Origin of the sequence: Nostoc sp., from assembly GCF_036919595.1 — a bacterium.
GTDB lineage: Bacteria > Cyanobacteriota > Cyanobacteriia > Cyanobacteriales > Nostocaceae > Nostoc.
This window is the reverse complement of record NZ_JBALCO010000107.1, coordinates 1-57671: the sequence shown is the minus strand read 5'-3', so window position 1 is coordinate 57671 and position 57671 is coordinate 1. Positions and strand designations below refer to the sequence as shown.

53 protein-coding genes and 4 pseudogenes are annotated in these 57671 nt (G+C 42.5%); 35 read left to right on the top strand and 22 right to left on the bottom strand.

What is annotated here, in order from left to right:
- Positions 1-387: 387 nt before the first annotated feature.
- On the top strand, positions 388-702 hold the full coding sequence (locus V7K21_RS16845) for a hypothetical protein (protein ID WP_334793824.1): 315 nt from the start codon (positions 388-390) through the stop codon (positions 700-702).
- Positions 692-1060 (top strand): pentapeptide repeat-containing protein, encoded by a 369-nt coding sequence (locus V7K21_RS16840; protein ID WP_335176098.1) that lies wholly within the window; start codon positions 692-694, stop codon positions 1058-1060. Before V7K21_RS16845 ends, V7K21_RS16840 begins: the two co-directional genes overlap by 11 nt.
- A gap of 183 nt (positions 1061-1243) precedes the next feature.
- On the opposite strand, the gene V7K21_RS16835 is transcribed toward V7K21_RS16840, so the two are convergent.
- Positions 1244-2236 (bottom strand): LysR substrate-binding domain-containing protein, encoded by a 993-nt coding sequence (locus V7K21_RS16835; RefSeq protein WP_335176096.1) that lies wholly within the window; start codon positions 2234-2236, stop codon positions 1244-1246.
- A 319-nt stretch (positions 2237-2555) separates the two neighbouring features.
- On the opposite strand from V7K21_RS16835, the gene V7K21_RS16830 reads away from it, so the two are divergent.
- The 3 genes from V7K21_RS16830 (at position 2556) to V7K21_RS16820 (ending at position 5023) form a co-directional block, all read left to right on the top strand.
- A complete protein-coding gene (locus V7K21_RS16830) occupies positions 2556-3251 on the top strand; it encodes a cadmium resistance transporter (RefSeq protein WP_335176094.1) in 696 nt (231 codons plus the stop codon).
- Between the two features lie 271 nt (positions 3252-3522).
- Positions 3523-4185 (top strand): hypothetical protein, encoded by a 663-nt coding sequence (locus V7K21_RS16825; RefSeq protein ID WP_335176092.1) that lies wholly within the window; start codon positions 3523-3525, stop codon positions 4183-4185.
- A gap of 412 nt (positions 4186-4597) precedes the next feature.
- A complete protein-coding gene (locus V7K21_RS16820; RefSeq protein ID WP_335176091.1) occupies positions 4598-5023 on the top strand; it encodes a YidH family protein in 426 nt (141 codons plus the stop codon).
- 8 nt (positions 5024-5031) lie between these two features.
- On the opposite strand, the gene V7K21_RS16815 is transcribed toward V7K21_RS16820, so the two are convergent.
- Together V7K21_RS16815 and V7K21_RS16810 are read right to left on the bottom strand one after the other, a co-directional pair.
- The gene (locus V7K21_RS16815) at positions 5032-5754 is read right to left on the bottom strand and encodes a class I SAM-dependent methyltransferase (protein ID WP_335176089.1); all 723 of its coding nucleotides are present in this window, start codon (positions 5752-5754) and stop codon (positions 5032-5034) included.
- Positions 5755-5908: 154 nt separating this feature from the next.
- The gene (locus V7K21_RS16810; protein WP_335176087.1) at positions 5909-6283 is read right to left on the bottom strand and encodes a hypothetical protein; all 375 of its coding nucleotides are present in this window, start codon (positions 6281-6283) and stop codon (positions 5909-5911) included.
- 374 nt (positions 6284-6657) lie between these two features.
- On the opposite strand from V7K21_RS16810, the gene V7K21_RS16805 reads away from it, so the two are divergent.
- Both V7K21_RS16805 and V7K21_RS16800 read left to right on the top strand, forming a co-directional pair.
- Entirely contained in the window at positions 6658-7554 is an 897-nt protein-coding gene (locus tag V7K21_RS16805) for an NAD(P)H-binding protein (protein WP_335176085.1), read from the top strand.
- A gap of 12 nt (positions 7555-7566) precedes the next feature.
- The gene (locus V7K21_RS16800; protein ID WP_335176083.1) at positions 7567-8487 is read left to right on the top strand and encodes a helix-turn-helix domain-containing protein; all 921 of its coding nucleotides are present in this window, start codon (positions 7567-7569) and stop codon (positions 8485-8487) included.
- Between the two features lie 175 nt (positions 8488-8662).
- Here V7K21_RS16800 and V7K21_RS16795 read toward each other — a convergent pair whose 3' ends face one another.
- From V7K21_RS16795 to V7K21_RS16785, 3 genes and pseudogenes are all read right to left on the bottom strand, one after another.
- Positions 8663-9379, bottom strand: a complete 717-nt coding sequence (locus V7K21_RS16795; RefSeq protein WP_335176081.1) for a pirin family protein — start codon at positions 9377-9379, stop codon at positions 8663-8665.
- 527 nt (positions 9380-9906) lie between these two features.
- A pseudogene (locus V7K21_RS16790) lies at positions 9907-10047 on the bottom strand (DNA starvation/stationary phase protection protein Dps); the annotation flags it as partial.
- Positions 10047-11096 carry an aldo/keto reductase gene (locus V7K21_RS16785; RefSeq protein WP_335176079.1) on the bottom strand — a complete coding sequence of 350 codons (1050 nt, stop codon included), beginning with the start codon at positions 11094-11096 and terminating at the stop codon, positions 10047-10049. The gene V7K21_RS16785 and the pseudogene V7K21_RS16790, both read right to left, overlap by 1 nt.
- 76 nt (positions 11097-11172) lie before the next feature.
- Between V7K21_RS16785 and V7K21_RS16780 the strand changes: the two genes are divergently transcribed.
- From V7K21_RS16780 to V7K21_RS16770, 3 genes are all read left to right on the top strand, one after another.
- The gene (locus V7K21_RS16780; protein ID WP_335176077.1) at positions 11173-11460 is read left to right on the top strand and encodes a hypothetical protein; all 288 of its coding nucleotides are present in this window, start codon (positions 11173-11175) and stop codon (positions 11458-11460) included.
- 103 nt (positions 11461-11563) lie between these two features.
- Positions 11564-12169, top strand: coding sequence for a Uma2 family endonuclease (locus tag V7K21_RS16775; RefSeq protein WP_335176075.1), 606 nt, complete (start codon positions 11564-11566; stop codon positions 12167-12169).
- Between the two features lie 149 nt (positions 12170-12318).
- A complete protein-coding gene (locus V7K21_RS16770; protein ID WP_335176073.1) occupies positions 12319-12723 on the top strand; it encodes a thiol-disulfide oxidoreductase DCC family protein in 405 nt (134 codons plus the stop codon).
- Between the two features lie 152 nt (positions 12724-12875).
- Here V7K21_RS16770 and V7K21_RS16765 read toward each other — a convergent pair whose 3' ends face one another.
- Entirely contained in the window at positions 12876-13106 is a 231-nt protein-coding gene (locus V7K21_RS16765; protein ID WP_335176071.1) for a hypothetical protein, read from the bottom strand.
- 32 nt (positions 13107-13138) lie between these two features.
- Here V7K21_RS16765 and treZ point away from each other — a divergent pair, with 32 nt between their 5' ends.
- The 9 genes and pseudogenes from treZ to V7K21_RS16725 all read left to right on the top strand — a co-directional run bounded on the left by treZ (position 13139) and on the right by V7K21_RS16725 (position 22145).
- Complete coding sequence (gene treZ / locus V7K21_RS16760) at positions 13139-15001, top strand: malto-oligosyltrehalose trehalohydrolase (RefSeq protein ID WP_442948897.1); 1863 nt, start codon at positions 13139-13141, stop codon at positions 14999-15001.
- A gap of 97 nt (positions 15002-15098) precedes the next feature.
- Positions 15099-15440, top strand: a pseudogene (locus V7K21_RS30785) (hypothetical protein); the annotation flags it as partial.
- Positions 15441-15656: 216 nt separating this feature from the next.
- Positions 15657-18479 (top strand): malto-oligosyltrehalose synthase, encoded by a 2823-nt coding sequence (treY, locus tag V7K21_RS16755; RefSeq protein WP_335176068.1) that lies wholly within the window; start codon positions 15657-15659, stop codon positions 18477-18479.
- A 61-nt stretch (positions 18480-18540) separates the two neighbouring features.
- Positions 18541-18762, top strand: a complete 222-nt coding sequence (locus tag V7K21_RS16750; RefSeq protein WP_335176066.1) for a hypothetical protein — start codon at positions 18541-18543, stop codon at positions 18760-18762.
- Between the two features lie 310 nt (positions 18763-19072).
- Entirely contained in the window at positions 19073-20605 is a 1533-nt protein-coding gene (locus V7K21_RS16745; protein WP_335176064.1) for a trehalase family glycosidase, read from the top strand.
- A gap of 78 nt (positions 20606-20683) precedes the next feature.
- Positions 20684-20968: pseudogene (locus V7K21_RS16740) on the top strand (BrnT family toxin).
- Positions 20943-21194: a BrnA antitoxin family protein gene (locus V7K21_RS16735; protein ID WP_335176062.1), complete on the top strand. Its 252-nt coding sequence runs from the start codon at positions 20943-20945 to the stop codon at positions 21192-21194. The pseudogene V7K21_RS16740 and the gene V7K21_RS16735 overlap by 26 nt, the downstream one beginning before the upstream one ends.
- Positions 21195-21239: 45 nt before the next feature.
- Positions 21240-21416, top strand: a pseudogene (locus V7K21_RS16730) (Uma2 family endonuclease); the annotation flags it as partial.
- Positions 21417-21500: 84 nt separating this feature from the next.
- Positions 21501-22145, top strand: coding sequence for a DUF938 domain-containing protein (locus V7K21_RS16725; protein ID WP_335176060.1), 645 nt, complete (start codon positions 21501-21503; stop codon positions 22143-22145).
- Positions 22146-22575: 430 nt separating this feature from the next.
- On the opposite strand, the gene V7K21_RS16720 is transcribed toward V7K21_RS16725, so the two are convergent.
- Positions 22576-22728 carry a hypothetical protein gene (locus V7K21_RS16720; protein WP_335176058.1) on the bottom strand — a complete coding sequence of 51 codons (153 nt, stop codon included), beginning with the start codon at positions 22726-22728 and terminating at the stop codon, positions 22576-22578.
- Between the two features lie 452 nt (positions 22729-23180).
- Between V7K21_RS16720 and V7K21_RS16715 the strand changes: the two genes are divergently transcribed.
- From V7K21_RS16715 to V7K21_RS16700, 4 genes are all read left to right on the top strand, one after another.
- A complete protein-coding gene (locus tag V7K21_RS16715; RefSeq protein WP_335176057.1) occupies positions 23181-24596 on the top strand; it encodes a nicotinate phosphoribosyltransferase in 1416 nt (471 codons plus the stop codon).
- A 4-nt stretch (positions 24597-24600) separates the two neighbouring features.
- Entirely contained in the window at positions 24601-25200 is a 600-nt protein-coding gene (locus V7K21_RS16710; RefSeq protein WP_335176139.1) for a nicotinate-nucleotide adenylyltransferase, read from the top strand.
- Positions 25161-25907 (top strand): NUDIX hydrolase, encoded by a 747-nt coding sequence (locus tag V7K21_RS16705; protein WP_335176055.1) that lies wholly within the window; start codon positions 25161-25163, stop codon positions 25905-25907. The genes V7K21_RS16710 and V7K21_RS16705 overlap by 40 nt, the downstream gene beginning before the upstream one ends.
- A 139-nt stretch (positions 25908-26046) precedes the next feature.
- On the top strand, positions 26047-27765 hold the full coding sequence (locus V7K21_RS16700; protein ID WP_335176053.1) for an NAD+ synthase: 1719 nt from the start codon (positions 26047-26049) through the stop codon (positions 27763-27765).
- Positions 27766-28029: 264 nt separating this feature from the next.
- On the opposite strand, the gene V7K21_RS16695 is transcribed toward V7K21_RS16700, so the two are convergent.
- Together V7K21_RS16695 and V7K21_RS16690 are read right to left on the bottom strand one after the other, a co-directional pair.
- Entirely contained in the window at positions 28030-30867 is a 2838-nt protein-coding gene (locus tag V7K21_RS16695; RefSeq protein ID WP_335176051.1) for a COR domain-containing protein, read from the bottom strand.
- A gap of 8 nt (positions 30868-30875) precedes the next feature.
- Complete coding sequence (locus V7K21_RS16690; RefSeq protein ID WP_335176050.1) at positions 30876-31061, bottom strand: hypothetical protein; 186 nt, start codon at positions 31059-31061, stop codon at positions 30876-30878.
- Between the two features lie 62 nt (positions 31062-31123).
- On the opposite strand from V7K21_RS16690, the gene V7K21_RS16685 reads away from it, so the two are divergent.
- A complete protein-coding gene (locus V7K21_RS16685) occupies positions 31124-32032 on the top strand; it encodes a peptidoglycan-binding domain-containing protein (RefSeq protein WP_335176048.1) in 909 nt (302 codons plus the stop codon).
- Between the two features lie 96 nt (positions 32033-32128).
- On the opposite strand, the gene hemJ is transcribed toward V7K21_RS16685, so the two are convergent.
- The 4 genes from hemJ to psbQ all read right to left on the bottom strand — a co-directional run bounded on the left by hemJ (position 32129) and on the right by psbQ (position 35979).
- Positions 32129-32710, bottom strand: coding sequence for a protoporphyrinogen oxidase HemJ (hemJ, locus tag V7K21_RS16680; RefSeq protein ID WP_335176046.1), 582 nt, complete (start codon positions 32708-32710; stop codon positions 32129-32131).
- 198 nt (positions 32711-32908) lie between these two features.
- The gene (locus tag V7K21_RS16675) at positions 32909-33760 is read right to left on the bottom strand and encodes an alpha/beta fold hydrolase (RefSeq protein WP_335176044.1); all 852 of its coding nucleotides are present in this window, start codon (positions 33758-33760) and stop codon (positions 32909-32911) included.
- A gap of 437 nt (positions 33761-34197) precedes the next feature.
- The gene (locus V7K21_RS16670; protein WP_335176042.1) at positions 34198-35403 is read right to left on the bottom strand and encodes an NAD(P)/FAD-dependent oxidoreductase; all 1206 of its coding nucleotides are present in this window, start codon (positions 35401-35403) and stop codon (positions 34198-34200) included.
- Positions 35404-35523: 120 nt separating this feature from the next.
- Positions 35524-35979, bottom strand: a complete 456-nt coding sequence (gene psbQ, locus V7K21_RS16665; RefSeq protein WP_335176040.1) for a photosystem II protein PsbQ — start codon at positions 35977-35979, stop codon at positions 35524-35526.
- On the opposite strand from psbQ, the gene V7K21_RS16660 reads away from it, so the two are divergent.
- On the top strand, positions 35952-36191 hold the full coding sequence (locus V7K21_RS16660) for a hypothetical protein (RefSeq protein ID WP_335176143.1): 240 nt from the start codon (positions 35952-35954) through the stop codon (positions 36189-36191). The genes psbQ and V7K21_RS16660 overlap by 28 nt on opposite strands.
- A gap of 17 nt (positions 36192-36208) precedes the next feature.
- On the opposite strand, the gene V7K21_RS16655 is transcribed toward V7K21_RS16660, so the two are convergent.
- Positions 36209-36376, bottom strand: a complete 168-nt coding sequence (locus tag V7K21_RS16655; RefSeq protein ID WP_335176038.1) for a hypothetical protein — start codon at positions 36374-36376, stop codon at positions 36209-36211.
- Between the two features lie 382 nt (positions 36377-36758).
- Here V7K21_RS16655 and V7K21_RS16650 point away from each other — a divergent pair, with 382 nt between their 5' ends.
- The gene (locus V7K21_RS16650) at positions 36759-37202 is read left to right on the top strand and encodes a hypothetical protein (RefSeq protein WP_273769053.1); all 444 of its coding nucleotides are present in this window, start codon (positions 36759-36761) and stop codon (positions 37200-37202) included.
- 100 nt (positions 37203-37302) lie between these two features.
- Here V7K21_RS16650 and V7K21_RS16645 read toward each other — a convergent pair whose 3' ends face one another.
- Positions 37303-38994, bottom strand: coding sequence for an NAD-binding protein (locus V7K21_RS16645; RefSeq protein ID WP_335176036.1), 1692 nt, complete (start codon positions 38992-38994; stop codon positions 37303-37305).
- A 578-nt stretch (positions 38995-39572) separates the two neighbouring features.
- Here V7K21_RS16645 and V7K21_RS16640 point away from each other — a divergent pair.
- From V7K21_RS16640 to V7K21_RS16630, 3 genes are all read left to right on the top strand, one after another.
- Positions 39573-40673: a D-alanine--D-alanine ligase family protein gene (locus V7K21_RS16640; protein WP_335176034.1), complete on the top strand. Its 1101-nt coding sequence runs from the start codon at positions 39573-39575 to the stop codon at positions 40671-40673.
- A gap of 201 nt (positions 40674-40874) precedes the next feature.
- On the top strand, positions 40875-41525 hold the full coding sequence (locus V7K21_RS16635; protein ID WP_335176032.1) for a hypothetical protein: 651 nt from the start codon (positions 40875-40877) through the stop codon (positions 41523-41525).
- A gap of 135 nt (positions 41526-41660) precedes the next feature.
- Positions 41661-42068, top strand: a complete 408-nt coding sequence (locus tag V7K21_RS16630) for a hypothetical protein (protein WP_335176136.1) — start codon at positions 41661-41663, stop codon at positions 42066-42068.
- 40 nt (positions 42069-42108) lie between these two features.
- On the opposite strand, the gene V7K21_RS16625 is transcribed toward V7K21_RS16630, so the two are convergent.
- Entirely contained in the window at positions 42109-42612 is a 504-nt protein-coding gene (locus V7K21_RS16625; protein WP_335176029.1) for a hypothetical protein, read from the bottom strand.
- Positions 42613-42823: 211 nt separating this feature from the next.
- Here V7K21_RS16625 and V7K21_RS16620 point away from each other — a divergent pair, with 211 nt between their 5' ends.
- Positions 42824-43597 (top strand): hypothetical protein, encoded by a 774-nt coding sequence (locus V7K21_RS16620; protein ID WP_335176027.1) that lies wholly within the window; start codon positions 42824-42826, stop codon positions 43595-43597.
- 1091 nt (positions 43598-44688) lie between these two features.
- Here V7K21_RS16620 and V7K21_RS16615 read toward each other — a convergent pair.
- The 3 genes from V7K21_RS16615 to V7K21_RS16605 form a co-directional block, all read right to left on the bottom strand.
- Complete coding sequence (locus V7K21_RS16615; RefSeq protein WP_335176025.1) at positions 44689-45573, bottom strand: hypothetical protein; 885 nt, start codon at positions 45571-45573, stop codon at positions 44689-44691.
- Positions 45574-45643: 70 nt separating this feature from the next.
- On the bottom strand, positions 45644-46237 hold the full coding sequence (locus V7K21_RS16610; protein WP_335176023.1) for a DUF1517 domain-containing protein: 594 nt from the start codon (positions 46235-46237) through the stop codon (positions 45644-45646).
- Positions 46238-46468: 231 nt separating this feature from the next.
- On the bottom strand, positions 46469-48046 hold the full coding sequence (locus tag V7K21_RS16605; protein WP_335176134.1) for a pentapeptide repeat-containing protein: 1578 nt from the start codon (positions 48044-48046) through the stop codon (positions 46469-46471).
- Between the two features lie 67 nt (positions 48047-48113).
- Here V7K21_RS16605 and V7K21_RS16600 point away from each other — a divergent pair, with 67 nt between their 5' ends.
- Together V7K21_RS16600 and V7K21_RS16595 are read left to right on the top strand one after the other, a co-directional pair.
- Positions 48114-48953, top strand: a complete 840-nt coding sequence (locus tag V7K21_RS16600) for a prephenate/arogenate dehydrogenase (RefSeq protein WP_335176132.1) — start codon at positions 48114-48116, stop codon at positions 48951-48953.
- A gap of 236 nt (positions 48954-49189) precedes the next feature.
- Positions 49190-49483, top strand: coding sequence for a hypothetical protein (locus tag V7K21_RS16595; protein ID WP_334798316.1), 294 nt, complete (start codon positions 49190-49192; stop codon positions 49481-49483).
- A 150-nt stretch (positions 49484-49633) separates the two neighbouring features.
- On the opposite strand, the gene V7K21_RS16590 is transcribed toward V7K21_RS16595, so the two are convergent.
- On the bottom strand, positions 49634-49855 hold the full coding sequence (locus V7K21_RS16590) for a DUF3122 domain-containing protein (RefSeq protein ID WP_335176021.1): 222 nt from the start codon (positions 49853-49855) through the stop codon (positions 49634-49636).
- A gap of 366 nt (positions 49856-50221) precedes the next feature.
- Between V7K21_RS16590 and V7K21_RS16585 the strand changes: the two genes are divergently transcribed.
- Positions 50222-51154 carry a polysaccharide deacetylase family protein gene (locus V7K21_RS16585; protein ID WP_335176019.1) on the top strand — a complete coding sequence of 311 codons (933 nt, stop codon included), beginning with the start codon at positions 50222-50224 and terminating at the stop codon, positions 51152-51154.
- Positions 51120-51344: an ABC transporter permease subunit gene (locus V7K21_RS16580; protein WP_335176017.1), complete on the top strand. Its 225-nt coding sequence runs from the start codon at positions 51120-51122 to the stop codon at positions 51342-51344. The genes V7K21_RS16585 and V7K21_RS16580 overlap by 35 nt, the downstream gene beginning before the upstream one ends.
- 127 nt (positions 51345-51471) lie before the next feature.
- Here V7K21_RS16580 and V7K21_RS16575 read toward each other — a convergent pair whose 3' ends face one another.
- Positions 51472-57087, bottom strand: a complete 5616-nt coding sequence (locus tag V7K21_RS16575) for a translocation/assembly module TamB domain-containing protein (protein ID WP_335176015.1) — start codon at positions 57085-57087, stop codon at positions 51472-51474.
- Positions 57088-57314: 227 nt separating this feature from the next.
- On the opposite strand from V7K21_RS16575, the gene V7K21_RS16570 reads away from it, so the two are divergent.
- Complete coding sequence (locus V7K21_RS16570; RefSeq protein WP_335176013.1) at positions 57315-57599, top strand: hypothetical protein; 285 nt, start codon at positions 57315-57317, stop codon at positions 57597-57599.
- The last annotated feature ends 72 nt before the right edge of the window (positions 57600-57671 follow it).

Genomic DNA, 57671 nt, shown 5'->3' with positions numbered 1-57671 from the left:
TATCTAATCGCTTGCATTGTCATAAATTAGCTGTAATAGTTAATAAGATAAATTTCCTAGCTAATGCAAAAAAATGACTGCCCGCCCGAATATTAATAGGAATAAATTACTCTCTATTAGCTCTGTGCATCTCAGTAAATTGGAAGTGATTGCAGATATTAAATAAACAACCTTTATCTACTATGGGGGTTAAAATAGAAGCTGTCTACAGCTAAATTTGTTGGCGTTTGTTTCGAGGATGTTTTAAAACTGGGGGGTGTTGTAAGAAAGGTCACAAAGCTTAGAGGATGCTTGGAAAGTTAAAAAAAGCTCTAGTCTCTGCTCCCCTTAACCTTAAGTTGAGGAGTATCTTAGATATAGAAGTTTAATTCTTGTTGGGTGGCGATTGTGAATACAGAGGAATTCCTGCGATTAATCGAAAAGCAGCCCCTATGTCCTCAGACACTGCCAAAAGGGCTGCAAGCAATGTGGTATGACAAAAAAGGTGATTGGAGCAAAGCTCATGAAATACTTGGAAATGCCAGCGATGCCGATAGTGCTTGGGTTCATGCTTACCTGCACCGCAAAGAAGGCGATTTGAACAATGCCCATTACTGGTATCAGCGCAGTGGTCAGCCAGAGTTTCCAGGAGAACTAAGCCAGGAATGGGAACAAATAACTTCTGTATTGTTAAGCAAGGTCAACGTGACGCATGAATGCTGAGGAATTAAAACGGCGTTTTGCCGCCGGGGAAAGATATTTTCCAGCCGTCAACTTGAGTAACAACAAGCTGATTGGAACTTATTTGCCTGGAATCAATTTATGGGGATCTGACTTGAGTGGAGCCAACCTAGCTAAAGCTAAACTCTGGGGAGCAGATTTGAGTAGAGCTAACTTAGCCAAAGCGAACTTGACCAGAGCTAATTTGAGCGGTGTCAAACTGAATGAAGCAAATCTCCGGGGAGCCAAACTCAACTATGCCAAGTTGTATGGAGCGAATCTGACTGGCGCTTACTACGATGAAAGCACGCGGTTTTCTAGAGGTTTTGACCCCATCAGTAGAAATATGCAGAAGGTGTGAAGGGGATTGGGGAACTTGGAGTTCCCTCTGGGGATAAGGGGCAATGGGGACTAGGGACTTCCCTGCAAGCGGATTTAAGATTACAGCATTTTTCAATACATCCGCTAGTTATAGAGAACTCATGCTGAATTCTCTATGACTAACTCCTTGATTATTTCTAATTAAATTTGCGAAAATGTTGCTTTAAATAACTGATTTTGATACATGTTGATGTGAGCCATCTAACATAGACGATATCAACATTTGTTCAAAGACTTTAGAAAGAGCAGTTTGAAAACGTTGACGATGTTTGAGTTTGAAAAAAGGTCGAACAATTTCTGCGTAGGCGCAGCCCGCCGTAGGCATCGCACCCTTGCCCTCTCTGTTATCAATAACTCGAATTGTCCGCAAAGTTCCCAACTGTATTTCTTTTTTTACCATCAACTCAGAAATTCCAATTGCACCGACACCATCTTCGATTGCTGCTTTTGTCATCTCTCCACTGTTGAACACTAAAATTACATTCAATTCACTGAGATTGATTCCCCAATTTTGTAAGGCTTCCTCAAACCTTTGCTGGGTTCCAGAACCTGGTTCTCGCATCACCCAAAGGGTTTTAGTCAATTGGGTTAAATCAATTTCTCCCCACTCAAACCAAGGGTGTTTTTGACCTACCACAATTTGCAAGCGATCGCTCCCCACTATTTCATACTCTAGAGTACTCTGGAGCGCTGGCTTCACATCTCCTTCCACCAAACCCAAATCAAACTGTCCTGTCGCCGTTCCGACACAAATCTCTTCTGTATTGGCAAGGCTACAGTCAATCTGGATACCGGGATATCGGCTCTTAAACTCACTAATCTTGCTTGGTAGCCAGTAGTTACCAATTGTCAGACTCGACCCTAATTTCAATTCACCCCGTTGCAGATTGTTCAATTCTCGCAATCCCCTTTCAGTCAAGGAAACTTGATCGAGAATTTTCTGCGCTTCCACTTGCAGCAATTTACCAGCCTCAGCAATCTCGATATGGCGACCAATCCGATGGAACAGTTTCACTCCGTATTCTTGCTCTAAGTTGTGGATCGCTGCACTAACGGCAGGTTGTGTAATATAAAGCTCCTCTGCTGCGCGAGTAAAGTGTAACTGCTGCGCCACAGCCAGAAAGATTTTTAGCTGCTCAAGCGTCATTCCTGCCATTTATGGTATCCCTACAACTTGGTGTCAAATTTTTAATCACTTTCATTTATCATTTTGACAAACAAAAGCATTTGATTCTATCGGTTAGTTTGACTAAAGTATAAATCAAGGCTTCGGCACAGACCCAAACAGCCAAAGCAGAGTTGAAAAATTTCAAGAGCGAAACACATGATGCATCAGTGACAACGACACAGATCATAATTTAATATTCCTACTCAATATAAGATTTTTGATGGCAGTATTTTGGATATCGTAAATCCAATCCAAAATCTAAAATCCAAAATTGAATGACCAAGTATGAAAATAAGGACTTCCACAAATGAGCGGTTTAGTAACTGCAATTACCACAGGGATCACAGCATTCAGTGCCACCAACATTGATGATATTGTCATTCTGACGTTGCTTTTTTCACAAATAAATAAAACGTTCCGCAGTCGTCACATCCTTGCTGGTCAGTATCTCGGTTTTGCTGCATTGATCATTGCTAGCCTTCCTGGTTTTTTCAGTGGACTAATCATACCGCAGGACTGGATTAGACTACTTGGTTTAATGCCAATAATCATTGGTATGAGTAGTTTACTAAAACGCGAAGAGGATTCATTAGAGGAAGCCGAAGAAGAAACCGAGCCGTATTGTCCCTCTATAGTTGCCAGTTTTTTCTCTCCGCAAACATGTAATGTAGCTGCGATCGCCTTTGCAAATGGTAGTGATAATATTAGCGTTTATGTACCTCTGTTTGCCAATTCTGAATTAGAGAGTCTACTGGTAATACTAGGTGTATTCTTTTTTTTAGTAAGTGTGTGGTGTTATACCGCTTACAAGTTAACCTACTTACCTGCGATCGCACAATTTTTAACTGAGAACGGCAATACTTTTGTGCCTTGTATATTGATTGGACTGGGTATATTTATTGTTACAGAAAATGTTACTTTGACTCTTATATCTGTAGTTTCTACTTATATATTTTCATTAATTTTAAGTTTCAATACTCAGGCGTCGAGTGAAGAACATTGAAGAAAGAGACTTGGGGACAAGGGGAGTCTTGCAGATGCGGATTGGAACACCACCTGAAGATCAGCCACCAAAAAGTGGTGCTTTTGTATTAAATCCAAGGGTGTAGCCCTACTTGAGGACTCTTAGACAATTTCCCCAAGTCTCCAAATCTGGCCAGACCTTGAGTCCTCTTGACAAAAACTTAGTATCTAAAAATAGGTACATCATGAATTTTCTACTTAAAATAAATTCCAAATTGCAAAATATATTATCCATTCACAGGAGTCAAAATATGAAAATCTGGAAATCTCTGGTAATTGTCTTGATGATTTTCGCTAATCTCGCCTTTGCTCAGCCTTCTTTTGCTGATAGACCAAAATTTAGCAAAAACCCTGACTATATCGAAGTCACTAAAGCTCTTAACGAACTCTCTCAGACAAAAGATGCCCAAACTCAAGTTGAAGGTCTTACATCAAAAGAAATTCAGAAGAGAATCGAGGAATTAACACTGCAAAAATATGCTTTAGAGACGGGAATCAACTGGGGTCAATGTAACAACAAAACAGGTAATACTATAGCAGTATACGGCAAAAGACCAAATGATGAAGACAATGAAGATGCCGTATATGATAATAATCTCTATTTTCTAGCTAATGGTCAGTCCACTAAAAAGAACTGGGATTGTGATGGCATCTATCTAGGAAATGATGTCAAGGTAGCAAATTTCACTTCTAGTCCTAATGGGCAAGGTCAAAAATTAACAGGCCCGGCTGCTCTCAAGATCCTCGATGGAACTCAGTTGGTGATTAAGACAAATCCAGATACTGCTGCGATTGACTTGAATGTTCCGACTGTGAAAGTTCTTAACAGCAATGAGGCTAACTGGTTTATCCCAGATATATCGCAGGCTCTCATAAATACACGAGTTCCTAATGCGCCTAGCAATCAGTCTTGAAATAGAACTGCATAGTCTATGTTGAACGATTGTTCTTAATTTAAATAGAGTAATACCGATTAGCTGTGAGGTTGCCTAGTCAGAAGGGGCTTAAGCCCCTTCTGACTAGGCCTGATTTTGTGCAGGCTTTTAGAGAATTGGTATAACAGCCAAAATCAAAGACAAAACCTGACTTGCACTGGTGAAAAATCTCTCTGATCTTGGCTGTTTTGTTGAATTTATCTATCCTCAATCTCAGGCTTGTTTTATTTATATATCTGCATTAAAATAAATTTTGAAAAAAATGTACAATCACAAGAGGTATATTTCATTAGCGCAACTATTGCGCTGGATGCAAGTCATCTGGAAGGAGATTTGCTATTACCTCGGCATTTTTTTAATAAGAGCCGCTTTAGGGATACGGGTGTTATTCATGCAGTTATTGAAACCTACAGAAGAAGATAAAGATAAAAAAAAGCCAGGACGACTGAATCCGTCCCGAATCCGAGATCACTTGGCAAATGAGCGTACCTACCTCGCTTGGATGCGGACAGGGATCGCTCTTTTAGGTTTTGGTGTGGTGATCGTGCGTTTGCGTGCTTTCCAAGTACCTTTGATACCCCGTCCCGGTAACGGCTGGAAGTTAGGTTTAGTCTTCTCGCTGGTGGGTTTAATCACAGTGTGGCTTTCAACAGGACACTATTTCGCAGTCCGTCGTGATATCGAAGAAGATACTTATGAACCGACAGACCGTTGGGTACTGCTGTTCAGTCTGGCCGTGATGATTCTTGGAGCTGGGGTAATCTATTTTGTTTTTACAAGTTCTTTAGATCCATCAAGTCCACTTATGCCTGAGTAATAGTATTTTTAAAACCGCACCTTATACAACTCGAATAATTCCCCTGATTTGTGCGTTACCACTTTACCACCAGCCGCCTTAATCATTTTTTCCCACTTAGCCAAAGGTTCTAAAAACACCTCAGCCCCCAAATAGGTTTCCAGAACTGCCCAATCTTCCGCCAAAGGCTGTTCTGGATTGAGAACGTCAAACACAAAATGTCCACCTGGTTTTAACACCCGCTTGACTTCTATCAGTACAGCATCCCAGTATTCGAGTGGAAAATAGCAGCTGAATCCTGTTGCGATCGCAACATCAAACTGCTCTGATGAGTAGCTTAACTGATGAGCTGCTCCCAACTCAACACCTTTGAACAGCTTGGAATTCAACTGCGGCCCACGGGAATTAAGGGTATCGCGGGCCACATTACTGATTTCTTGCCCATGAAAAAATGCTTGCCAATCACGCCAAGGATAGATTAAAAAGCTGATACCACAGCCAATATCTATACAGTGCTGGTTTTTTTGAGGTTTAGCAATTTCCCAAAAAGAGGAAGCAATTCTCCCTGAAAAACTACCTCCAACCCACTCCTGGAATATCGGCATCGCCTGTACTTCTGCTGGTAGTTCAAAGGTTTCACCTTGATACTCCCGGTTAAAGCGATAGGCTATTTGGGCTAATCTCTCGTCCCAGTTTGTTGATTTGGGTGAACTAAAGAGATTTTGGAACTGCGAATCGGGCTTTTTAGACATTTAATTTTTTGCTACTCTTTTTAAGGATTGTAGTCAAATTCGCAAAGCGATCGCTTACGACGGGTAGGTACGCCATTACATCCCCATCCAATCTCCTGCTAAGGTTTGTCCGAAGTCATTGGTACTAATGACCAATGACCATAACTAATGACTGCTACTCAACTTTTTCATACCAGATACCTACTTTCTCAAAAGCACTATAAGCAAGCTTCAGAAAATTCACTATTCTCTGTTTCCCAATTATCCCAAATTCTTTGTACTCTCTAGCCTCTGCAAACGTCAGGCGATTTTGGTCAATTATGTTTCTTTCTCTATATGCTAACTTTGGAAAATCCATAACTTTTATGTGATATTTATTGACTATGTTCTGAAAGTTGGAGTCTAAGTCTAGATGCTCCCAATCATCACACAGCCCTAAATTCTTCACTAGAATATGAGGGATTTTCTCACCGTAGGTATTCAGTGATTGAGTAAATAGGTTAATGCTGTCGTATCCTCCTGTCGATACAAACCATTTGCAAAACATCACTCCCTGCGAACTTCCTAGTTCAATAATTGATTAGATTCAATCCACCCTTGTACTGCTCTATGCGATTGTGCTAGCTTTGTCACGCCAGCGTAAGACACCCTTCTCCTATCGGAGACGCTACGCGAACGGGTTCAGCAGTCGCCTGCAAAGGAGCCAGCGCAGTCTTGGGGTCTCCCCCATGAGCGACTGGCGTTGGAAACCCTACCAAGAGCGCTGCTTCACCGCAAATCTTTGATAGATGAAAGTTAAGCAGCAAAATTCTACATTTTGGATACAATTACCGATAATTCGGCTAACTTTAAAGATAAAAAATTACTTACCATAAATAGAGAAATTCAAATTTCAATTTAGAAATAGTTTGTGAGTAAATATTTATGAAAGTTATAGTGACAGGTTCTTTAGGAAATATTAGTAAACCACTGACACAAGAGTTAGTGAAAAAAGGGCATCAGGTGACAGTTATCAGCAGCAAAGCCGAAAGGCAGAAAGATATTGAAGCTCTAGGCGCAAAAGCTGCCATTGGCACAATGGAAGACGCTGGCTTTCTATCAGCGACTTTTAAAGGCGCAGATGTCGTTTATGTGATGGAATCGCTTGCCCCCGATGCTTTCTTCGACCCGAATGTTGATGTTATCGCGGCTATCACCGAGATTGGCAAAAACTATAAACAAGCCATTGAACAATCGGGCGTAAAACGTGTCGTGCATCTCAGCAGTATCGGTGCTGATAAAGGAGTTGGCTTGCTCCGGTTTCATTACAATGTCGAAAATATTTTAACAGAGCTGCCGGAAGAGGTCTTTATTAAATTCGTGCGCCCAGTCGGTTTTTACACTTACATGTATACCTTTATTCAAACCATCAAATCACAAGGCGCGATTGTCGGCAACTATCGCGGCGATGAAAAAGAACCGTGGGTTTCCCCTTTAGATATTGCTGCCGTGATTGCCGAAGAAATTGAAAAACCTTTTAATGGTAAAGAAATTCGTTATATTGCAAGCGATGAAGTTTCGCCAAACGAAATCGCCGAAATTCTGGGCGAAGCCATCGGAAATTCCGATCTGAAATGGCTGGAAATTTCTGACGAACAATTTTTAAATGGTTTATTGGAATCAGGAATGAACCCGCAAACTGCACAGGGTTTTGTGGAAATGAATGCCGCTAGGCGTGGAGGCAGATTGTATGAAGACTATTTCCGCCATAGACCAATATTGGGTAAAGTAAAGCTGAAAGATTTTGCGAAAGATTTCGCGGTAGCTTACAACCAGCAATAATTACATTTCGATATGACAAACACACAACCGCGTAGATTTAAAACGATCACCGAATATCATCGGATGCTGGAGCTTCCTAAACCTGAGCATCCTTTAATCAGCGTGATTAATTTAGAATCCATTAAATATTTGCCTCCCCAAGAATTAATAAATCTTGTCTTTGATTTCTACGCAATCGCGCTCAAAAGAACACCGAACACTAAATATAAATACGGTCAGCAGGAGTATGATTTTGATGAAGGCGTAATGTTTTTTATGTCGCCTGGTCAGGTTTTCGGAGTGGAGATTGATAAAGATGCAGCATCAAAGCGTAGGGGATGGACACTACTAATCCATCCCGACTTCTTATGGAGTACATCGCTAGCCAAAACAATCAAGCGATACCAGTATTTCAACTATTCGGTCAATGAAGCTTTGCACCTCTCGGAAAAAGAAGAAGCAATCATAAACGATCTTATCGAAAATATGGAGCAGGAATATCGTTCCAATATTGATAACTTTAGTCAGGATATAATTGTTTCACAACTTGAATTACTGCTTAATTATTCAAACAGATTTTATCATCGGCAATTTATCACCCGTAAAAAAGCGAGCAGTGATTTGCTGGTGAAACTGGAGGATTTATTAAACGAGTCTTTTGACAGACAAAATGAATTACAATCGGTAATTCCAACCGTCAAATATATTGCCGATAAATTAAACGTATCGCCGAATTATTTAAGCGATATGTTAAGAACGCTGACGGGACAAAACACTCAACAGCATATCCACAATAAATTAATCGAAAAAGCCAAAGAAGCGTTATCCACAACATCGCTTTCAGTCAGCGAAATCGCGTATCGGCTCGGTTTTGAACATCCGCAGTCGTTTAATAAATTATTTAAGAATAAGACAAGCGTCTCGCCACTCGAATTTAGAAACTCGTTTAATTAGACTAATTTTTTGACAATGCGTAAGTTCTAGTATTGTCGCATTCTTTTTTCAAATTGGTATAATTATGCGGATATGATATAAGACAAAACAAGGGGCTTAAGCCCCTTGTTATAACCTGCAAAAGCAGGTTTTGTTTGTTTAGATGCGGTTTCTAACTGCCCTTTTGGCTGCAATATTAGCCTAAATCGAAAAGCAAGATTTCGCCGCCGATGTTGGTGCTAATTTCTAGCTGTTCTTCGCCGTTGATTTGCACTCCATCGCCTGCTCTGAGTTCCTCGCCATTCAAGTTAACTATACCTTGGGCTATTTGTAACCAGGCATAGCGACCAGGTTTGACTTGATAATTAACAACATCACCTTCTTCTAAAACAGATGTATATAAATCAACATCTTGGTAAATTGTCACAGCACCATCGCGCCCATCCCTAGCAGCAATTAAGCGGAGTTTGCCGCGCTTTTCTTCTAGAGGAAAAGTTTTTTGTTCATATCTTGGTGTCAATCCTTGTTGCTCAGGAAGAATCCAGATTTGCAGTAAGTGTAGTGGTTCAGTTGGCGAAGGATTAAATTCGCTGTGGCTGATTCCAGTACCAGCACTCATAATCTGTACATCACCGGGATGAATTATCGAGCCAGTACCCAAGCTGTCTTTATGCTCTACTGCACCTTCTAAGACGTATGTGAGGATTTCCATGTCGCGATGACCGTGGGTAGGGAATCCAGCACCAGGGGTCCCGCGATCGTCGTTAATCACCCGCAGAGAGCGAAATCCCATCCGGTTAGGATCGTAAAAACTACCGAAGGAAAATGTGTGATAACTATCGAGCCAGCCTGTTTGAACGTGACCACGGGAATTGCGATCGTGAATTAAGTGGGTAATCGTATTTTGAGACATAAATTTACCTCGTTGTTAATGAATATTTAGTTAGGAGTCGGTCAATTTTTGATTTTAGATTTTTCCTTCAATTGCCGAAGATATTTTTTAATTTTTCAACCTTGTTTTGAACTATTTCAATAGTAAAGCATGTACATATAAAATGAAAAGTACGCACTTAAAAGTGGCGTACTTACCAAAAAGATACTGTGAGATTTTAATTTAAATCAGTCGTGCTAGTAGGGTGTGTTATGCCGGAGGCTAAGACACCTTTAATGGTCGCTCGTGCTGTACTTTTAGCAATTACACATTATATATAGCAATCCTATCTAAGTTGTGGAAAATTATTTTGCTTAACGAACCCAAAGGACGCATTCGCGCAGCGTCTCGTAGAGAAGGACGCAAAGTGTAGAATGAGAAAATTTTACAAATTATTTAGGAGTGCTATATCAATTCTGGATCAAGATGTCCTATGAAATGGTGCGTTGAGCTAAAGCCGTAACGCACCCTACTACTAATGAGTTAGAAAGCGGATCTCTCAGAAGTGCTTATATTACACCAGCAGGTATCTTTTGAGTTTTAGTAGTATCCGCTTTGCCATTCTCTGCCTTAATTTCTGCTACTTGGAGATGAGCTTCTAAGAACCAGAGTCGTTTGTCAATGGTGCGGGAAATTTCAGTGTAAAGGTCTAACTGCGATGGTTTTCTATAGTATCGAATGTACCACCGAAAAGGCGATCGCGAATTACATCGTTTTGCAAAAAGTCATGGGGAAAACCCAGTTCGATTTTACTGACTTCATCTAACCGTTGTAGATGTTCTGGCGAGAGGCTGACATCTAAAGAAGCTAAGTTATCTTGAAACTGAGTTAACTTACGTGCGCCAATAATCGGAATAATCACGCCACTTTGAGCGCGTAACCAAGCTAACGCTACCTGTGAGGGTGTGTGTCCAATTTTGGCTGCAACTTCACTGACAACTTGAGCGATCGCTAAATTCTTTTCAGAAACCTCTCCCCCCAAACTCGCAACTCGCCCCTGTTCGTCGCCTTCTTGACTGGGTTTATTGTACTTCCCTGTTAGCACACCACCACCCAAGGGCGACCACGGGGTTACTGCTAAATCAAAGGCTTTGGCCATCGGTAGTAAGTCACGTTCTGGTGTTCGCTGAATTAAACTATACTCAATTTGCAGGGCGACAAACTGTGTCCATCCTTGGTATTGGGCGATGGTATTTGCTTGGGAAATGATCCAAGCAGGGGCGTCAGAAATACCGATGTAAAGTACCTTACCTTGACGCACTACATCATCAAGCGATCGCAATACTTCTTCAATTGGTGTTGTGAAATCCCAAGCGTGCAACCAGAACAAATCAATGTAATCGGTATTGAGCCGTTTTAGGCTAGCTTCTAAAGACTGAATTAAGTTCTTGCGATGGTTTCCACTAGCGTTAGGGTTGCCCGTCTTATCATTCATCTGCAAAGGAAAGGAATATTTTGTAGCAACTACAAAGCGTTCCCGTTCTTTAGCGATCAACTCACCGACAATTTTTTCACTGCTACCATTGGTATAACCGTTGGCGGTATCAATGAAATTGCCCCCTGCTTCTACATAGGCATCAAAGATTTTACGACTTTCGTCAACAGATGCACCCCAACCCCAATCTTCACCAAAAGTCATGGTTCCCAAGGAGAGTTCAGAGACTCTTAACCCGCTTTTGCCCAAGAGTTTGTATTTCATGAATATTTTCTGATTAATGAAAAAAACTATCGAATACCATCCCAAAAGCATGATAACTGCAAACCGGGGGTGATGTTTGAGGACAAGCCCTTCAGTCTATCTAAATGTAACCTCTTGCATTGTGAATGCGATCGCTTACATTGTGAATGCGATCGCTTACATTGTGAATGCGACGGCTTACATTGTGAATGTGATGGCTTACATTGTGAATGCGATGGCTTGCATTGTGAATGCGACGGCTTACATTGTGAATGTGATGGCTTACATTGTGAATGTGATGGCTTGCATTGTGAATGTGATGGCTTGCATTGTGAATGTGATGGCTTGCATTGTTAAAAGTAGACAAACTTCCGCCGTGCTGTAATAGTGTATAAGACTGACGCACTAATTCTCGAAACCTTATTCCTTCCTGTACTTTGCAACGGTAGTCGCTAGAATAAGCCAAAGTCCAAGTCAAAGTAAGACCTATGACCTATACCTCACCCAAACTATTTACCTTTGAGGAATTTATAGCCCAATATGGTGATAATACACGCTACGAACTAATCGATGGACAAATAAGAGACATGGAACCTACAGGGCCACACGAAGCTGTTGCTGGTAGTATTGCTGGTAGAATCTACGTCGAAATTTTTAGTTCTAATTTCAACTGGCTAATACCAAAAACTTGTCTGATAAAACCACCTGCTGCTGAAGCCACAGCGCTGCGTCCTGATGTAATTGTTTTAGATAAAGCCGAACTTAGTAAAGAACCGCTCTGGCAAAAAGAACCTATTATTTGTAACGGCAGTACAGTCAAGCTTGTTGCTGAAGTTGTAAGCACAAATTGGCAAGATGATTATGCAAGAAAAGTGGAAGAGTACGCTTTTCTTAATATTCCAGAATATTGGATTGTGGACTTTCGCGGCTTGGGTGGTTTGCAATTTATCGGCAATCCCAAACAACCCACATTTACGGTTTGTCAGTTAGTTAACGGTGTGTACCAGCAGGAACAATATCGTTTAGGGGATACTATTTCGTCTGAAATTTTGCCAAATTTACAACTGAAACTCGACGATATTATGCATATTTAACAAATCAAATTTTGTTTTGGCTGAGGTGAATCGGATTACTTAGCACTGCTTCGGTGAGACTAGTACAGCGCCACGGTTTTCTAAGCTAGAATACCAAAGTTGTATTTAAACACATCTGACAAGTCACTTGTCAAAGAACCGTTATTTTGATGAATTACTACGTAATCTACGACGGGAATTGTAATCTCTGCGTTACCTTAGTGCGATCGCTAGAATCCTTAGACCAAGGAAAGCTGTTTCGCTACGCTCCTATGCAAGATGAGCAGACACTTTTGCGATGGGGAATTACAACCCAAGACTGTGAACAGGGGGTGATTTTAATTGATGCCAACGAACCTGAAAGACGTTGGCAAGGTAGTAACGCCGCAGAAGAAATTGGGCGGTTATTGCCAGCAGGAAGTATATTTGTAGACGCTTATCGAGCCTTACCGGGGATGAAGTGGGCAGGCGATCGCTTTTACGAACAAATCCGCGATAACCGCTATGCACTCTTCGGTAAGCATTCTAATACTTATGAATCGTCATACTGTGTTGATGGTAGCTGTAAGCCTTAAGAGCGTACAGGTGAGGGTATTCCTAGTCTGAGGCAGGAAGCAGTTCTTGTTGGGAGCAGGGAAATGTGTTGGCTCTGAGACAAGTACATATTATTTATCGTCGCACTTTCCGCTCAGAATAAATATTTTTCCCTTAAGCATAAATACATTTATTAGCTCGTAATCCCTGAATGGTAGGGAATTCCAGCATCTTTCTTCCCCTGCCGCCTGCCCCCTGCTCCCCTGCCTCTTTGGTCATTAGACAGAATTTTTTTGGTAAAAAATCCGCCTCCAGGTGCTAGTAAAAAGTCAGGTAGACCAACCATTATGCTATCTGGCGTGTTTGTAAACATTGTACAATCAATGACATTTGCGATCGCCACCGGAAAGGGCGGGTACGCCATCGCGTCACAATTCGACACAACAAACTGAACTGATGGGAGGATACTGCGTGAGAATTGGTGCTAACTACTTGGGTAACGGAGAGTGTGAGTTTACAGTTTGGTCTCCACTATTAGATAGCGTCACTGTAAAAATTTTGACGCCAGAACCGCAGTTAATTCCCCTCAAGCCTCAGTCTGAGGGATACTGGCAGATAAAAGTGAACGATGTGTATCCAGGCACGCTTTATCAGTATGTCTTGAATGGCCAAGATACCTTTGCTGATCCGGCATCGCAGTATCAACCTGAAGGGGTACATGGGCCGTCTCAAATTGTCGATCAACACTTTGAGTGGACTGATGAAGGGTGGACTGGCGTTCCTGTGGAGTCGCTGATTTTCTATGAACTTCACGTTGGCACATTCACGCCTGAAGGAAATTTCACCGCCATTATTCCCCGCTTACCGGAACTGAGGGAATTGGGAATTAACGCCATTGAAATCATGCCCATCTCCCAGTTTCCGGGAGACACCCATGTTGAAGCTTCTTTGACATATCGCAACTGGGGCTATGATGGCGTTTACCCTTTTACTGTCCAAAATTCCTACGGTAGCCCAGCTGAACTTAAGCAACTGGTAAATGCTTGCCACCAAAACGATATCGCCGTAGTGCTGGATGTGGTTTATAACCACTTTGGCCCAGAAGGTAATTATATGGCGCAGTTCGCGCCCTACTTTACTAAAACCTATAAAACGCCGTGGGGCGATGCGCTGAATTTTGACGATGCCCATAGTCAGGGTGTGCGAAACTATTTTATTCAAAATGCGCTTTACTGGTTGGGTGAGTTTCACATTGATGCATTGCGGCTGGATGCCACTCAAGCAATTTATGACTTGGGAGCCAAGCACTTTTTATGGGAACTGGCAGAAGCTGTTCATCATTTTTCACAACAAGGGCAAAAATGGAAACGCCATTTAATTGCCGAAAGTGATATGAATAATCCGCAAATAATTCGTCCGGTGGAATTAGGTGGATATGGACTTGATGCTCAGTGGAGTGATGATTTCCACCATGCATTACACGCACTTTTAACAGGCGATCGCCAAGGATATTATCAAGATTTTGGGCAAACTGCTCAGTTGGCGAAAGCTTATGAAGATACTTTTATCTACGATTGGAAATACGCACCACACCGTAAGCGATTTCATGGCGTATCTTGCCGCGATCGCCCTTTATCACAATTTTCTGTCTGCATTCAGAATCACGATCAAATCGGCAATCAAATGAAAGGAGAACGCCTCACCCAGCGGATCTCTTTTGAAGGATTAAAGTTAGCCGCCGGCGCTGTGCTGCTGTCGCCCAACTTACCCCTGTTGTTCATGGGAGAGGAATACGGAGAAACAGCACCCTTCATTTACTTTGTCAGTCACTCCGATCCTGATTTAATTCAATTAGTTCGAGCCGGACGTAAACAAGAATTTGAAGCATTTCACTACGCAGATGATCCCCCAGATCCGGAATCGGCAGAAACTTTCATAAAATCTAAACTCAATTGGCAATTACGCAATGAAGGTAAGCACAAAGTTCTGTGGAATTGGTATCGCCACTTAATTAATTTACGCAAGACGCATCCAGCCCTTTTGAATCAAGACCGCAATTTTATCCAAGCGACTAGCAATAAAGAGAAGGAGTTGGTTATCGTGCGTCGTTGGTGCGAATCAACTGAACTAATATTTGTGATGAATTTCAATTCGTCGGCAGTGACAGTGGCTCTGCCATTTGAGCAAAATGCTCATAAGCTATTAGACTCAGCAGATACCTCATGGTCTGGGACTGGTTCTGAAGCCACTGAACATCTGTCTGTGGGCCAAGAAGTGAAAATAAAAGCTACTAGTATAGTCCTGTATGAAAGGGAATGAGGGGGAGAGTTAGAATTTAAAGTTTCAGCCTCATAACCTCAAGTTTCAAGCTAAAAGGCTTAACGTTCGAGCTAAAAGGCTTAACGTTCGAGCTAAAAGGCTTAACGTTCAAGCTAAAAGGCTTAATGTTCAAGCTAAAAGGCTTAATGTTCAAGCTAAAAGGCTTAATGTTCAAGCTAAAAGGCTTAATGTTCAAGCTAAAAGGCTTAACGTTCGAGCTAAAAGGCTTAACGTTCGAGCCAAAAGGCTTAACGTTCGAGCCAAAAGGCTTAACATTCCTGCAAGTAATATCATGTCCGCTAAATTACCCATAAAAAAAGAACCCCACCCCCAACCCCTTCCCGCTTGCAGCTACGGTGTATACACAAGTCGAATTACCCCCCTTAATCCCCCCTTGGAAAGGGAGGAAACAAGAGAATCTCATCCCCTCCCCTTGTAAAGGGGAGGGTTAGGGTGGGGTAATTCGAGGACTGGTAGTGATTCGATAACTTGTGTATACACCGTAGGCTTGCGGGGAGGGGAGACAAAGCACAGCTTTGGCGGGGTGTGGGGTTGTTCGGGTTTAATAAGCAATCAAGCGAACATGATATAAGCTCCTCATCCCCCTCACTCCCCACTCCCTACTTCTCTACCTTTCACTAGAAACAACAAACTTATGCGAATTCCTACCGCAACTTATCGAATTCAGTTTACACCTGAGTTTGGCTTTGACAACGCTAAAGCGATCGCAGCTTATCTGGCAGATTTAGGTATTTCTGATTTATATGCCTCCCCCATTTTCAAGGCACGATCCGGGAGTACACATGGCTACGATATAGTAGATGCCAATCAACTCAATCCAGAACTGGGAACTAATGAGTCCTTCGATGCATTAGTTGGCGAAGTCCAATCCCTTGGTATGGGCTGGTTACAAGATATTGTGCCAAACCACATGGCTTATACCAGCGAAAACGCTTACTTGATGGATGTATTAGAATACGGGCCAGATTCCAGCTATACCGACTACTTCGACCTTTCTTGGAATGCTCCGTTTGGCGATCGCCAAGAGCGAATCCTAGCGCCGCTACTGGGAGATTTCTACGGTGTATCCTTGGAAAACGGAGACATTAAACTAGAATATGAAGAAAACGGTTTAACTGTAAACTATTACAGCTTGAAACTGCCCTTGCGGTTAGAGTCTTACACAAAATTTATCACTCAGAATCTGGGTAAACTCACGCGCACACTCGGACGCAATCACCCCGATTTTATTAAGCTATTGGGGATTCTATATATTGTCAAAAGTGTGCCCTCAGAGGTTGCGGGAAAACAGCGACAAGACCAAATTGCATTTATTAAAGGATTGGTTTGGGAACTCTACACCACAAACGATACTATCCGCGAGTTCATTGACGAAAATATTCAAACTTTCAACGGAGAACCAGGCAATTCAGAAAGCTTTAACCTCCTAGATGATTTACTGAATGACCAGTTTTACCGTCTCGCCTTCTGGAAAGTTGGGGCGGAAGAAATGAACTACCGCCGTTTCTTTACTGTCAATGAACTGATTTCCGTTAAAGTTGAAGAAGTGCGAGTTTTTAATAATACTCATAGTCTAATTCAAAAGCTAGTTGAGGAGGGCGCATTTACAGGTTTAAGAATTGACCATATTGATGGACTTTATAACCCAATCCAGTACCTCGAAAGGCTGCGGGAAAAGACAGGTGATGTTTACATCACGGTGGAGAAGATTCTAGAACTCACCGAAGAGTTGCCCGAAAATTGGGAAATTGAAGGGACATCTGGATATGACTTTTTGAACTATGTAAATGGCATATTTTGTCAAACGGAAAATAAATCGAAGTTCGATAAAATATACCAGAACTTTATCGGCTCCAGAGTAGATTATGCATCGGTGGTGAAGGATAAAAAGCACCTGATCCTGGAAAAGAATTTAGCAGGAGACATTGACAATTTGGCTCTCTTGTTAAAGAATATTTCCAGCAAATATCGCTATGGCAATGATTTTACACTGAATGGACTCAAAAGAGCGATCGCCGAAGTTTTAACACAGTTCCCGATTTACCGAACATATATTACGCCCGATGGAATTGGGGATAGCGATCGCGCTACTATTCAAGAAGTAATTGACCAAGCCAAAGAACAAACGCCCCTCTTATATCATGAATTGAACTTTATTGAAAAGTTAATGCTGCTAGAGTTTGATAATTCTCTTACTCAAACAGAACGCGAACAGTGGATATATTTTGTCTTGCGGATGCAGCAATACAGCGGGCCTTTGATGGCAAAAGGCGTAGAAGACACCACATTATATGTTTACAATCGCTTGCTTTCGCTGAATGAAGTTGGAGGTAATCCTGGTCATTTTGGGATTTCAGTAGCCAAATTTCATACCTTTAACGAACAGCACCAAGCAACCTGGCCTCATACAATGAACACCACAGCCACCCACGACACCAAACGCGGCGAAGATGTGCGCGCCAGGTTGAATGTCCTCTCAGAAATCCCCGATGAGTGGGAACAGCAGGTAAATAATTGGAGCGTCATGAATCAAGGATATCGTAGCGAGGGCTTCACCAACCCCTACGGTGTACGTCACGGGTTTGCTATGCCCGATCGCAACGATGAGTATTTTATCTATCAAACCTTAGTAGGGGCGTTTCCCTTTGCAGAAGATGAATATGCATCTTTCATGGAACGGGTGAAAGACTATATAATTAAGGCAATTAGAGAAGCGAAAGTCCACACAGCATGGTTGCGACCTGATAGTAGGTATGAAGAAGCTTGTACCTCCTTTATTGACAAGGTACTCGACCCTTCGATCTCCGGGGAATTTCTAGAAGCCTTTCGTCCCTTTCAACAGCGAATTGCAGACTATGGTATATTCAATTCCCTTTCCCAAACTCTGCTGAAGATTACCGTACCCGGCGTACCCGACTTTTACCAGGGAACGGAACTTTGGGAACTAAGCCTAGTCGATCCAGACAATCGTCGTCCCGTGGATTTTGAACAGCGACGTACTTACTTAAGCGCCATCCGCGAACAAGTAAAAACAGACATTCTCGGACTAATTCAGGAGTTGCTGAACGACAAAACAGACGGCAGAATCAAGCTATTTTTAACGGCTCAATTACTCCAAGCCAGAACAAACTATGTTTCATTATTCCAGGACGGTGACTATTTGCCATTAGAAGTTCAGGGAACCTACGCCAATCACATTATCGCCTTTGCGCGGCGGGAAGGGAATCAAACAGTGATCGCGATCGCGCCTCGCTTTTTAACTAGCCTCATCCAGCCTGGAGACAACCCCTTGGGCGAGTCAGTTTGGCAAGATACGCACCTGCAATTACCCTCTGGAACTCCCCTCACCTGGAAAAACGTCTTAACTCAGCAACCTTTGGAGGTTACAGAAACATTATCTATCGCAGCAGCCCTTACCCATTTTCCAGTTGCTCTGTTAGTTAGTAGTGCTGAGTAAAACAGGACTTACGCACTGAAACACCTGAAGCCTCGATTCCCCACTCCCCACGCCGTCGCTCATGGGGAGTCACTGCGTTGGGAAGCGGGCATGGAAACCTCCAGACGTTCGCGGACTCGTTGGCAAAAGCCTCTATAGAGTTGAGGCTGCGCTATGGCGATATCGTCTGACCCCACTTGACACTAATTCGCTCAAGTCGCCACCACCTACACGGCTGGCTCCTCTACTTGCAGAAACCCCAGTTAAGGCAGTGGCTCCCCTTCTCACATTAGCCACAGCCTAACGCCTGCCGTAGGATGCCCGAACCCGAACAGCGTCTCCTGTCTTGAGAAGGGCTGTAGGAAGAAGACCGCGCCCACCCCCCTTAAAAGGCGGGGAATCTATTCTGCCTAAGTCCGAAAAAATGAATCTGTCTCGCCCAAAAAAAACGCCGTAAAACCTCTGTGTTACAACCATTTGTGCAGCGTGTCGCTTAGGATAAGTTCAGATGTCTGACGAGAAACCGCTTCGCATCAACGGCAAAAGCTGCCGCTCATACTTCTCTCTGCGTTAAAAAATCCGAACTCTTCAACACCCTGTCAAATTGAAATATTATGACCACTTCATCTTCTATCCAAACTCCAGCGTTTACCACCACGCAGATTGATACCGTGCGGGCCCATATCAAAAAAACCTGGAAAACCTTAACGCGATCGCACGAACACTTATTACAATCTGCAAATGATACTAAGCTAGAGCACAAAAAAGATACTTGTTGGATTATCTACATTTCCCCCTTAGAAGATTCTCCCAATATTCAAAGTGTGTTGGAGCGATCGCTATCTCCCAAAAATATGGAATGCCTGGAAATTCGCACTTTGCCAAGTGAAATAGAGGCGATTAGAGATCACGGATTGTTGTACCTACCAGGGCCTTATGTCGTACCAGGTGGTCGTTTTAATGAAATGTATGGCTGGGACAGCTACTTTATATTACTGGGACTTTTGCACGATGGAGAATTAGAACTAGCGCAAAGCCAGGTAGACCAACTGCTGTACCAGGTGCAGAATTACGGTATCATCCTCAATTCCAACCGGACTTATATGCTGTCGCGATCGCAGCCTCCTGTCCTCAGCATGATGGTTTTGGCATTATTCCAGCACACCCAAGATGAGGAATGGTTGAGGGCAACCGTACCCTTGTTAGAGCAATTTTACTATTACTGGGTAGTTCCGCCCCATTTGAATGCTGCAACCGGCTTATCTAGATTTTATGCCTTTGGGGAAGGACCCGCGCCAGAAGTTGTGTTCTCCGAGCGGGATGAGCAGGGGAAAAGCCACTATGATCGCGTCAAGGAGTACTATAAAACTTTTGAAGTTGAGGATTATGACGTTAGTCTTTATTACAACCAGGAAACTGACCAACTGACCAACCTATTTTACAAAAGCGATCGCACCATGCGCGAGTCTGGTTTTGATATCACCAACCGATTTGGCCCTTTCAGTGCTGATATCCTCCACTACGCTCCTGTGTGCCTCAACAGTTTGCTGTATCAGGTTGAACAAGACATGGCGCAAATTAAGCATATTCTGGGGAACGAACAATTGGAACAAAAATGGAGCAATCGCGCAGATATCCGCCGCGATCGCATCGATCAGTTTCTCTGGGATGAAGAACAGGGACTATATCTGGATTATCACTTCCAGAGTGGAAAACGCCGCCGCTACGAATTTGCTACCACCTTCTATCCCTTGTGGCTGGGAATTGCTTCGCCAACCCAAGCTAAACGTGTTGTGGAAAATCTCTCTTTGTTTGAAGCCCCAGGCGGAATTTTTACCAGTACTCATGTCACCGGAAACCAGTGGGATGCCCCCTTTGGCTGGGCACCATTGACGTTAATTGCCGTCCAGGGACTTCACCGCTATGGGTATCATACAGAAGGCGATCGCATTGCCAACAAATTTTTAGCGATGGTAATTAAAGAATTCGAGCGTCACAACACCATAGTCGAGAAATATGATGTTGAACGCTGTTCTGCCAACGTTTCCGACGAAATCTGCTTTGGATATAGTTCTAACGAAGTTGGCTTCGGCTGGACAAATGGAGTCATTCTAGAACTTTTAGCAGCCTGTGGGAAAAAAGTTTAAATAAAAAGGCGTGAGGAAAAAACTCACGCCCTTATTTTATTTATTACACTTGACTCTATATGGATTATGTATAGTTGAATGAAATTTGAATGGGACAAAAATAAAAACCAGCAAAATATCCAGAAACATGGCATTAGTTTTGAAGAAGCTACAGAAATATTTGACGGTATTGTTTTCACCTTAATTGATGAACGCTACGACTATGAAGAAATTCGATAAATTAGTATTGGCTCAATCCAAGGCGTTGTAATTATTACCGTCGTCCATACAGACAGAAATGGCAAAATTCGATTAATCTCTGCCCGAAAAGCCACCCCCAAAGAAAGGATAACCTACTATGAGTATCTCGCCCAATCGACTTAAAGAACTCCAAAATATCCCTGATACAGCGATTGATACTTCAGATATTCCTGAATTATATCAGCAATTTTGGGAAACAGCTAAAATGGTAAAACCTGTTAGCCAAGAAGACACATTAATTCAACTAGATCAAGATATTCTGGATTGGTTTAAAAGCAAAGGAAAAGGCTACCAATCTCTAATTAACTCCGCTCTCCGCTCTTATATTGAGCAGAATTCATCGCTATAACGCCTTACCTTACTAGCTCGTACCAAATCATGAGGAATAATCACAATGGTTCAATCACCCCCAAAAGTTCTCACAGTTGATGAATTTATTAGCCACTACAATGAGTGCGATCGCTATGAATTAATTGATGGTGAATTAATTGAGATGGAACCAACCGGGCCACACGAGCAAGTATCTGCGTTGATCGGGCTAAAATTGAATGTAGAAATTGACCGTCACGATTTTATTTTTCTCTGCTACCCCGGATTTGCGAGGGGATACCATTGTTTCCTATTCATATCAATTTTTTAAAATATAACAATACGGATGACACCACAAGACGCACGACAATACGCACCAGCAACTCAGCGCAATAGCAAACCAATTATAGAAGTACTTTTACAAGTGTTGCCGGAGAGTGGCACGATATTGGAAATAGCAAGTGGTACTGGCGAACATGCAGTATTTTTTGCCCCCAAGCTCAGTCCTCGTTCGTGGCTGCCAACAGATGCAAATCCCCAGTTACGAGCCAGCATTACTGCATGGGCTGAACACTTTGGCTGTTATAATCTTTATCCACCGCTTGAGCTTGATGTCAGAGAACCAGTTTGGGCAGTCGAGAATCCTGCATTTGATTGGCTAAATAGGGAGCCAATTGTCGCTATTGTCAACATCAATATGATTCACATTTCACCGTGGTCAGCCTGTCTAGGACTAATGGCAGGGGCAGGTCGGATCTTACCAGCAGGAGGTATCCTCTATTTATATGGGCCTTTTAAACAAGGTGGAGAACATACAGCAGCGAGTAATGCAGCTTTTGACAAATCTTTACGCGCCCAAAACCCAGAGTGGGGTGTACGTAACTTGGATGATGTTGTAGCAGTAGCTAGCGCCCAAAATCTTACCTTGAAACAGACTTACCAAATGCCAGCAAATAATCTTTCAGTAGTGTTTGAACGTTCTGCTAATTAATAATTCTTAGACCAGTCCACTAATATATGTTGAAAATCATATTTTTAATTGCAACTATAGTTCTACTTAATGATTAGTAAACAACGATATCCCCGACTTCTTAGAAAAGTTTGGGATTTGAGTATTGCGATTTTCATAAATAAAATAGGATTGCTATATAACGCTCTTTTTTACCATGAATAGAGAATATTAAAAACCTTATTTATCCAGCTTTGAAAAAGATTTAAGGTCAGCATCTTATTTTTATATTTTCAGAGATATAAAACACCGATAAATAAGTAGTGCGGGCACCTTGCCCGCTGCTACAATATGGGAGCATCTTGCTCCCACTACTTTTAAAAACTATGGTTTTCAAAATAGTCCCTTTTGAAATCCGGGTAGTACGGGCATCTTGTCCGCTACTATCAGCAGAGATTTTTATATTCAGCACCTAATTATTATCATCTTTACGCTTATTGTAAGGTTCACCTGTAAAAGGTTGTACGCCTGTAGCAGGATAAGCGTCATCATTAGGCCCAAAAATCCGCATTGCAGCTTCAGAAATATACTTGGTTATGTTCGCAATGATGTTGGAAATAGCCATGATATTTGACTCCTTATTTTCGAGTCGCTATATAAGTGATACATATTACTCTAATGCTGATATTCTTAGGTGGCTCATGCTCTCAATATATTGAGATTATATGCAATGTTTATTCAGATAACTTCGCAATACTTTAGCTTGTCATAAAACCAAATTTTTCTCATTAATTCTAATTGTAAATTAGCCATTTTTTCAACCCCAGTCCGGGAAAGAAGCTCGGAAACAAACTTGCCTTACAGGATATTATTTCTTTTCATTAGCCGCCTTGTCCAATTAATATTATTGCTATTTATTACTATTAAAAAATATTAAGTATTTTCTGAAGCTAGTATTAATTTAACTGTAAATCTACTCTTATACAGCAATCTCTGAAATAGATTCGCCAGGAGTTGACATTATTTATGGTAGATATTACCATAAATAAAAGAAGCATCTTGTAAGGAAGCTCTTGGATGACAACTTTGGCAGATTTGGACTATGTATATAAACAGCAAAGCCAGCAGAACCAGGAACTAAACCTCTCTGGGGATGACTATAGCTTACTGACCGACCTTTACCAGTTGACGATGGCAGCTTGTTACACAGGCGAAGGTATAGAACAACGACGGGCAAGCTTTGAATTGTCTGTAAGACGTTTGCCAGAGGGTTTTGGTTATTTAATTGCAATGGGGCTGACGCAGGCATTGGAATATTTGGCCAAAATCCGCTTTAGTCCGTCGCAAATTGCAGCATTACAGGCGACGGGAATTTTCGCTCATGCTAGCGATCGCTTTTGGTCACTTTTAGCTGAGGGAAAGTTTACGGGTGATGTTTGGGCAGTACCAGAAGGGACGGCCGTCTTTGCCAATCAGCCACTGTTGCGGGTGGAAGCACCCCTTTGGCAAGCGCAACTAGTGGAAACTTACCTCTTGAATACGATTAATTACCAGACTTTGATTGCCACAAAGGCAGCACGGGTGCGGGATGTAGGGGGAGAGTCAGTAACACTTTTAGAATTTGGGACAAGACGAGCATTTAGTCCGCAAGGGTCTTTGTGGGCGGCGCGGGCGGCGTTGGCAGGTGGGTTAGATTCCACTTCCAATGTGTTAGCAGCGCTACAACTGGGACAACAGCCAAGTGGTACGATGGCACACGCCCTGGTGATGGCGTTGTCAGCAATAGAAGGCACTGAAGAACAAGCTTTTAGTGCATTTCATCGATATTTTCCGGGTGCGCCATTGCTGATTGATACCTACGATACCGTTGCTGCTGCCCAGCGCTTGGCCCAAAAAGTAAATTCTGGGGAAATGCAATTAACAGGAGTGAGATTGGACTCAGGAGATTTAGTTACCTTATCAAAAGAGGTGCGATCGCTCCTTCCTGGTGTGCCAATTTTTGCTAGTGGTGACTTGGATGAGTGGGAAATTGCCAGGTTAAAAGCCGCTGGGGCCCAAATTGATGGTTACGGACTGGGAACGCGACTAGTTACAGGTTCGCCTGTAAATGGAGTCTATAAACTTGTAGACATTGATGGCATCTCAGTGATGAAGCAGTCGAGTGGTAAGGTTACTTATCCAGGGCGCAAGCAGATTTTTCGCTCGTTTACGGGAGGTAAGGTAAAAGCAGATAGGTTGGGACTCTTAGGTGAAAGTCCTCTGGATGAAGAATCTTTGTTGCAGTTGGTAGTGCAAAAAGGTGAACGGGTGCAACCACTGGAGTCGTTGGCAACAATTCGTCAGCGTACTGCCGCCTCAGTTGCTAGTTTGCCACAACAGACACGGCGTTTGGATCATCCTGTGGCGGTGCCGGTGGAGATTTCTGAAGGGTTACGGGTGTTGACTGAAGAAACTAAAAAACGAACCGCAAAGGACGCAAAGGACACAAAGTAAGATGATGAGAATTGCTTTGTTTGGAACGAGTGCCGATCCACCAACTGCTGGACATGAAGAAATTCTGAGTTGGTTGTCTGAGCGTTATGATTGGGTAGCGGTTTGGGCAGCGGATAATCCATTTAAGTCCCATCAAACACCCTTAGAACATCGGGCAGCAATGCTGCAATTGTTGATTGCGAATATAGACGTGCCACGGCACAATATTGCTTTGGAACAAGAATTGAGTAGCTTCAGAACACTGGAAACAGTGGAAAAAGCAAAGGTGACTTGGGGTGAAGACGCTGAATTGACGTTGATCATTGGTTCAGATTTACTCAGTCAGCTACCACGTTGGTATCGGGTTGAAGATTTGTTACAGGAAGTGCAACTACTGATCGTGCCGCGACCGGGATATGCAATAGATGAGTCTAGTTCAGAGGTAGTGCAAAAGCTGGGAGGGAAAATTGCGATCGCTAGTCTGACCGGTCTAGATGTTTCCTCAACAGCGTACCGCGAACATGGAGATTCTAAAGCCCTCACAGCCCCTGTAGTTGCCTATATTAATCGAGAGCATTTGTACGAATGCCAGGACGTTCCCAAAAAAAGATACCAACTTCGCTAAACCAACAACCTTTGGCCGATTTCAAGGTTGGTGTTGATAATGTAATTTTTTCTGTAGATACTGCACAAAATCGGCTGTTAGTTTTACTAGTAATGCGACAGCAGGAACCATTTTTAAATCATTGGAGTCTTCCCGGTACTTTAGTGCGTCGAGGAGAGTCTTTAGAAGATGCCGCCTATCGCATTATGGCGGAGAAAATTAAGGTAAACAATCTCTACTTAGAACAACTGTATACATTTGGAGGGCCAAATCGCGATCCACGGGAAGCAACCGATAGTTATGGTGTGCGTTATCTATCAGTTAGTTACTTTGCCCTAGTGCGATTTGAAGAAGCCGAATTGATTGCCGATCGCATGACTGGCATAGCTTGGTATCCGGTAAAACAAGTGCCGCAATTAGCTTTTGACCATAATAAAATTCTGGCTTATGGACACAGGCGGTTGCGAAATAAATTAGAGTATAGCCCGGTGGCTTTTGAAGTATTGCCAGAAATGTTTACCTTGAATGATTTATATCAGTTATACGCCACAGTTTTAGGTGACAACTTTTCCGATTATTCTAATTTTCGGGCGCGTCTACTCAAGTTAGGTTTTTTATGCGATACCGGAATTAAGGTATCACGAGGTGCTGGTCGTCCGGCTAGTTTGTATAAGTTTGACGCCAAAGCTTTTGCTCCCTTAAAGGATAAACCTTTGGTGTTTATTTAACCAATCTCTACCCCAAGTCCAAAGTAATTAATTTTGACTCTGCCTATTTGGGATTTTAGATTTTAGATTTTAGATTTCTCCTTCAATCCAAAATTCAAAATCTAAAATTGAATGACTCCTAACTCCTAACTAACCAAAAATGAAGATTGCGATCGCTCAAATTAATCCGACAATTGGTGATTTGCTTTTGAATGCCCAAAAAATTTTGGAGGCGGCACAACGAGCAGCATCTAGCGGTGTACGTTTGTTGTTGACACCAGAACTTTCTTTGTGTGGCTATCCACCAAGGGATTTATTGCTAAATCCTAGTTTTGTGGAAGCGATGGACATAACTTTGCAAAACTTGACCCAGGATTTACCACCAAATTTAGCTGTATTGGTAGGAACTGTTGAACAGAACCTAAAAGCGTCTATTACTGGTAGTAAAACTTTATTTAATAGCATGGCTTTGTTAGAGAATGGCAAGGTGAAGCAAGTTTTTCACAAGCGACTTTTGCCTACTTACGATGTATTTGACGAACATCGCTATTTTGAAGCAGGATTGCAAGCTAATTATTTCACTCTAGATAATATCCATATTGGCGTAACTATTTGCGAAGATTTATGGAATGATGAGGAATTTTGGGGCAAACGGAGTTATGCTGTAAATCCAATTGCTGACTTAGCAATTCTGGGTGTAGATTTGATTGTAAATTTATCTGCTTCCCCCTACACTGTCGGCAAGCAGCAGTTTCGCGAAACAATGCTTAGGTATAGTGCAGTCCGTTTTCAACAACCGATTATTTATGCTAATCAGGTTGGGGGAAATGATGACCTAATTTTTGATGGGCGTAGTTTTGCCTTGAATCGTCAAGGTGAAATTATCTGTCGCACCCGTGGCTTTGACACTGATTTAGTGGTAGTCGAATTTGACGAGGCGCAACGGGATTTGCAGTTAGGTTCTGTAGCACCTGCATATGAATCGGAAGATGAAGAAATTTGGCAAGCTTTGGTTTTGGGAGTGCGAGATTATGCTCGCAAGTGTCGCTTTTCTAAAGTAGTGTTGGGTTTAAGTGGCGGGATTGACTCTGCAATAGTAGCAGCGATCGCAACTGCTGCACTTGGTAAAGAAAATGTCCTTGGTGTTCTCATGCCTTCCCCTTATAGTTCCGAGCATTCCATTAGTGATGCTGTGGCATTAGCCGAAAATTTGGGGATTAAGACTAATCTTTTACCAATTGGGGAGTTAATGCAAGGCTTTGATCAAACATTAGGCGATTTGTTTGCAGGGACTGAGTTTGGACTGGCAGAAGAGAATATCCAGTCCCGAATTCGGGGTAATTTATTAATGGCGATCGCTAACAAATTTGGTTATCTCCTTTTATCTACCGGTAACAAGTCAGAAATGGCTGTCGGCTACTGTACTCTCTACGGCGATATGAATGGCGGGTTAGCAGTAATTGCAGATGTTCCCAAAACCCGTGTGTATTCACTTTGCAATTGGTTAAATCGCAATAATGAAATCATCCCGCAAAACGTCTTGACTAAACCACCCAGCGCTGAACTCAAACCAGGTCAAGTGGATCAAGACTCTCTACCGCCCTACGAAATTTTGGACGATATTTTGCAACGCCTGATTCACAACCACCAATCAGCAGCGCAAATTGTTACAGCAGGTCACGATCCGGTGATTGTAGACCGAGTAATCCAAATGGTGGCGCGGGCTGAGTTTAAACGGCGACAAGCACCGCCGGGATTGAAAATCACTGATCGCGCTTTTGGAACTGGTTGGCGAATGCCGATTGCTAGTAACTGGGTTGGTGTCAAAAATGCTTATCAGACTAAAACCACAGCTACACCTAACCTTAGTTTGTTGTGATGGACAAGATGCTCATCCGCAAATCAAGTAATTAGTTATCAAACCTGTCCCTGACTTGAACTTTTATTAAAGTCTGTCCTTCTCTGATGCGGAGAAGGACAGGTTTTGCATAGTAAAATCTTTTTTATTAGACTGATAACCCTCATTATTCTACTTTTGAACTTAAAGCTTGCACCTCAAAACACAAATTGTCGAGTTAAAAGGGCGTAAGTCTAGCTTATCGGAGACATTGCTCAACCTCTGAGCTTAATCAAAAGGTTATTTTTACTCATCTAAACGCTGTGCGATCGCATTCAGCAATGACTCAAACTCTGATTTGCTGTGAATATCAGGAGTGAGCGTGTTCATATCTTTAAGAATGTTCGCAAGTCGTGGTAAGTATTGGCGAATTTCTGCGTAAAGGTCGATATCCTCTCGAAAGCCGTCTAGATTTGCTGCGGATACCTTTTTTAAGGCAGCATCCAATTCCTGAACTTTGTTTTCCCAATATTCTACATACTTAAGCCTATCAATAGCGTCATAAATTTGGGCATCTGGTAAAACAATAGGGAAGATGCGATCGCCAAACTCTCCATTTTTAGCAATTTGCACTAGCTCAAACATACAATTGGGAGACTTTAAATATTTGTCACTAATAACTGCGATCGCACATTTGCCGCGTCCAATCCGTTCCATAAAGGCTTTAATTAGTCCTTTGTAGCCTAAATCGCGTTTGTCCCTGATGATTTTGATTTCTTTTGCCTGCAAAGTCTCATCGAGTTGATTGACAAATTGCTCACTTTCTCCACCCCAAGCATAAGAAATGAAAATTTCCTTCTCGAATTCCATTACTGATTGACTATTCATGATAGGTTTTTCTTCTTGACTGCTATCTTGTAGCCGATGTGTCAATGATTCATCTCGCTTTCGTTCCAGTTCGTTTTGCAACTGTGCAACCTTGGCGTTACTTTCCTCATCAGCTTCAGCCGATTGGAACATAACATCATCGATTAATCTACGGATATCTACCATTTCATAGCTGTTTTCGCATTGAATTTGGTAACGTTTAGCGTCTAAGCGTTTTTTGAGCTTGTCCAGAGAATAGGAATAAGGTGTGGGCAGATTTTCACAAGTCTGGCAATTACAAGGAACTAGGGTTTCATATTGCAGACGTTCATAAGAGTTGTGGATCTTTTCGAATTCATGAGTGATGACTGCCATCAATTCTTTTTTGTAGTTTCCGGCTAGACGGATTTTAATTTCCCGTTGATTGTAGTTTTCAATGATTTCAGCACGAGTTTGGTCTTTGTTGAGAACAACACCGTTTCTCCAAACGAGTTTTTGCTGTTCAATCCAAGGGTGCGTCTCGACAATAAAGCGGGTGAGGATGCCTTTGGGCATGAATGTATAGGTGTAGCGCAGGATAAGGTTGTTGCTCTTTTCCCAGGTAAAATCAGGTTTGTTGGCAGAGAGTAATTGAGGTGCAATATAAGTGCTGGAACGACTAGGTATTTTGTAGCACAGCTTAAATTTCATCATTAGCTGCAACAGTTCTGGTCGCATATAGGCATATTTGTCTTCATGCCAAATATTTGCTAAATCATCACGGTCAAATTGACCCAGGTTTTCAATGACTTGTGGATTATCTAACACTTTGTAAACGGCATCTGTACCCCAAGTTGGCTTGAGAATCACGGTTTTTCTTAACAAGTCATCGTCTTGAAAGTGTAGGCATACACCTAAATCATGCAGATAGCCACTGAGTTGGAGTTTGTTCTCCTCTTTAGTAAAACCATATTCTTGACAGATATTCAGATATTTTTCAAAGGTAATATATTCGTGGGAGTCACGTTCTAAAGCTTCCCGCACTTTGACCCAGGTTTTGGGGAGTTTTGTTCCTATATGGGGTAAGTTACTAATATAGTGCTGAACTGTATTCAAGATTTCTTGCATACCGCGATCAGTGGCAAGGTTTGTAGTAAGTGTTTCCTTAAAATTGGTGAATTCGCTCCGTAACTCCCGCTCATTTATTTCCCGTTTGCGCTCCTGCTTTTCATTTTTGATAATGAGTAAAGGACTATCATCACTCAACAATTTAACCACATTTAGCCAGTAGTAAAAATCTGTATCCTCTTTGCGAGTATCAGCAACTACGGCATAAAAAGAACGTTTGGTAAGAAAAAATTGGTGGGTAGCATGATAAATCTCTTGGCCACCAAAGTCCCAAATGTTGACCTGAAATTCTTTACCCTTGAACGGGAATTTCCATTGAATAACATTGATGCCTTCGGTAGAACTTTCATTCTGCTGGAGCTGATAGTTTGGGTCTTTAATTTTTTTAGCTAGCGTAGTTTTACCTGCACCAGCTTCTCCCACTATGAGTAACTTGGCTTCGTAGAGGAGATCGGTTTTTTGTTCTAGCAGCTGCCTACAAAAGTCAAGAATTGCTCTTAACCCTTTCGTGATAATTTCTGGTGGGGGTGATTCTAAAGGATTACTGCCCAGGCCGAGGGATTGCAGGTTAGTGAGTTGTCCAAATTCTGGTGGCAGACTGCTCAGTTGATTACTCCAGAGGTCGAGCGATCGCAGGTTGGTGAGTTGGACAATTTCTGGTGGCAGACTGCTCAGTTGATTACTCCAGAGGTCGAGCCATCGCAGGTTGGTGAGTTGGACAATTTCCGGTGGCAGACTGCTCAGTTGATTACTGCCGAGGTAGAGGGTGTGCAGGTTGGTGAGTTGGACAATTTCCGGTGGCAGACTGCTCAGTTGATTACTGCTGAGGTAGAGGGTGTGCAGGTTGGTGAGTTGGACAATTTCCGGTGGCAGACTGCTCAGTTGATTACTGCTGAGGTCGAGGGTGTACAGGTTGGTGAGTTGGACAATTTCCGGTGGCAGACTGCTCAGTTGATTACTCCAGAGGTCGAGCCATCGCAGGTTGGTGAGTTGGACAATTTCCGGTGGCAGACTGCTCAGTTGATTGTTGCCGAGGTAGAGTGATTGCAGGTTGGTGAGTTGGACTATTTCTGGTGGCAAAGTTGTTAAGCCTTTGCCAGAAAGGTTTAATCTTGTTACCTTGTCTCTGACAGCTTGTTCAATAATTTCCAGCAGTTCTTCGTTAGTCATTTCGGGTTTTACAGAGGCGATGCCTGACGACGATTTGCTGCTTGGACGCGCAGCAGAGAAATTGAGCTAATTAATAATGTAGCTTGTATCAAGGCAAGGATTGCATTCAGGCAATGTGCGTGCGTTAGCGTAGCTCGTCGTAGACATCGCAGACTCCAGATGACATCATATTTGAGGTTATAGTATAGTTTCAAACAACATCAATTTTAAAAATGATGTTTATACTTAGGAGTAAGTAAATGAAAGCAGGTGCATAATGAAACTACAAGATTTCTTGGGAAAAAATGAGAAATGGTCATTTGATGCGATCGCACAAGATGAAGAATTGTCTCGTCAGATTCAGATATTGTTAATCGGCTTAGATTTGCTAGAACCTCCAGCCGATGGGAAATTTGGCCCTGTTTCTGTGATATCTCTCAAAAAATTTCAAGAATTAACAAAGACTGGAGAGAGTGACTTTTTAGGAGCAGTCACAGCCAAGAAACTGATTGAAACCAAAATAGATGATCTTCCTAAACCCCCCTTAAAACTTGGTAATGATATTGCCAGCAGGATTGTAAAATACTTGCACTCTAAAGGTTATCAGGTATTTACCAATCTAAAAGAATACAACATTGTTTATGTAGAGGGTATAGATGCAGACTGGAAGCTCAACAGTGATACACCCAATCAATTTAATGATCGCCGGATTGTCATTGAAGTAGTAAATGGCGTTCCCAAAATCGTAGATCACTGGGAAGCTACTACAGAACCAGGGAAGTACTACACTTATAATCCGATGAATCCCAAAGGAGCAGCTAGGATTCAATTTGGACAATACAAAGCTTGGGCTGTTGGTACCCACGGCACAGCAGAGCCTCATGAAGCATTAGTGCAAGTTGGAGATATAACTGTTTGTAGAGATTTCAACAAAGATTTTAAACGGACTGGCGACAAACTTGATACAGGTAATGATTTTTATGTGAATCAACACTACGGCTTTGATTTTCCCCGGAATGATATTCGCCTTGCTAGCGCGGGTTGTTTAGTGGGACGTACCCGTGAGGGACATAGAGAGTTTATGGCGATTGTTAAACAAGACCGTCGTTATGTCGCTAATCACAAATATACTTTTTACACTACCGTGATTGCTGGGGATGATTTACTCAAAAAGTTTCCAGGATGAAGTAATGGGTAATCAGGAGCGGTTGTCGTCGTGATGCAATGTGTGGCAGGGGCGTACATCTGTGTGCCCCTACTTTGTGTGAGACAGCAACTTTGTCTAACTTTGTTCTTGTGGTTGCCCTATATGTGCCGTCAGCTTCTCTTTATCCTGCCTGCGTTTTTTGGCGTAAAGCTGAATAGTGACTGCCATGAAAATAATCATGGCAAAAATAGCCCAGGCAGCGATATCTGTAGGCAGATTGTTCTTAAATACAGCCAGCAGGACGATCGCTACTAACATAACTGTAGGTGCTTCATTTAAAGCACGTAATTGCTGACTATTCCAGCCACATTCATCTACTGCTAACTTCTTCATCAGCCGAGCGCAGTAATGATGATAACCAATTAAAATGACAACAAACAGCAGTTTGATATGCAACCAACCCTCTTTTAAAACGTCTGGTTCAGTGCTTAATAAACCGATAGCCATTGCGATCGTCACGAACATTCCTGGATTAGTGATAATAGAGTAGAGGCGCTTTTCCATAATTTGATACTGATTTTTCAGTATCGTTCGTGCTGGTTCAGGTTCTTGATTAGCTTCAACGTGATAGATAAAAAGACGTACTAAGTAGAACAAACCAGCGAACCAGACTACAAATCCGACAATATGAAAGGCTTTAAACCATGAATAAGCCATGAGTCTTAATCTCCTTTATTTGTGGTTATAATGTATTTTTAATGGTAATAAAAAGTTAAAAAATGCAGGCGGGATAACATTTATAAATCTAGCAAAAATCTAGAATTTATTTCTTGACCACAGATAAATACAGATAATTCATCGGTATTTATCTGTGGTTTCATTTTTATAATATCGATTTTTACCAAAGAGATATTGTCAATGTGTATCTTTACGACGCACAAAGGGTAAAAGGTCTTCCAAAATCGCCTCATAGTAGTGTTCTTGAGGATAATGTCCGACGTTATTAAGTTTTATTAATTCGGCATTTGGTGTAGAATCTGTAAAATTTTTGGCAATGTCTACAGATAACCAAGGGTCAATCATCCCCCATTGAACCAGAATTGGCTGTTGCCATTCTTTGAAGCCAGATTCAATTTCTGCCATTGCTGAATCAAGTTGTAAATTGCGAATACTTGATAAGAGACTTCGACCAGATGCAGAAGCTTTCAAAAATGGTTTGCGATAAATATCTAAATCCTTATCTCCGATGCGATAACGGCTACCACCTTCTAGCGTCCGGTCAACTAATAGGGGGTCTTGGGTCATGACTTCACCTACCAAAGGTAAACCCATTTGTTTAATTTTCCAGGGTAATTTAGCAGCAGTTGAAATTGGTGTATTTAAGATAACTAAATTAGCAATTTGTTCTGGGTGACGCAAGGCATATTGTAGTCCTACAGAACCTAAAAAACCTTGTACAACTAAAGAAAAATGTTCAATTTCTAGCGCTTTGATAAATCCTTCTAAAGCTGTGATAAAAGCATCGGGAGTGTAAGCAAAATCTCGTTTTTCTGGTTTTAAAGAATTGCCATAACCAATCCAATCTGGAGCGATCGCTCTTGTACCCTGATTCGCTAAAGCAGGTATAATATTACGCCAACTATAACTTTGTGAAACTAAGCCGTGTAGCAACAACACAGGCGCTAAGTCAGTTCTACCGATTGGTAAAGATTCGCGATAAAACCATTCCAGTGAATCTACATCGATTTTATGTTCTGTTATTGACACGCTATTTTCCTATGGATTGGCCAAACAGGGCATTAGGCATTGGGCATGGGGGAGCTACTGCGGTCTTCTCTCTTGGCGTAAGCCTCTCCCTTTGGGAGAAGGGGAGACGCCAAGGGCGATGGGGTCTCCCCAAGTGGAGCAAGTGGCGTCATCGGGCATTGGACAAACAGGACACTTGTAACTGAGCTTGTCCTGAGCAGCTTGCCTTGAACGTTCGCAAGAGCGTCTCTAAGAGTTGCCGAAAGGAGCCGACTTGTGCCGAGTGTTCGCGTAGCGTCTCTAAGAGTTGCTGAGGTTAGAACGGCGTCGTAAAGCCTGCGGCATAGCTACGCTTAGGGCGCAGCCTTTCCAAGAGTTGTATTGGGTATTAGTTATTTTCTTTCCCCCCCTGCTCCCCCTGCTCCCTCATCCCCCTGCTCCCAGCAAGAACTGCTCCCTCATCCCCCCACTCTCCACTCCCCATTACCCACTCCCTGAGGAATAATCATCTCACGAATTGCATAAGCTGTGGCGGGTGCAAGTAAAACGCCGTTGCGGTAGTGTCCAGTAGCTAGGAGGACATTATTAAACCCTGACAACTTACCAATAACTGGGGCTGGGCGTCCTTCAGGACGAGGACGTAACCCCGACCAAGTGCGGATAATAGTTGCTGTGGCTAACTCTGGGCAAAATGCGATCGCTTGTTCTCTAGCAGATTCCAGCAGTTCTTGATTTGGCGGTATCTCACCCTTCGGGTTCGCCAGTTCCTTTAACGGGGGGAACCCCCGCAACGGACTGGACTCATTTTCATTGCTGGGAAATTCCACTGTTGCACCCACCCAATAATCTTCACCGCCCACAGGAATAATATGGACATCGTTACCTGTAATCGCTGGCTGGAAGTCAGGATTGCCTAATGAATGCCCTACACGTAGTTGCAATGCTTGCCCAAGCACAGGACGGATATCAATTATCTGATTTAATTTTGCTGTCAATGGTGTTGAACCTAGCCCTGCTGCGACTACAAACCAATCAGCGGCTATTTTTCCTTCTGTAGTCTCAAGTTGAACGCAAAATTGGGGGGAAGACTCAGGTGGTGAGGTTTGGGCATCCAAAACAGTCACGCCAAATTTGAAAGTTACACCATTTTGCTGGGCAGCCTCAACTAAAGCTAATGTGAGGGCAGTTGGATCAAGTTGACGGTCTTGAGGAGAATAGACAGCGCTAGTAATTTTTTCGTGATCAACTTGAGGACACATATTTTGGAGTTTAGCAGTGTCCCAAATTTCTAAGTGCCAGCCTTGAGAGTGGCGAATTTCTACTAGTTTTTCCCATGCTGAGATTCCCCCAACCCCCGTGATCAAGGAGGGATCAGATAAAAGCATGAGAATTCCCTGGCGATTAAAAGGGATTTTGCGACCCGTTAAAGCTTCTAGTTCAGGAATCAAAGTTTCATAGCGTTGGATGCTAGTTTGTCGCATCTGCCAAGCTTTGCCCTTAATTTTTTGGCTGATTGCGCCCATTAAAACGCCAAGTGCAGCGCCCGTGGAAGCTTGTGCTGGTGGTTGTCGATCGCAAACCGTGATTTTTAGCCCTTTTACTTGACTTAGTTCATAGGCGATCAGAGCCCCAACTACACCACAACCGATAATAACTACATTCATGACTTGTGCTTAGAGTTAGAAGTGAGAAGTTAGGAGTTAGAAGTCAGGAGTTAAAAATTTAAAATTCCTAACTCCTAACTCCTGTACAGACGCGATTAATCGCGTCTCTACTCCTAACTCTTAACTCTCTTCTGCTTTAGGAAGCAAATCGAGGAATTTGTCAATGTCTGTGAAAGCAGCTTGGGAGGTACTCAAGGCAATTTGAGGATTGCCAGCACTAGTAGCTCTATCAAGTTTAACCAGGTCGTTAAACAAATCTCGCGTTATTTGACGTGCTGTGGGTTGGTCTTTAGGTAGAAGGTTGGAAGTGACATAAGTCAGATGCAGCCTTGCTTCTGTTACCGGACCATGTATAAAGTTACGCACGTTGATCCAATCACCTCTTTGGATCAGGGTTTTCAACTCTTGTGAGCGATCGCGCACAGCCTGAATTTCAGGAACATATGCCTGAATTCTTTCAAGTTGTGTTGCCGTATAAGTTGGAGGTGCCACCGCGACACCAGGACCACCACAACTAATGAGGAATGTGGCCAATAATACTAGAACAAATGAAAAAATCGAGCGTTGACGCGCCATACACTGAACTTAATTGCTTTTTGTTTACCGATTACCAGTGTCATTTTAGATCGCTAGCGCAATTTATCGTTCACTCTAGTCAACTTTTAACCAATTCTCTAAATAGTAACCACGCTGCTCTGGCTGCAACTTTCATCCTCACCAACTTAACCGGGCGGCTGGAGGCTTTCTCAGTATCTTTGCTTTGGCGATCGCCAAAGCAAAGATACTGATGGTAAGAGGCGAAAAGTCAATTAGCAGAAAGGTTAAAAACAGAACCTAACGTGCAGCTGAGTCCCGACAGATTAAGACGGGTACTTGTGACTTCTAATCTTGATAAAGCCAGAGTCCGAACTGGGAAACCATCACCTTCGGTGGCAGCGATTTCGGCAGGTTTTTCCCGGCTGGTAAGCAGCACACAGCTTTGATGCTCAGTTTCTCCCAATCACCACAAAAGTTCGCCGGAAGATTCATTGCCTTCAGTTTTCTGAAGTAGAACTGACTGGGGATTCTTATCAGCCAAGGATTTTGCAGAAAATTTTGATATTTTTTACAAAGGGCAGAGTTTCATCTGCTTTTAAGGAATTTTTAAGTATAATTACTTAATAGGTGTTAGCCAGTCCCAACAAGAAGCGATTTTTGGCATCTGTTAGTAACAATGATTGTTAGAGAAGTATGATTTAGAGTTGCTAAATTTCAAAGGTCTTGATAAGCTGAAACACCAATAATATAAGCCTTATGGCGGTTTTTATGTCTTCACATCCCTGAAGATGCCGATGTCAATATAGGAGTGTTTTTTAGTGAATGCAGCTGAACAGGCAACGAACCTTGAACTCGCCAGCAACATTGCTACGGTGGTTAATTTGTTCAAATTCGAGTTTCCTGATGCCAAATCTGATCTCAAACCCTGGAAAAATGACCCGGAAACCAGGCAGTTAGTCGATCCAGACTCTATAGACATTGGCTTTCACTTTCCTGGTATTAGCAAATCTTGGCGAAGTCGCAGTATTTTAATTCAAATTCGATTTTATCAAGATCCGATCAATAACTCATGCCGGGCGATCGGCGTGCAGGTAGCTGGATTTGATCATCGCGGCGAGGCGTGGCGACTTTCTACGGTAGAAAATTGGAGTATTGTCGGCGCGTCCTTGCCTTCTGGTGAAATTGGGGATAAGCTCAAACAGATTTGCCGACAGATTTTAGAAGTTTTTAATAAACCAACTGATTTAACTAACACACCGTAGGGGCACAGCATTGCTCATCGGTGTCAAGTCGCTTCGCAAAATTTAAAAGCTGTACCCCTTCAAAGCGTCTTGTAGAAAAGATGTTGGCGCTGCGATCGCCTTAAGTATGTGATTCATAAACTCGCTCGTCCCGCCACAATTGATATAGCCGCGTCGCTGGCATCGTCATATACAAAATATCCCCAACACTGAGATTATTTTCTAATAAATCCCAGCCATGATGGACTTGGTGATTTTTTTCTAAATATAAAGGTACACAATCAGTAGACATGGCTACATCTTTCACCCACCGACCACAAAAGATGTGTGAAGGTGTAATCACAGTTGCAAAAGCCACCCAAAGACTATCGGCTGTGATGCCATTACCGAGGATGCGTCCCCCTAGTGCCGCAGCGGCAAAAGCTGGGGCCGCTAGTTCAGCTGGACTCAGTACAGCCTCGAAGCCAAATAGCTGTTGCGCTACGCCGGCAAAATCGGGATCGGCATAATTAACAATCACCGGAATCTTGGGTGTCAAGCCTTTGGCTTTGAGGGCAATTTCCAGATTGGTAGCATCATTGTTAGTAACAGCAAGCACTGCGGCGGCAGACTCTATATTGCTGGCTTTGAGTATTGTGCGAAAGCTGGCATCACCCTGAATGACGGGGATACCGAGTTCGCGGGCGGTATTGACATATTTGTTGTTGGAGTCGGGTTCAACTACTACAACTTCATATCCGCTGGCGTGGAGTTGCTGGACAATTCTCACCCCAATACCACTCAAGCCACAGACAATGTAGTGATATCGCTGGGGAATTCGGGCTGCATCCCAAAATTGCTTAAAGCGGCTTCCTAAGACAAAATCAGTGAGCATTGCATACCAAATACCAATCACCACTGCTCCAACCAGCATCATCACAACAGTAAATAGCTTAATACTGTTAGGAGCATTTTCTACTACTTTGTCATTACCACCCGCTCCCGTTATCATGCCTACAGAAAAATATAGAGCATCGATAGGAGACACACTCAACTCAGCCGATATATAGGTGAGTGTAGCAATCGCAATAACCGCCAATAGTACAACAGCACCCACCACTACCCCTCGCCCGTGTTGCTGAAACAGCCTAAGATTAGTCAAGACTTTCATCAGTTTTTTAATCAATGATCTCCGAGGAGAACGGATGCGAGGTTGGGTGCCAACAATTAAGCGATCGCCTACTTGTATCTTTTGTCCAGATATTACAGCTGATACCAAATCCATCTCACCTTCTACTGGCAAGTAATAAATCAGCATCCGCGATCGATCTTCCCACAATTCACTCAGCTGTAGGCCCTTCCACAAGTGGTTTTCATCAATGTATTCTTCGTGAATCGGCCAAGTTTGCTCAAATAATTTGATTTGTCCGATCGCTTGGTTTCCCAATGCTGCAAACGTGAATACGGGTGCTACTAATCCCACAACACTCATACTCAAGTGGTCTGGCAAACTTTGATCTAGGCGCTCCCCCAAATTTGTATTATAAAAACGGTTGATAATCCGAATTTGGGGATTCAGCACCCGCGCTTGCATCATAATAGACAAATTCAGAGCATCTTTAGATCCAGTGATTACTAAAGTGTCTGCCTGTTGAATTCCGGCTGCTGTTAGGGTAGAAACTGCTTGTAAATCGCCAACAATCACATCTGGTGCTGTTTCGCCAGGGATGGATTGGTGATGAATACCAACAACGAAGGCTCCCTGCTCTCTCAGCAACCGAAAGGTTTTATATCCGGTAAGTCCTAAGCCACAAACAATGATTCGAGGTTTCATGAAACGGCAGCATCTTTTATAGGTAGGGCTGCATTTCTAGTTATTTCTCAATATTGTTGCCTACTTTCCTGGAATATAACTGTAGCTGACAACACGATTGTTTTAATTGAAGGCAAGAGGCAGGAGGTAGAGACACCAAGTAGAAAGAAGATTATAAATTTGATGATTGAGAGTAAAAGGTTTTATAGCACTTATCGTGTTGAGTTTAATAGAGACCTAACAATAACAGCCCCTTCCCTACAACGAAAGGGGAGTAAGATTTCATTCCTCTCTCCTTTTAAGCTAAGGTTTACACACAAGTATTTTGACCTGCAATGCGATTGTATCGACTAACAATGCGATTGTATCAACTAACAATGGGATTGTATCGACTGACAATGGGATTGTATCGACTGACAATGCCAATGCACACCCGTACGTTACCTAGCAACTCTAAAAGCTCACTATAATTTGACACCTCAAATAGGAGAGTTTTTTGTATCCAGGGTTTGAACAGGCAATAAAATAATATAGAAAAATATAGCAATTTTTGTAGGTTGTGATACGCTATCTGCTTGAGGAGTGTGGAGGAACCGAAAATGACTAAGCTGCGTGTGGGGTTACTGTTTGGCGGTCGTTCGGGAGAACATGAAGTTTCGATCAACTCAGCTCGGGCGATCGCTAAAGCCTTGAGTGCAGAGCAAAATACTAGTAAGTACGAAATACTGCCTTTTTACATCCAAAAAGATGGACGTTGGCTAGCAGGAGAAACACCCCAAAAGGTTTTAGCAACCGGCAGTCCGCTACTGGAATCTGAAGAATCAACTTCTGAAGGACATCTCACATCCAACCCTCAAGCCCAAACCCTCAACAAGTGGCAATCTCCCTCTCAAGTTGCCCAAGTAGATGTTTGGTTTCCCATTCTCCACGGTCCCAACGGTGAAGACGGGACAATTCAAGGGTTACTCACCTTGATGCAAGTCCCCTTTGCTGGTTCTGGGGTGTTAGGTTCGGCAATGGGGATGGATAAAATTGCCATGAAAATGGCCTTTGAGCAAGCGGGATTAGCACAGGTAAAATACAAGGCGATAACTAGAGCGCAGGTTTGGTCTAATCCTTGCGTATTTCCGAAATTGTGTGATGAAATTGAGGCAGCATTAGGTTATCCCGCTTTTGTCAAGCCTGCTAATTTAGGTTCATCAGTGGGTATTGCCAAAGTGCGATCGCGCCAAGAATTGGAAGCCGCCTTAGATAATGCTGCCAGTTATGACCGCCGAATAGTTGTAGAAGCTGGTGTCGTAGCCAGGGAAGTCGAGTGTGCCGTTTTAGGTAACGATCAACCCCAAGCCTCTGTCATTGGAGAGATTACATATGACAGCGACTTTTATGATTATGAAACTAAATATACTGAAGGATTGGCAGATTTACTGATACCAGCACCGATTCCAGATGCGATCGCCCGTCAAATTCAAGACATGGCTTTGCAAGCCTTTGCAGCTGTTGACGCTGCGGGGTTGGCAAGGGTAGATTTTTTCTACGTGGAAGCGACAAAAGAAGTTTTGATTAACGAAATCAACACCTTGCCAGGCTTTACTGCAACGAGTATGTATCCCCAACTCTGGGCCCATAGTGGAGTCTCGTTTCCAGAATTAGTTGATCGGTTAATTCAACTTGCGATCGCTAGGCATTCTCCTAGCTGAGGGAGAAAATAAGCAAACTGATTTCAGAGTATTACGGCAAAAAGTCACAATAAATACAGAATTTTGGCAAAAGTTAGCCGGATTTGGTAGCGTATGTTTTACAAAAAAGCTACTTGAATCTAAAATTTTGTTACGGATACCTGATGCTTGACTCCTCCAGTACAATTTATTGACTAGAGGGGTACAAATCTGAAAGTAATCATGGAAAAAAGTCAGAGTGTACAGCGCGAGCGAACCCAACGAAGAGGGGCTACTCCAGAGCTGACAAAAAGGAAATCGAGACTAAAACAAAGCTCGAATGTTCTGATATATCTGGTTGCACATCATCCTTGGCTATTGTTTACTGGGTTTTTAGCCATGTTTATCGGAGGTGGTGGCTTTGCCCTGTATAGCTTAGGTAATGCTGGACAGGTAGCACAAGAAGAACCAGAAAAAATCCCAGTTATAGTTGAACAACCAATCAATGCACCCTCTGAGAATAGTAATCCTACACCTTTATGGATGGTGGCTGCGATCGTCCTCAGTTGTGGTAGTGGTTGCTTGCTCATTTTCCGAATGCTCAACCGGAAAGCACAACCGCAAAAAGTTCAAAAACAGATTAACCGCCATCAGGCACGCTTGGCACAAAGCCATTATCAAAGATTGGAACCACGCCTTCCTAAAAACCAGCCAATTTTTGTACCACAGCCACGACTGATGCCCGTTATGCAGATCAAAGCTAAACCAAAACATCTGGTGACGGTTCTGCCAGCAGAACACAAGCACCACTTGGATACACGTACAGAATCTTTGGCAGACTTGATGGATCTTCGTAAAGATAGTTCATTATCTGCAATTTTACGCCAGTATTAATACTACTGTAAAGCAAAAACTTGTCAAAATAATCCTTTTTGCGAATTAAGGCACGGTTATACCGTGTCTTTACTAGTTTTTACACGTCCGGTTAAACTGATAAGGAAGAAAATAGCAGATCAAGCAGTGAATAACATAGTGCGGTTAGTTTTGATAGCAATATTGCTAGTGCTAGTGACAGCTTGTGGCAGTATTGGACTGCTACCGACTAGCGAGTTAGTGCAAAAAGCGATCGCACTTGGGCTAGAACAAACTCAACAAAAACTTAGCCAACAGTTGGATCTAGATTTTCAAGGATTTGAAATCAAACGGCTATCAATTACCCAGGAACAACCCCTAACGATTGAAAATTTACCAGCTTTCCGCGTTCGAGGAACTTATGACTTGATTGTTAAGTTGCCAAAACGACGCTTGACGCAGCCACAACAACCCTTTGACGTTTACCTGCAAATTCAGCAAGAAGGTAAAACTTGGCGATCGCTAATTCCAGAAAAAGGTAGCAAAAATACTCAATCAATTTGGCGTAGTTATCTCATCCAATAGGGACGGGGAAAGGTTTGAATTGCCTCACTGTTTTCCCAAACTACAGGTTAAATTTTGTGTATCCTGTACCGTCATCTTCTGCAAGAATTACAAAATCGAAGGATTCAACTAACGCCTGTATTGCACCAATTCCGCCATAGGGATAGCTAAAGGGTTCAAACTCAAGTCTAGCTCTGTCGGCAGAAACCATACTACAAGAAATTAATTGATATTCACCATTTTCAAAAGCATCAAACATAGACTCAAAGTCCCAAGGAGTTTTGAGGCTAGGATCTGTCCACCTCTGTTCCACAGGTGTTGCAAACCAGCGGCGATAATGTTCAGTCTTTTCCTCTTCACTAGGCCACCAAAAATTTGATAGTGCCTTGCGATCAAAAAAAATTAGCCAATCTTCTTCATTACGCCAATAATTATTGTCTTTATCTTTTTTAATTTCGTTAAAAACTTCACAAAGAGCATTGAATCTTGTGAAATCATCTACTTGAAACTCTACAAAGCAGTATTCCATTATTTCTCCCTTCTTTCTTTCTAAATAGCGGTTCATTTTATTTATACATATGCAATTATAAAAACCATCACAATCATGTCTGTTGCTACTTTCCCCAAAAGGGTAGCAAAGATACTCAACCTAATTGGCGTAGCTATCTCATTAAAAAGCTGGTGTGTGCAAATAGAAAAACCATCACAATGATTTACGTATAACTGCTAGAGTACAGTCATGATCGAGGTAATAGTTTCACCAAAGACAGGGCAAGATGTATATTAACTTTTTTATCAGTTGCATTGCTGGAATTGTAGTTGTGGTGCTGGCGGCTTTTGGCTTACTGCAATGGTTGCACATCCCTGCTGGTAACTTTCTTGATTGGGTGATTGGTGGTGCAAGTTTTTGGTGGCTGTTAGTAATTGTTACTGTACCGTGGAATGTACATTTTCAAGCCAAAGAAGTCTTAGCAGAAGCAGCACAATCCAAGGAGAAAGGAATTCCAGTCGATGATAAACAAGTGAAGTATGTCACAGTGTTGGCAAAGCGATCGCTCTGGGTTGCCATTGCTTTACACTTATTCTCAACCGTTGGTCTTTATACTCTTGCTGCCACTGGTATTAGTACGGTGGGATATATCAGTTCTGGTGCAGCTTTATTATTAACAATTCTGCGTCCAGCTATTCGGGCATATGAGTATTTATATGCGCGGTTAGCGATGATTCGCCAAGAGTGGAAGTATCCGCGCGAAGATATTGTTGAACTGCGCGATCGCTTCTCTATATTGGAACAAAAAATCCAGTCATTCCAGGAGCAACTTAACCCAGAAAAATCTTATTCATTACCAGCAACTCAACAACACTTCGCCGAAGAAACTCGCAGAGATTTAGCCCGGATTGCTGCTAATTTGGAGGAATCACGGGCGACCAATCAAAGTGAACATGAGCGTTTGGTGAGAGAAGCAAGGAATGCGATCGCGCAACTTTCCACTGACGGACAATTTCTCGATCATGTCCGTGAAATTATTCGATTTTTTAAGACTGCTTAATTATTACTCTTATAGCTAACCAAATTTTAAATATTGGATAATGTAATTGAATATTCATCATCCCAAATTTAAAAGTTTCTCTAAAGACGGTTAACTAGACTCTACAAACAGTAAGATAAGTTTGACACAAATGGCACAAATTTGGTACATAAAGACATTGGAATTTACCAGGGCAAGGGAGAAAACTAAATATGTTATAACTTTGTACGGATGATGTTTGGTGAAGCTTACATAACTTCAGGAGTCCTCACGGTGAATCAGATACAACTGACTTTAACTATTAGTTACCTGTTTATGACATGCTATTTTTTAAGTAATTGGTTAATATTTTCCCTACGTCATCCTGCTTCTACTCCAGAAGATAAATTTTTATCAGTTGTGATGTTTTTGGTCACAACTATCTTCTGGCCTCTGATGATTCCGATATCTTGTTTAGAAATAGTTAAAAAAGAGCGAATAGACTTTAATAAAATGATTCCTGTTCTTTTAGCAATATTTGTATTTGGTATTTCATATTATTTGACCGAATAATTCATAATTAATCGTTGCCAATTGTATAGATATAAAGCAATACGCTTTCTTTTGTGATATTTTTTCCCGGAAGCTCCCCCCAAGCCCTTTTAAAGAGGGGCTTAATTCAATATGCTTGGATTAATGGGGCTTTTACTATGTGTTGGGATCATACCAGGCAAAATATCCAATCCGTCACGAGCAGATAAAAAACCCTACATCCGCGTGTGACAGCGATTGTAGGGCTGGTGTGTAATGAGGTGTCGCATTCTGAAATCTTTTAAATTGTATAAAAGGATTTGAAACGGATTAAACAACTGCGGGGGGATATCTGGGTAATACTAGGGTTATAGTTTGTTAAATTTGCTGAGGGTTGGCTATTTTACTGAAAAAATTGCTAATCGAATGGTGGTAGCTTTTTCCTAGTTCTTTTTAGAGAGATATCGTCAAATATTTCTATGACGACATCTCCCAACAGCCTACTAACAAAAAGCATTCAGCCCGTTAATTAGCTTTAGTTTCTCCCCACCTTGAAACCTTCCCCGCTCAAGAATTCTTCATTGACCAGCAACAAAATTTTCTTAACGGCGTCTGCTGCCAAAACCACTTGAACGGCGGGGTGCTGTACTACGCCCACTACCAAAACCACTACCAGAATTGCGTCTAGGTGAAGTGGCTCTGCCAGAGGGTTGCAACGTACTACCACCAAAACCAGAACCCGAAGGACGGTTATTACCTGTAGTGCTACGCGGTGTATTGCGTATAGTTGAATTTCCAGGATATGACCTTCTAATTGTCCCTGTATTGCGGAACGCAGTGCGATTTGTCACGGCTGCGGGTGACGTATTGTAGCGAGTTTGGTAGTTTTGAACTGCTTGGCCATAGCTTCCACCATATCCACCGAAGCCACTTAATCCTTGTCCTGATTGATAGACAGGGGGTACATAATACTGGGGTCTAAACAACATACTACCAATTGCCTGACCGGCCAAACTACCAGCCACAGACCCGGCAAACGGTGCCCAGAAGCTATTTTCTCGACGGACTACAACCGTCTCTTGTTGTCCTGTTTGGGGATTGGTTTTATTCTCGGTAACGTTATGGACGTACTCAATTTTAAAGTCTTCCGTCAGATATAAAATTGGTTGTCCTTTTTCTACCTTCAGATAGGTCTTCTTACCCTGCTTAATTTCATCATCAGTTAACCGTGCCATTTGCAAATTTTCAGTTGCAAAGGTTGGGGGCTTATTATTAAGTAAAAACAGGTTGTACTCACCACTTGCATCGTCATATGTAGCTTGTTGTATTTGATACTCGCCGTCACTCAGCTTTGTGTTAGTAGAAGTTTGGCTAACGTTCTTAGTCGGAGAAGTAGTTTGGTTTCCCCCACCACAAGCGACAGTTGTCATACACAAACTCAGAGCTAAAAAAACGGCAGTAAATTTACGTACTATAGTCATGATCATTGGATTATTGTCCTATCTCTGAGCTTAACAATTTATTGATGTGAGCAGTAAGTACGGACTACCCAACAGATTACAAAGGAATCAATTCTGGGTAATATTGCAACAGTTGATCGCTAGTGAGTTCATCACCTAACTGTGCTGGCGAGAAATGCACTTGGATTGCCTTCAATCTATGTTTATAATGCAAATTTATCAATGCTTTCAATCCTTCCTTGAGTGCCTGAATGTTAGAAAGATCAGTTTCTAATTCTGGTACTTCTCCTTCATAAGCTACTGTAATCATCACAATGACGTTGCGCGTTACAGGTATAGATAAAGGTTCATTCAATCCAGAGTTAGGACTGTAATCTGGTTCACTAAGATATCTTTCGGCAGAGTCAGTAAATAATTCATTCACGTAATCTCCTGCCTCGCCTTCATCCCAAAATACGTCACCTTCGTTGGCAGCACAAAGCCAATATTCATCGTATTGCAGCAGGGTTTGGCTAATTTCTACCAATCCTTCTCCCAAAACTTCTAAGTCGCCATCAACATCGATCGCATCTCGTCCAGCACTATTTAATACTCCCAAAATTGGTGCTACCTCACCTCCCCCTAAGTGCAGAAATAGACGAAAGACTACATAGCGAGTTCGACCGATCATTTTATTAAAGGTATCGCGCATTTTTGTCCTCCAAAATTTTGTTTTTTATTGTTTCTCATTTGCCCAATAACGTTAGTTGCTTCTCCCTACAGCCCTTCTCAAGACAGGAGACGCTTTTGCGTTCGGGCATCCTACGGCAGGCGCTAGCCTCTCACGAATGGGAGAAGGGGAGACGCTGCGCGTAGCTTGCTTCCCCGTAGGGGTACAACTCTGGGAACCTCCGCAACGCACTGGCTCCCCAATGCCCCATGATTAATGACTAATATAGTGAAATCCTTGGACAAAATCTATAACCATATTTAACGAAGGCAATATATCATATTTTATTGATTCATTAGATATATCATCATAAGCTGAAGCATTGAGAGCAGAGCGATTAATAAATCTTTTCCCAAAGTTAGGATGGTCATGGACAATCAAAGTGTGGGCGCTAGAATTCGTTAAAATTATTTGGGTTGAGGCTTTACAAAAATTTAACTTCGCAGCTACTTCGATATTTTTTTTCATCTGTTTAATTGTTGTAGCCTGACTCATAGCTTGCTCTACAAGAAGATTTAATTGTTTCACCAGATGGGGAGATTTTAGCGATTTTAAATCTTGGTTCGCAACAACTTCACTGCTAATCATTTCCATCATACTCAAAATATTCTTTTGGGTAGATGCCGCATCTAGAAAAGGAAGAGTCACAATGTAAGCAGTGGCAAATAATGCTTCGTCGCTATCTACATGAAATGTGAAAACAGTTCGGCGACGCCCATTTTCCACGCTTGGGGGTTGTTTCAGTCCCCGGTATTCCTGAGCAATTTGGTAGTAAGCGCCAGCAAGAGCAAAATTGGCTTCGTATTCTAAGGGTGCATCAACAATAATCCGGATTGTTGGTGGTGTTTCATTAAAAAAATCTCGTGAGTCTTCGGAATGGAAGTTTTGGATAATGGAGCGATCGCCTCTGGGGCTAAGATCAACCCATTCACAAATCATGCCTTCGGTTTTTAAACCAAACCTGGAGGTGGCATAAAGCTTTGCCCCAGTTAAAGTTGCTCCTGTTAAATCAGCACCGATCCATTCCGCCTTAATTAATTTTGCCTGAGTTAAATTGGCATGGATTAAAATTGTATTCGTTAAATTGGCATTGCTTAAATCTGCGCCAATTAAAGTAGCCCCGCTCAATTTTGCGCCACTCAAATCTGCCCACCGGAGATTCGCCCCGCTCAAATCTGCCCACCGGAGATTCGCCCCGCTCAAATCTGCCCCGCTCAGGTTAGCATGGCTGAGATTCGCTTGTCTAAGTTCGGCATCTCGCAAATTTGCACCGCTAATGTCAGAACGACTCAGGTCAGTGGCGTTTAAGTTAGCCATTTCCAAGTTGGCTCCAGTTAAGGAAGCGCCTCTCAAGACGGCCTCACTCAAATTAGCGTGACGGAGATTCGCTTGGCGGAGTGTGGCCTCTCGCAGATCGGCACTGGTGAGATCAGCCTCTAACAGGTCAGCACGACTCAGATCAGCACGAATTAACTCGGCGCGGATCAACGAGGCTCCTCTAAGTTGAGCGCGACCCAGATCCGCTCGAATCAAATTAGCGACGTTGAGACTAGCGTTGTTCAAGATGGCGCTAGAAAGATTCGCACCACTCAGTCTGGCTACATTCAGCTTGGCATTGCTCAAGTTAGCTTCACTCAGATTCGCGCCACTCAGGTTAACTATACTTAAATTAGCATCGTTAAGATTCACACCACTGAGTTTGGCCCCACTCAGGTTAGCTTCTGTGAGGTCAACACCACTAAAATTTAAGACTCCTGCTGCGTATTGTTCCAATAATTCCTCTATAGTCATCGATGCTACCCCTTGGATGCCAACTTTAATAGTTGGTATCATAAAAAACGGAATGTCAAAATCAAAAATGAATATTGGGATTTTAGGACTGGGACTGATAGGCGGATCTTTGGGTTTTGATTTGCGATCGCAAGGACATCATATCTTAGGAGTTAGTCGCCGTGAAGCCACGTGTCAAAAGGCAGTTGCCCTCGGCACTGTTGATCAAGCATCAGTTGATCTGAGCCTGTTAGCAGCCGCAGAGGTTGTATTTATTTGTACACCCTTAGCGCTTATTGTGCCCCAATTGAAACAGTTGAGCGCTCATTTGTCTACCGCTACCGTCGTGACTGATGTGGGTTCGGCGAAAGCACAGATAGTCAAGGCGATTTCTCCCCTTTGGAATAATTTTATCGGCGGTCATCCAATGGCGGGAAAAACAGATAGTGGAATAGAAGCTGCACAGCGGCATTTATTTGTTGATAAACCTTATGTATTAACACCGATAACTACAACACCAACCACTGCAATTACGGTGCTGGAAGAAATTGTGCGATCGCTTGGAGCGAATATCCACTATTGTCAACCAGAGCAACATGACCGAGCTGTTAGTTGGATTTCCCATTTACCTGTAATGGTCAGTTCCTCGTTGATTGCTGCTTGTTTGAGTGAAACTGACCCTGATGTTTTGCAATTAGCCCAAAAATTTGCTAGTTCAGGTTTTCGGGATACCAGTCGTGTGGGTGGTGGGAATCCAGAGTTGGGTGTAATGATGGCGCGGTATAATCGTCAAGCATTGCTGCGATCGCTGCAACAATATCGTCACAATCTTGATGAGTTGACTAATTTAATTGAGCAAGAAAATTGGGACGTTTTAGAGCAAAAGTTGAAATCAACGGGGAAGGCACGACCTAATTTTGTTGAATAGTTGTTGGGTGCGTTAGGTTATTGATAACGCACCTATTCAACATTTAGTGAGTTAATTGCTTATTGATTTTGAATGCTTTTTAAGGTAGTTGATCAAGTCGGGTGGCTACTTTATTGTCAATTCAATAAACATAGCTATTTAGTAATTCTAACAAGAAAATCTTGAAAAAATGCTACTTGACAGTTTGATAGTAACCAAATCGATGTACTATACAGATAAATTTACAAAAATCAACAATGGTAGAACGCCCAATCAAGAAATCGGAACGTCAGTCTCAAGAAAGCACTGATAACAATACCGAAAATTCGGATTCTATACCTCCTATTGAATCCAACCCCAAAAGCTCAAAACCGAGCCGTAATCGCTCGTCTGGCACAGAGAAAAAAGCATCCTATGGGAATGAAAATAGGCAGCAGGGTAATCCTGCCCTAGCGCGTGGCCCAAAACCCGTTAAACCTCCAGCCCCGAAAGTCAAAACAGAAGAACTTGAAACTGAGTCAGAATCTATCTCTGAGGAGTCTCAAGACTAACATTACAAGTGCTGCGTGTGATGTGGGAGGCTATAAGCATATAAAGACCGGGATTTCTGGCTCCGAAGGCAGCGATCGTGCCCCACATCACCATTGAGTTATTCTTATGTTAAATGCTTTTATATTAAACTTTACTATTGGTGCATAAAATCAATCAATGTTTGTAACTACCCATTGCCACTCAGTGTCTACAATGTTGGATATATTGAGAATCAATTGCTGTCCACTAGAGACTGGCACATAGAGTTTGAGCGCATCAGTTGTTGGCAATTTCGGTGAGATATCAGTTAAGTTATATTCGCCCACATTGGGGACGGGTGTAGTTAAAGCATATGCATCCGATGCACTCAGTAATTTTCCTGCTGCGGTCAACTTTGTCCTAACATTTCTCCTGGTTACGGTTATACTGCCATCATTGCTGCTTTTATTGGCCGATTAAATCAACTGGGTATTATTTTATCCAGTCTTTTGATGGCACTTTTATCCATAGGTGGCGAATTAGTGCAGATTAAATAGGGACTTCCTTTAGCTGCGATGTTTTAAGGTATTTTATTCTTTTTTCTTTTAGCAACAGATATATTAATTTACAACCGAGTACGAGTGATGTGATAAGAGAGTAGGGAGTTTTGAGTGCCCAGTGCTGAGTCCTGAATGGGGAATCTTACTTCTTTACTCAGAACTGGCAACTCAGACCTCAGAACTGTTTTGCCTAATGACTAATAATTAAGGAGATTTAATGTGTCTAATCGGAAATTATCGCTATTACTGAAGGTAGTAACTATTACATCACTTGCTTGTGTAGGTAGTATGGGTATCATTCTGCTTGTAGGCACAACTAAACTTGACCATCTGTTCGGAATTCAAAAGCCAAAAGGCGAGAGTGCTAAAACGAGTTTAGGTAGGGCAATGAGTGCAGATGCAGAGTCTATCACCCCAGCTACAGACCAGATGAATGAAGTGCCGAAGCCTTTTCAGGGAACAATCGTTTATCAAGCGAAACTAAAAGCAAATGAGAAAGTCATCGCCCTAACTTTTGATGACGGCCCTGGCCCCAAAAATACAGTACAGATTTTAGAAATTTTGAAGAAAAATAATATCAAGGCGACATTCTTTATGCTTGGGCAAATGGTGAAATATTTTCCCCAAATAGCCAAGCAAGTGGCTGCTGATGGTCATGTAATTGGCAATCATACATGGCATCATTGGTATTTTAAAATGGATGGAGCGACTGCGGCTAGTGAAATTGATCGCACGGCAGACATCATCTACAAGACGACAGGAGAGAAAACGACTCTATTTCGTCCCCCCGGCGGCTTTCTGAATAATGGACTAGCCCAATACGCCAAAAACGAGAAGTACGCTGTCATGATGTGGTCAGAAGAGTCGGGAGATGCTGAACGTCGTTCGCCTCAAGTGCCAATGCTGATAAAAAATGTGCTTAAATATGCAAAACCCGGCGCAATTGTACTGATGCATGATGGGGGCGGCAACCGTTCTCGATCCGTCAAGGCTTTACCAGAAATGATCGCAGGTCTCAAAGCCCAAGGCTATCGATTTGTGACGATTCCCCAACTACTGGAAATACAAGCCCAAGAACAACATCTGGCGGAGGTAGTTTTTCCTACGGTTACAAAGGGTGAACATCCAAACAATCTGCTTAATCATCAGTGATACCCTACGGTTAGCTACACCTCTAATTTTGGCGGCACTAGGTGAATTAGTGACTGAAAAATCGGGCGTGTTAAACCTGGGCGTTGAGGGAATGATGCTAGTTGGGGCTATGGCTGGTTTTATTGCTGCTTCAGTTACAGGTAATATCTACATTACGATTATTCATAGCACTAATATATATCAGGAATAGCGATTGCCTCGATTCATGTCCTGCTAATAATTACTATGGCTAGCAATAATGTCTGGTTTATAATTTCAGGTTTACAAAGACACTTAGAAGACAAAGACAAATCCACCCGGAGATACAAAACTGTCATCTAAAATCGGCTTTCATACTCAACTTGGAATTGATTTTCATCCCCCAAATTAGTTGAGCCTCGCATCAAAATTTCGTCATTGAGTCGATAGAGGACGTTGTAACGGAAAGACTCATCATTGTTAGAAAGAGCGTGTGATAAAGAAACAGATGCGTTTTTATTGATGTCAAACACACCTTCTGCTGATAAATTAAGAACTGAACCGTTCGCTGCTTTATTAGTATTAGTAGTAGGGGTAGGAAATATCCGAAACTCACTGAAACCAATAGCCTTTCCGATCGCAGTGATAGTTCCTTGTAAACCACCTAAAATGGTCGAACTAGCGAAACCAGTCAGCCCTTGTCCTGCATCTGTTTGACCGAAAGAACCCAGAATCGAGCCACCCAGTAGAGCAACTATTTCTCCCTTACTACGGTTAGGTTCACTCGTCAGTTCTAGATTGTCGCCCAATTCACTAGCTGGTCCGTTTACCCTGGCTTGAACGGTAACGGTATTTAAAGTCCCAAAATTGTTTGCAGAAACATCGCTGACTTCAGAAGATAATGGTGATTCCAAAATTTGACTGTTCCTTGCCGATGCTTCCGGTACAATTGCGGTAAGTCGCACATCTAGGGTCGGGTCAAGTCCTTGACTTGGAGTAAAGCTCGCAGTTTGTTCATAGCCCCGCGCCAAGGTGAACTGAGTAGAAAATACGCTCAGTCCTCCTCCTGTCAAACGAATGACTCCTTCAGGAAGCGGCTTGGCTAATGTACCATTGATGGTCAAGTCGCCTTTGGCGTCAAACCTCAATAGGGGCTGACTCAATGCCGCTCCTCCTGGTACAAAGCTCAGTAAAGATTGAGTGGTAACACGAATATCCTTATCTAAAGTCAACTTTAAATCTGCAAACTTTATAGGTAAATTGGGTGGAGTGACTGCGCTAGTGCTACTCTTTGCTGTAATCACTGGGTTAGAGCTATTCTCTGGTGTAGTAGTTACAGGATTAGAGCTATTCTCTACTGTAGGTGTGACGTTAGCGTTAACCTCTTCTCTATTTATGACGTTAGCGTTAGCCTCTGCTGTCGCCGCTAATTTCTTCTTCGCAGCAGCGGAGTTTCCAATAATTACCTGACCATTACTCAGTTTAATCTCTCCACCAATTACAGGTTTTAGGGCTGTTCCGCGAATTACGACATCGCCGCCAACACCGCCTTCATACAGTCCTGCAAGCTTAAAATTGAGTTTGTCTGCTATTGATACTGTTAGGGGATTCGCTGCGGCTTGCTGCGGATCAAAAATTGGCAGGATGCCTGATGCTGTCACTTGCCCTTTATTGTACGTGCCTTGGATACCTTCAACACTCACTGTATTACCATTAAATCGCGCTGTTCCTGTGACATTCGTTAGGGGATCAGATAAAGCTTGAGTGCGAAAAGTTGCATTATTAAGTGTGGCATTTCCATTAATAATTGGTTCCTTTAAAGTCCCTTGGACGTTTAAATCTACTTTTCCTTGACCGTCTACCCAAGCGACTTGATTATTGGTAAACACGTTTAACAGTGCCAATCCTTCATTTTGCAGATTAGCGTTGATGCTAATTTGATTGCTATCTGGCTGCACTGCGGCAGAAGGTAATGCAGCAGGTACACTACCTGTAATTGCAAGTGGCTGCGTTCCTGTGACTAACAAAGTACTGTCAAAATTCAAGCGAGCTTTGTTGTAGTCAAAATTCACCTGTCCTGTTTGCACAGGTTGCTTGTTGAGAGTTGCATTCGCCAGCGCCACTTGTCCTTGGACTCTGGGGTCTTTTAAACTACCTCCTAAGGTGGCATCAGCATTTACATTACCAGTAATATCTATGGGGTATTTTTCGATAAAAGGCTCTAAAAGTGATAAAGGTAAACTTGCTACATTCAACTTTCCAGATAGTTGCTCAGTTCCTAACTGTCCCGAAAAAGCCACCAGTCCTTGATTGATTCCAACACTCAACGGCGAAAGTGTGACGATCCCATCAGCAAAAGTACCTTGAGCAACGACTTGATTAATCGAGTATTCACCCCATTGCCAATTAGCACCTTGAAAATTAAAGCCGACATTTAACCCAGACTTCAACGAGCCATTAGCTGTAATTCCTCCACTCAAAGCACCCGTTAATTCTGCAAGGGTGGGCAAAGATGCGGCCTTTTTTGTTTCTATCTGCTGTTTTTTTGCTACCGATGTTGCAATATTAGAGAAATATGCTAATTGTGTTTTCAAATCTGCATTGGGCAAACTGACAGGCTCAGTATTAAGTACCTCTGCTCCAGCCAACTTCGGAGGCTGCAACCCGGTACCAAAGTCTTTAAAGTCAAATATATTAAATGCTTGTAAGAGTTTTTCAATTCTGGTTTTGTCTAAATTAGCTTGAACTTGAAATTGCGGGTCATTTCCTGTTTGCACATTACCACTCAGGGCGATATTGCTATCTGCAATCCGCAATTGACCATTAGCCAAGCTAGCAGTACCATCGGCATAATTGATGGTTCCGCGAAATTCATCTGCTGCAACTCTAGCAACACGAGGCCTTGCGATCGCAACGTCTCCCGCAACTGCATAATTATTCAGATTGACAACTAAATTTCCCGATAATTGCCCCGCAAGTGGTTTCAATTGATTGTTAGGTAAAAAGCCGCTAACAAGAGCTATGGGAAACTGTTGGGCGTTGATGAGCAAGTTATCTCCTTCAGTTCTACCTGTGGTAACTGCCTCATCCCGTTGGACTAAAAATGAAGTTGGACGATAATCTGCACCCAGGTTAAGTGCAATCTTGTCTTGCTTCCCGGCTAATCGCAGACTTGCCCCTTGTCCCCCTTGAAAACTCACGTTTCCAGTTAAAACTGGGTCAAACGCCAAGTTACTGACCTGGAAATTCCGCAGTCGGATATTGCCATTAGCTTGCGGAACATCTGGAGTACCTGTAACTTTTCCCTTAAAATCAAGTAGCCCCGCTACCGCTACGTCACCAGGAACTTTAAAGCCAGTATTTTTGAGGTTGAAATTCTGCGCCAGTACATTTAAATTAAATCCCGTAATTTGGGGTGCGCCAGTTGGTGGAGTTTGAACAGCGATCGCCCCATTAGCACTCAGTCCTGAAGTAGTTGCGTTTTCAACGATAATCTGCTGTCCATTCCACTGCACTTGGGCTGTCAGCGGTTGTGCTAGCAGCGCTAACCCTTGGGAAACGCGGATTTGTCCGGCGGCTCGAATATCTGCAAGCTGGAAAGATTTTGCTGTGCCTGCGAATTGGATATTACTATTGAGCCGTCCTCCCAATTGGGGTGAGAAACGGTTGAGTTGAATTTGGGAAGTGTTGGCAAGCACTTGCCAGCGACCACGATTAAAGCTAACATTCCTGAGATTAACCGTACCTCCTGCTACATTCAGCCTTGCCTGTCCTGTGGCTTGAATGGTTGAGGGTTGGAAAGAAGCAGTGCTTCCTGACAAATTCAAGGCAACATTGCTTAAAACTCCCTGGAACTGGGGTGGTATCTGTGCAAAACGACTCAATTGCAGTTGTTGGGTATTCACAAAAGCCTGCCAGCGTTGTTGTACAACTTGACCCCTAGCCCTGATTGTACCGCCTGCCACGTTCAACACAGCGTTTGGCAAGAGGATATTCTGCCCTTGTTGAGTAACAACAGCTTCACCTCTAATGGGATAGGTGGCTGTGGGCGCTTGCACTTGGGTTACTGCTTGCAGGTTGCCAAGTGAGCCAGAAACCCTGCTATTTGCCGACACATTCCCAATGGTGATGGAGGGTGAGGAGTTGTATGCTTTAGCGATCGCATCCCCTGGTAAATTTTTTGCTTGTACATTCAACGCCACCCTGCCTTTGGGTGCAAGCTGAAGTTGACCGTTGGCTGTGACTTGCCCTCCCACCTCTGGATTTGCTTGAACGCGAACAACATTGACGTTTAATGGTGTGCCCAGAGAACCAGAAATTTTAGCGTTCGCAGATATACCGCCAACATTAATCGGAGTTGAAATACCGTAACCTTGAGCGATCGCATTTCCTGGTAAACCTTGAGCTTGAATAGCTATATTTACTTGACCTCGGGGAGCCAGTTGAATTTGACCACTGGCTGTAATTTGCCCCCCTGTTGGCGGCGTCACTTGAACACCAGTAATATCAAGTTTCAACGGCTGTTTGCCAAGTGAACCAGAAATTTGTGCTTTTGCTGAAACGTTTCCAACTGCGATCGGTAGAGTAACGCCATAACCGCGTGCTAGTATATCCCCTGATACACCATCAACTTGAGCATTAAATTTTGCCTCATTTTTAGCTCCCAGTTGAGCTTGACCACCGCCTGTGATTTCACCACCAGCTGCGGGGACTATTTTCAGATTGGAAACGGCAAGTTGAGATGCAGTTTTAGATACATTCAACCGGAAGTCAGTATTGACGGCTTTGAATTGAACACGGTCAACTTGAATAGGTTTAGTATTGCTTACTGTACCGCTAAGGATTGGCTGCTGAAGTGACCCTAGTACCTGAATATTTGCTTGAATTTCGCCAGTAGCTGGGACTGACGAATTTACTTTCAATGTGTCTAAGATATTTTTTGCACTAACTGGTTTTATCTGAGCAGAGATATTAAAACCTGTTTGGCTATTAATTGTTCCATTTGCCTGAATGGGAACTTTGCCAAAGTTCGTATTCAGATTCTCTAAAGCAACTGTCTGACCTTGAAATAGAAATCTCCCATTAAAATTAGAAACCTGCTGAGGAATATTTTGAATTTTAGCAGTGATTTGATTAGCTGTAGCTGTTCCTGTAATAGCTATTTCTGACAGTTTGGGTGGAATCTGAACCCCTAAGTCAGCATCTAAACGCCCTGCTTGCAAGGCAATTGGCAATTGAATTAATCGACTGACCTCTGATACTTGTAAATTTTGTGCTTGCAGCTTGAGGTTAGTTTGTTGAGCTTTTACTTGTGTTTCGCCAACAATTTTAACAGCGCCTCCCCTAGTGAGTTGAGCGTTGATGTCATAGCCAATCCTTTGATTTCGATCTGAAAATCGGGCAACACCACCAACTTGATCTAATATTACTGAGCCTTTCGGTTTAGTTGGTGCGGCGAATGGCATCAACTCTACATCACCATCTTGAATTTGAAGTGTCTGCAACTCAGTTTGGATGAAGCCTTGTCCCTCCCCAGCCTTAACTTGGGCTGTAACCCAACGACCATCCTGATCCTGTTGAATGTATACATTGGGCTGAACTAATATGACATTTAATACCAGTTTTCGGGTGAGGAGAAGTTGCAACGGCGAGAACTGCACCTCCAAAGCTTTTGCTACCACCTGATCTTGATCATTGGGAGTCGCTGGTATCGAAAGAGAGCTAAATCTTAGACTAGAAAGCGAAAAACGTTCAACATTCCCTACTTTTACTGGACGCCCAAGCAATTGCTGGAGATTTTGCTGCACTAATGGTGCTAAATCTTTATATACATAGCTTCTAGCCCACCAAGCACCGACTCCAATTCCAACCAGTAAAACTCCACCCACAGCCAAACTGGTCCGTCCTAAGATGAGGAGCCATAAACGACGGTTAGATGGTTTCTGATTATTTTCTGAATTTGGAGAGTGCTTCATTATCGTTATCGTTACCAGTACTTTTTTCTGGAGTCAGCCTAGAGACAGACTAGTCGCAGGTGTATCAGCAAGTCACAAGCTATCGTTTCACAATATTAGGCTTTACGCAAGAACTTTGAGTTTAGCATTAGTCTAAAATTGTCACACTTTGCTGTTTTTCTTGCAGCAGGTGCATCTACTCGCATGGCTACTTGCAAAACTTCACTCCCTTGGGGTGAAGGTAAAACATGATCAACTTATCAACTAGATACTGGGTCAATGTAAGTTTTACCCCTGTAGTAATGTTAGGTTCACACAACAGCGATAAACAAAAAGATTGTCTTTATGGCAGTTTAGCTGTGATTAATCCTCATGCCAATGTTGGTAAAACAACTTCTCTCCTTACAGAGTTGCAATATATTTCCCCAAACTTTGAAGTATTAGCAATTTCCGCAGTTGATCAAACTAGGAAATTAGAGATTTACCAGAGATTACTGCTAGCACACCAAGATAATAGACCTCTTGCAAAATAAGTTTTATGTTATGGTGGGGGTTTGGAATTTTGAGACAGCTAAACTTAACTCGTAGTTGTAAATTGCTGCGAG

What these genes read in the sequence shown, in the direction of transcription:
- V7K21_RS16840 (WP_335176098.1), top strand. Translation starts at nt 692, where the DNA reads ATGAATGCTGAGGAATTAAAACGGCGTTTTGCCGCCGGGGAAAGATAT.
- V7K21_RS16835 (WP_335176096.1), bottom strand. Translation starts at nt 2,236, where the DNA reads ATGGCAGGAATGACGCTTGAGCAGCTAAAAATCTTTCTGGCTGTGGCG.
- V7K21_RS16830 (WP_335176094.1), top strand. Translation starts at nt 2,556, where the DNA reads ATGAGCGGTTTAGTAACTGCAATTACCACAGGGATCACAGCATTCAGT.
- V7K21_RS16825 (WP_335176092.1), top strand. Translation starts at nt 3,523, where the DNA reads ATGAAAATCTGGAAATCTCTGGTAATTGTCTTGATGATTTTCGCTAAT.
- V7K21_RS16820 (WP_335176091.1), top strand. Translation starts at nt 4,598, where the DNA reads ATGCAGTTATTGAAACCTACAGAAGAAGATAAAGATAAAAAAAAGCCA.
- V7K21_RS16815 (WP_335176089.1), bottom strand. Translation starts at nt 5,754, where the DNA reads ATGTCTAAAAAGCCCGATTCGCAGTTCCAAAATCTCTTTAGTTCACCC.
- V7K21_RS16805 (WP_335176085.1), top strand. Translation starts at nt 6,658, where the DNA reads ATGAAAGTTATAGTGACAGGTTCTTTAGGAAATATTAGTAAACCACTG.
- V7K21_RS16800 (WP_335176083.1), top strand. Translation starts at nt 7,567, where the DNA reads ATGACAAACACACAACCGCGTAGATTTAAAACGATCACCGAATATCAT.
- V7K21_RS16795 (WP_335176081.1), bottom strand. Translation starts at nt 9,379, where the DNA reads ATGTCTCAAAATACGATTACCCACTTAATTCACGATCGCAATTCCCGT.
- V7K21_RS16785 (WP_335176079.1), bottom strand. Translation starts at nt 11,096, where the DNA reads ATGAAATACAAACTCTTGGGCAAAAGCGGGTTAAGAGTCTCTGAACTC.
- V7K21_RS16775 (WP_335176075.1), top strand. Translation starts at nt 11,564, where the DNA reads ATGACCTATACCTCACCCAAACTATTTACCTTTGAGGAATTTATAGCC.
- V7K21_RS16770 (WP_335176073.1), top strand. Translation starts at nt 12,319, where the DNA reads ATGAATTACTACGTAATCTACGACGGGAATTGTAATCTCTGCGTTACC.
- V7K21_RS16765 (WP_335176071.1), bottom strand. Translation starts at nt 13,106, where the DNA reads ATGGCGTACCCGCCCTTTCCGGTGGCGATCGCAAATGTCATTGATTGT.
- treZ (WP_442948897.1), top strand. Translation starts at nt 13,139, where the DNA reads ATGGGAGGATACTGCGTGAGAATTGGTGCTAACTACTTGGGTAACGGA.
- treY (WP_335176068.1), top strand. Translation starts at nt 15,657, where the DNA reads ATGCGAATTCCTACCGCAACTTATCGAATTCAGTTTACACCTGAGTTT.
- V7K21_RS16750 (WP_335176066.1), top strand. Translation starts at nt 18,541, where the DNA reads ATGGGGAGTCACTGCGTTGGGAAGCGGGCATGGAAACCTCCAGACGTT.
- V7K21_RS16745 (WP_335176064.1), top strand. Translation starts at nt 19,073, where the DNA reads ATGACCACTTCATCTTCTATCCAAACTCCAGCGTTTACCACCACGCAG.
- V7K21_RS16735 (WP_335176062.1), top strand. Translation starts at nt 20,943, where the DNA reads ATGAGTATCTCGCCCAATCGACTTAAAGAACTCCAAAATATCCCTGAT.
- V7K21_RS16725 (WP_335176060.1), top strand. Translation starts at nt 21,501, where the DNA reads ATGACACCACAAGACGCACGACAATACGCACCAGCAACTCAGCGCAAT.
- V7K21_RS16720 (WP_335176058.1), bottom strand. Translation starts at nt 22,728, where the DNA reads ATGGCTATTTCCAACATCATTGCGAACATAACCAAGTATATTTCTGAA.
- V7K21_RS16715 (WP_335176057.1), top strand. Translation starts at nt 23,181, where the DNA reads ATGACAACTTTGGCAGATTTGGACTATGTATATAAACAGCAAAGCCAG.
- V7K21_RS16710 (WP_335176139.1), top strand. Translation starts at nt 24,601, where the DNA reads ATGAGAATTGCTTTGTTTGGAACGAGTGCCGATCCACCAACTGCTGGA.
- V7K21_RS16705 (WP_335176055.1), top strand. Translation starts at nt 25,161, where the DNA reads ATGCCAGGACGTTCCCAAAAAAAGATACCAACTTCGCTAAACCAACAA.
- V7K21_RS16700 (WP_335176053.1), top strand. Translation starts at nt 26,047, where the DNA reads ATGAAGATTGCGATCGCTCAAATTAATCCGACAATTGGTGATTTGCTT.
- V7K21_RS16695 (WP_335176051.1), bottom strand. Translation starts at nt 30,867, where the DNA reads ATGACTAACGAAGAACTGCTGGAAATTATTGAACAAGCTGTCAGAGAC.
- V7K21_RS16685 (WP_335176048.1), top strand. Translation starts at nt 31,124, where the DNA reads ATGAAACTACAAGATTTCTTGGGAAAAAATGAGAAATGGTCATTTGAT.
- hemJ (WP_335176046.1), bottom strand. Translation starts at nt 32,710, where the DNA reads ATGGCTTATTCATGGTTTAAAGCCTTTCATATTGTCGGATTTGTAGTC.
- V7K21_RS16670 (WP_335176042.1), bottom strand. Translation starts at nt 35,403, where the DNA reads ATGAATGTAGTTATTATCGGTTGTGGTGTAGTTGGGGCTCTGATCGCC.
- V7K21_RS16660 (WP_335176143.1), top strand. Translation starts at nt 35,952, where the DNA reads ATGAAAAAATCGAGCGTTGACGCGCCATACACTGAACTTAATTGCTTT.
- psbQ (WP_335176040.1), bottom strand. Translation starts at nt 35,979, where the DNA reads ATGGCGCGTCAACGCTCGATTTTTTCATTTGTTCTAGTATTATTGGCC.
- V7K21_RS16645 (WP_335176036.1), bottom strand. Translation starts at nt 38,994, where the DNA reads ATGAAACCTCGAATCATTGTTTGTGGCTTAGGACTTACCGGATATAAA.
- V7K21_RS16640 (WP_335176034.1), top strand. Translation starts at nt 39,573, where the DNA reads ATGACTAAGCTGCGTGTGGGGTTACTGTTTGGCGGTCGTTCGGGAGAA.
- V7K21_RS16635 (WP_335176032.1), top strand. Translation starts at nt 40,875, where the DNA reads ATGGAAAAAAGTCAGAGTGTACAGCGCGAGCGAACCCAACGAAGAGGG.
- V7K21_RS16625 (WP_335176029.1), bottom strand. Translation starts at nt 42,612, where the DNA reads ATGAACCGCTATTTAGAAAGAAAGAAGGGAGAAATAATGGAATACTGC.
- V7K21_RS16620 (WP_335176027.1), top strand. Translation starts at nt 42,824, where the DNA reads ATGTATATTAACTTTTTTATCAGTTGCATTGCTGGAATTGTAGTTGTG.
- V7K21_RS16615 (WP_335176025.1), bottom strand. Translation starts at nt 45,573, where the DNA reads ATGATCATGACTATAGTACGTAAATTTACTGCCGTTTTTTTAGCTCTG.
- V7K21_RS16610 (WP_335176023.1), bottom strand. Translation starts at nt 46,237, where the DNA reads ATGCGCGATACCTTTAATAAAATGATCGGTCGAACTCGCTATGTAGTC.
- V7K21_RS16605 (WP_335176134.1), bottom strand. Translation starts at nt 48,046, where the DNA reads ATGACTATAGAGGAATTATTGGAACAATACGCAGCAGGAGTCTTAAAT.
- V7K21_RS16600 (WP_335176132.1), top strand. Translation starts at nt 48,114, where the DNA reads ATGAATATTGGGATTTTAGGACTGGGACTGATAGGCGGATCTTTGGGT.
- V7K21_RS16595 (WP_334798316.1), top strand. Translation starts at nt 49,190, where the DNA reads ATGGTAGAACGCCCAATCAAGAAATCGGAACGTCAGTCTCAAGAAAGC.
- V7K21_RS16575 (WP_335176015.1), bottom strand. Translation starts at nt 57,087, where the DNA reads ATGAAGCACTCTCCAAATTCAGAAAATAATCAGAAACCATCTAACCGT.
- V7K21_RS16570 (WP_335176013.1), top strand. Translation starts at nt 57,315, where the DNA reads ATGATCAACTTATCAACTAGATACTGGGTCAATGTAAGTTTTACCCCT.